This window comes from Phormidesmis priestleyi ULC007, assembly GCF_003003695.1.
GTDB lineage: Bacteria > Cyanobacteriota > Cyanobacteriia > Leptolyngbyales > Leptolyngbyaceae > Phormidesmis_A > Phormidesmis_A priestleyi_A.
Genome location: NZ_PVWG01000026.1, coordinates 1 through 57,671, shown reverse-complemented (window position 1 = coordinate 57,671; position 57,671 = coordinate 1). Strand labels below are relative to the sequence as shown.

Below are 57,671 nucleotides of genomic sequence, written 5' to 3'. Positions count from 1 at the left end.
ACTTTGCCGAATTTAATCCGTTCGATATCGAGAATATCACTGATTAATCTCACTAATCTGTTCGTATTAGAGAAAGCAATTTCTAGCATTCGCCGACTTTTTTCGGGATAGTGATCGAGCCATCCGCTTGACAGTAAGCCTAGAGTGCTACGAATCGAAGTCAACGGCGTTCTTAACTCGTGACTGACGATCGAGACAAATTCATCTTTCATCTGCTCGATGATTTGGCGATCGGTAATATCTCTAAAAACGATCACGGCTCCCACAATCTGCGCCTGCTCTCGAATTGGGCTGCTGACATATTCTACTGGAAAGGTCGAGCCATCGCATCGCTGAAATAAATCGCCTGTTTTATCTTGCACGGTGCCATCGCGCAGCGTGGCGTAAATAGGGCTTTCCGCCGCTAAATAAGGCGTGCCGTCGGGTTGGGAATAGTTTAAGCGAGTGTGCATCCACTGACCGATTAACTCGTTGACTTCAAACCCTAACATTTTCGCGGCGGCAGCATTCACAAAGCTAATGTTGCCCTGGGAATCTAGCCCATAAATGCCGTCGCCTGCGGCATTAAGAATCAGTTCGTTTTGGTGGCTGAGACGTGCAAGCGAGGCTTCTGCCCGTTGGCGTTCCTGCAAAACACATTCTCGTTGAGCGATTTCTCGCAGCAGGTCAGCATTTGCTTGCTGTAGCTCGCGGGTTCGTTCTGACACGCGCTGCTCTAGCTGGGCATTGAGAGCAGAAATTCTTCGTTCCGCTTGCTGCTGCTTTTGAATGTCGCGCTTGAGGTGAGCATTTAGGTCGCGGACTTGGTGATAGAGTCCGCGCTGATGAATCGCCATTGCAAAATGTCTGCCCAACGTCTGTGCGAGTTCAATATCGGCAGTGGCCCAGGGCTGTGCTTGCTCGTGTTTCAATTCTTGCCAGGTTTCAAACGATCGTCGCGGACGCAGTTGTCGAGGATCGCGATCGTCAAGCCGTCCTGCCCAGATTCGCTCAAGGTCGATCGCGGGGCGGAAAATGCTCAGATATCCCAATGCCTCCTGGCGATATTGCAACGGAATCACCAACAAACTCCGCACGTTTGCCGCGAAAAAGGCGATCGCTAACTCTGAAGGCATCATCGATCGCTGCAAGTCGGCGATTGCCCATCCGCCCGATTCGAGAGCCTCTTCCATTTCCAGCCAAGTTTGCCAATCGGGATCGGTTTCGATGCGTCCGGCTGTTGGATCAAGACTGCCGCCAATTTTAAGGAGTGGCTGCTCTCCGCAGACAAAAAGCTGTTGAGACGCAGTATACAACCGACCGCCAGAGCCTTGTAATGCAGTTACAACCTGTTCTAATGCCTGCTGTAGCTGCATTTCTGGAAACGAATGCAGCAGAGACACGACTTGATTGAGGGTGGTTTCATGGGCAGCCCGTTGACGGCTTTGCTGAAGCGTTTTTGCCTGCGCGATCGCGATCGACACTTGATCGGCAACGACTTGCACGACTTGCAGCGTCTGTTTGCTGAGGAGGCGCGGTTGGTGATGGTGAGACACTAGCAGCCCCCAGAGCGTGTCGCGATCGAGAATCGGCACGACTAAAGACGATTTCACGCCCATCTCAGTTAGATAGTCAATATGACAAGGATCGACGGGGCGAAACTGCAAATCGCTTGCCCAAACCTCACCATTGGCGCGATCTTCGAGAGTGCTAGTTCCGATCTGTCGAGCTTCGACATCTACAATCGATCGCAGTCTGACTTTTAGAAATAATTCTCGCGCTTCGGGTGGGATGTCTTCGGCTGGAAAGTTGTGACCTAACAGCGAGGGCAGTTGGCGATCGTGAATGGCTTCTGCAACAACTTCACCACTGCCATCTTCATAAAATCGGTAGATCTTGACGCGATCGGTCTGCAAAAAGGCTCTGACTTCGGTGACGGTGGCATCTAAAATTTCCGACAATTCTAACGATTGACGAATTCGGTTGATCATGCGATGCAGGATCAACGGAAACACATCTGATAGCGCAGAAGGGGAAGTCGAGGAGTGACCGGGAAACATAAATAACTAATGGAAGGTGATTCTCTCTGCTTCTGACGGCGGATCTGGAGTTCCAGCAGGGATTTTCTGGAACACACTGAAGCCTCGATCTAGTCCTGTAAGTATTATCAATAACTTTGTTGAGAAATTCACATAGCTTAAAATAAGTTTTGATTTATCTATTTTTCTTAACCTTTAGAAGCCCAAAGATTTGGGTAGGCACGGGGGCACTACCCCTACAGGTAACGGAAAATTTACCGAAATTTTGCGGAAAGCCCCGCTCCTTCAGACGGGGATGTAGAGCAACGGCGCGATAGCGCCACTCTCTCAAGGCAATAAACGCAAAAACTCGCGCACAATGTCCGTCTTAGTTCGTCTTGTTTTCTTGGCATAGCGCTCAAGCGTTTTCATCTCTTGTTCTGGGACTCTAACGTGCAATTGTTTTTCAACCATCTTGTGTACCAATGTGATACACTGAGTATAGTGGAAAGGTAATCAACCACTTAAAAAACCTTGTTGTCGAAAGACATTCTGAACCTTGACAATCAAATCTATGCGGTTCTACTGCATTGTTCTAGTTTCCTCCTGGCAGTAGGTAAAAGATTTGTAGGGACTAGACGAATCAGTTTTTTTGAGGCATACGCTTCAGAACTAAACAGGACTTGCGATGGCGCAAATAGGGTAGGGCATACCCGAATTAACGCTTGGGGAGAGTCCCACCTCTGGGCTAGACGACGCAAGGAATCTAGGTTAAGTGGTCTCGGTGAGCCAAGAATCCTCGTACCTTCAGGTCGAGGAGTGTCAAAGCAAGGATTTTCTAAACCGAAACCTTGCGTCGGGTGGCACGATCGCACCAGCTTCTGCCAAAATTACAGAGCCATTTAAGACCGAACCCATTGCTCGATCGCATCTACACTCGTCGGTAATGCTGCCGTCAAAACTTCTGAGCCGCTCTCTGTCACCAGCACATCATCTTCGATCCGAATGCCGCGCACATCGCTGAAGTCTGCCAACCGCTCCCAGTTGACGACATCGCGATATTTTTCACGGCGCTCTGAGTCTTGCAGAATGGCAGGAACCTGATAGAAACCTGGCTCGATCGTCACCACCATGCCAGATTGCAACGGACGATCGAGCCGCAAATAGCCCAAGCCAAAACGCTGACTGCGAGTTCTGCTGGGAGCATAGCCTGCTAGGTCGCCCAAGTCTTCCATATCGTGGACATCTAACCCTAAAATGTGTCCGACTCCATGAGGAAAGAAGAGCGCATGAGCATCTCGTTCGACCAGATCGGCAGGTTGACCGCGCAAAATTCCTAAATCGACCAGCCCAGCGGCGATCGTGTGACCTGCTAGCAAGTGAATCTCTCGATACTCCACACCGGAGCGAATGGCAGCAATACAAGCATCGTGAGCCGCAAGCACGACATTATACAAATCGCGCTGCGTCGGAGAGAATTTACCGGAGGTTGCCCAAGTTCGAGTCACATCAGATGCCCAACCTGTAGCAGTTTCAGCCCCGACATCGGCTAAAAGCAGATCAGTTGAGCGCAAGGGATGATGATAGCGATCGTTGTGCAACACTTCGCCATGAACAGTGACGATGCTGCCATAGGCGCAGGTCATTCCATTCGCCATAATCACGCCCTCCATTGCCGCTCTAACTTCGGCTTCAACGGTGGCGTTTGGCGTGGCTGACATCCCGGCTTGATGGGCTTTGACCGTGACCGCGATCGCTTTGCGAATTTCCGCGATCGCCGCGTCGTCATGAGTCAAGCGCAACGTCACGATCGCGTTAGCCAGCTTTAAATCAATGTCGCTCGGATAGTTAGAAATTGGACGATCGAGCAGTCGAGTCTGTTCCAACCGAGTTTGGCTGTCTTGAACTGCAACCGTTGCCGCGTCAAGCACCTGATCTTTAAGCGCCGACAGTGGATAAGCAGCATCAGCCCCGATCTTCGTCGCGATTTCGTCTCGTGTAGGTGAAGCCCCGTGCCAAAGCGCACTGGCTTGACTTGACTCATCTAAAAACAGCGTCAACTTGCCAGACTCTAATCGAATCGCCGCATTTTCTAACGGCAACCCCGCAAAATAAAGAAAATGACTACTCGCCCGAAATGGAAAAACATTTGCCGGGAAGTTACGCGAAGAACTGCCCCCCGACCAGAGAATCACGGGCACCTCGATCAAATCAGCAAGTTTTTGGCGACGAAGTTTGAGCGTTGCGGGCAACATAGGCGACGAGAATGAGAGATGTAGGGACATGGCACTGCCGTGCCCATTGCCACTGTAAGTAACCCATATTAATATTATCCATGATCCTTAATCTAACGCTCCTCCGCAAGAACTTCCTGCCCCGGCTGTGCAGCCAAAACAGTGACGATCGGTGACAATCTCCCGCTTCGCCAACCAAGTCGGATCAAAGTCTCGCAGGTGCATCGGTTGAGCATCAGACCCCTGACATTCCAACTCCAGCATTTGATTAAAATCGCAATCATACAATCGGCCATCCCACGAGATTGAGATCGTGTTGCGGCACATCAAACCCGCCACCGTCGCTGGATTGAATGAATTCACCAACAGTTCCATATACTGCTGCAAATTGCCTGACTGCTCTAGCCATTCAAGATAGCGAGAAATCGGCATATTGTTGAGGGTAATTAGGCGATCGAAGCTAATCCCATAATTTTTTTGCAGCCCCGCTTTCCACTCGTCTTCCAATTTCGCCTGACCACTCGCCAAAAATGCCCCAACTGGATTGCTCATCAAAGTTAATTGACGGTGAGGATTCCCTTGCCCATAACCCACCGCATTAAGCCGATGCAGTGCCTCGATCGACTTCTCAAACGTCCCGTCACCGCGTTGAGCGTCGGTGTTGCGCTGACGATAGTGAGGCAGAGAGCAGACGATTTCGACTCTTCGATCGGCTAACCACTGGGGCAAATCCTCCATGCGAGGCAGCAGCAAAACGGTGAGGTTGCAGCGATCGATGACGTGCTTTCCTCGTCCCACACACTGATCGACCAAATAGCGAAAATGAGGATTTAACTCTGGTGCGCCTCCCGTAATATCCACCGTGTGGGCTTCGGTCAGATCGAGTGCGTGAAGACACAGATCGATCGTCTCTCGATTCATGTTTTCTTGAGTGCGATCGGGCCCTGCGTCAACGTGGCAGTGACGACAACTCATGTTGCACAATTTGCCAATGTTAATTTGAAAAATTTCTAACTTAGCTGGCGTGAGTTTCTGCCAATGATTTGCCGCGAGTGTCTGGGCAAAATCTCCCTCGTGAGGTGTTTGTGCGAGATCGACAGCCGCTAAAACATCGTGTTGATACTGAGGAAACGATAAGGGCGAGTGCCGTTTGAAAAGAGACGTAGGTTTAGGTGCCATTTGTTGACGACTTGAATCGGAGGGCGCGATCGGATCAGAAAGTTTCATCATTCAAGTGATTGGTTAGTCATCCTATTCTCTGAATGTAAGAAAAACAGCGATTGCTATAAGCCGCCGAAAACTCAGAATCTTTCTGGATCACTTGATGAAAAGTCTCGATCGCATCTCGAAAACGTTCCGTTTGGGCTTGCTCAACTCCCACCTTAAACAAAGCATGGGCATCCACGGACAGCGTTGCATCGGTCGGGGTGACAGGAAGCCAGCAGGCGATCGCAAACACAGTGATCCAGAAAATTCTGAAGAGATTCATCGCTTTACTTTAAAAGAGTTTGACTTACCAACCTTTCTCAGACTGATCGAGCACATATAGCAGTTTTCACTAGAGTGAGGTACGGCATCGCATCTATAATGCCTGTGCAGTAAGGATCTGATGTACTTCATTCATGCGGGAACCGCTATAAGCCGCAACCGACTGAATTTGGTCATCAGTCAAGCGACCTTTAAACTTAGGCATGGCACCTTTGCCATTAGTCACCTGAGTGACGATCGCCTCGCTGCTGTTCATTGCGTACTTGGCCAGTGCTTCCTTTTTGAGCGTTTTGGGAGCGTTTATAACATTTTTGCCACCAATATGACAAGAAGCGCAGTTTGCAGAAAAAACTTTCGCACCTGTCACCAGATCTGCATCTGCCCAAGCAGGTTGAGCAACCATGAAAGTCAGTGATGCAATCATCATCAAAACCGTTGCGAGTAGGGTTCTCATCGACATTAATTTCTTCATAACCGTATCATTTGTAAATTGACTCTAGAAGATATTTCCACACAGAGATATCCCCCAAATTTCCTGCAAGAGAAATCGGGAGGATATGAAACTTGTTGCTGGTCACGCACCTCTCTGAAGATGTGCTGTGATTCAGTTATCAGTATTTTGTCTTGCTCATTTCCTATCGTCAAAAGACAGGCTGTCAAACTTACGAAATACTCAAAGATTAGGAGCGGTGTTGAGTGAACGATCGTCAACAAAAATCCCTTGTGATTCAACCTCCGCAGATCCCCAATCTCAGATATTCTAATAAAGCGTAGTTTGGTGCTGCTGAATAAATAGTAGGGGTAGCGCCCCCGTACCTACCCCAGACTGACGTTGCCTACCTCTGACGGAGGGCAACCACAGGGGGATTGCTCCTACCTCAATCATCTTTACTATTCGACAACGCCCGTAGTTTTACACTTGGGAGATATGGTTTCTCTACCTAATCACCGTCCAAAACAGCTTTCTCTCGGCCCTTTAGAATCAGAGATTTTGCACATTGTTTGGGAACTAAAAGGCGCAACGGTGAAAGAGATTCACGATCGGATTCTTGCCGATCCCGATCGTGAGTTGGCCTATACGTCTGTGACCACAGTCTTAAACCGTCTCACCAAAAAAGGCTGGCTCGTCTGCGATAAACAAGAGCGCAGCTTTTCATGGAAACCCCTAGTCTCCAAAGCCGAAGCCAACGCCCTGCAAGCTTACGAACAACTCAATCAGTTTTTAGCCGTTGGCAACCCCGATGTCGTCGCTGCTTTTGCCGATAGCCTCGATCAAGCCAGCGTCGAACAACTAGAAGCGATCGCTCAACGATTGCAAGCCATCCGCAAATCACGGGAGGAACAATGACGCACTTAATCATGCTCTTATTAGCATTGACATTTGCCTGGGGCATTCGTCAAACCGCAACCATTCCCACAGGCGGCTGGAGCGATCGTTGGCATCGCACCTTGGGCTGGTTCCTCTTCTCCCCATTGTTGTTGTGCAACACCGCTCTCGCCCTCGCCTACATGGGTCCGTGCCTGCACATGGCTCTCTGGTGGGAAGGCTGGGGCAGCTATGCGATCGCGATCTCGTTTCTAGCGGCTGCGATCGTTTTAGGGTTGAGCTTAACGATCGAGGCGCAGCGATCGCTCCATCAAGTTCGACGCTACCCCCAGCTAGAGATGCACGGCAAAACCACTCGACTGATTGAAATTTCGACTCCCTATGTAGCGCAAATTGGCTTCTGGCAACCAGAGCTAGTCGTCAGCCAGGGGTTGTTGCAATCGCTCGACTCTGCCCATCTCGAAGTCGTCTTGGTTCATGAACAAGGGCATCTTCATTACCGCGATACCTTCTGGTTTTTTTGGCTCGGTTGGTTGCGCCGTCTTACCGCCTGGCTCCCTCAAACGGAAGCGCTATGGCAAGAACTACTGATCTTGCGAGAACTGAGAGCCGATCGCTGGGCGGCTCAACACGTCGATAGTTTACTCCTCGCCGAAGCCCTGCTCTCGGTCGTCAGCGCTCCTCAAATTCAGCCTGAAAACTTTTGTGCTTCGTTTAGCAGTGCTGTTGTTAGAAACCGTCTCAATGAGCGAATCAATGCGCTTTTAGAACCAGAGTCATCCAGCTTGGGGGGGCAATCGTGGTGGCTGCTGTTAGTCTTGCTGCCTTTGATCGTGATTCCCTTCCACAGTTAACCGATCATTTAAATCGGCATTGCAGAATGGTGACATGAGTTGCTAGACTCGCCCTTACCCTCACCCTCTCCCAAAGGCGAGGGGACAAGAATTCTAGCCCTTGTATCTTAAGACTAGAGAGAAGGGATGAGGGTCTTCTATTCAGCTACTTAGTGAAATCGAGGATGCAAAAGTGCTGGCACTGGGTTGCCTTGTTTGAGATGTTGCTCGACGATCGCAGCCACGTGTTCAGGCTTGACTCGACAATACCAAACTTCGTCGGGCAACACTCGCACGGTTGCGCCCATATTGCACTGTCCTTGACATTCGCTGCCGATGACAGTCACGTTATCGACCGGGTTCGCCAAGAAATAAGCCAGCACCTCGGCTGATCCATTTGCGAGGCAGCTTTGATACTGGCAAACTAAAACTTCAACTTTATTTTCCAAATCCTTTTCCGCGACTGACAGAGGGGACAGTGAGACAGCTTTCTACCTGCGATCGCAAGGCTTCATGATCTAAACCCTGCCCGATCAGCACCAGTTGATTTTTAGGCGTGCTGACCCACTGATCATCATCGAGCGAGAACCGCTTGCCGCTCAAGTGAAAAATGTGACGCTTGGGGCTTTCATCAAACCAGAGAATGCCTTTAGCGCGAAACACATTCGTCGGCAACTGATTGTCTAAAAAGTGTTGAAACTTGCGAATGTTGAAGGGACGATCGCTCTCAAAAGAAACCGACGTAAAGCCGTCATTCTCTAAGTGATTTGAGTGGTGATGGTGGTCATGATCGTGATCGTGTTCACACTTGCCATGATCGTGATCGCAAGCAGAATGATCCTCATGTTCGGGGGCGTGGGCGTGGGCGTGATCGTGATGATCGGACTTCTCAGCTTCTTCAGCAAAGTATTTATCTGACTCAAACAATCCCACACTCAGAAGGGCTGCCAGAGGTGCTTGTCCCTTGACGGTTCGCAAAATTCTTGCGCCTTCTTTGATATCTCGAATTCGTACTTCTAGCGAGTCAAGATCGGCTTCATCAACGAGATCTGCTTTGTTGAGGAGAATGATATCTCCGTAGGCGATCTGACTATAAGCCGCTTCGCTGTTAAACAAATCTAAGCTGAAGTTTTCTGAGTCAACCACGGTGATGATCGAGTCGAGTCGAGTCATGTCGCGCAGTTCGGTGCCTAAGAACGTCATTGCGACAGGCAACGGATCTGCCAATCCGGTAGTCTCGACGACGAGGTAATCGATCGAGTCTTGCCGCTCTAAGACTTTATAGACGGCTTCTACCAGATCATTATTAATGGTGCAGCAGATACAGCCGTTGCTGAGTTCGACCATGTTGTCGTCATCGGTTTTGATGATCAGTTCATTATCGATGCCAATTTCGCCAAACTCATTCACCAACACGGCAGTTTTCACTCCCTGCTGATTGGTCAAAATGTGATTTAAAAGCGTGGTTTTGCCGCTACCCAAAAAGCCTGTAATGATGGTAACGGGAAGCCCATGTTTAGGGACATCCATTGCTGATGTAGAAGAGGTGGCTGCTGTTTGCATAACGCGCTTGCTAGAAACATCAAAAAATGAAGACGGTCGAGAGCCAGAATGATTTCTGTCAAATTCCCGATCGCTCTTTCCTATTATTGCTGATCTACGATTGTATGATGAGCACTCGCAGACAATCGACCCATTTCAACCCTGACCCCTATGCCCTTAACGCTTTATAACACCCTGACTCGTCGCAAAGAAGTCTTTGACCCGATCGATCCCCATCAGGTGCAGATGTATTATTGCGGCGTAACGGTCTATGACTATTGCCATTTGGGGCACGCCAGGGCTTGCATTGTGTGGGATACGGTGCGTCGCTATCTCAAGTGGCGCGGCTATAACGTGCGCTATGTGCAAAACTTTACCGACATTGATGACAAGATTCTGAATCGAGCGCGGCAAGAAGGCACCTCAATGGAAGCCGTCGCCGAATTTTATATTCAGGCATATTTTGAGGATATGGCGCGGCTAAACGTCATGGAGGCAGATGAATATCCCCGTGCGACGCATACGATCGACGGCATCAAACGCCTCATTCACGAATTAGAGCAAAACGGAAATGCCTACCCCACTGCGGGAGATGTTTACTACTCGGTTCGCAGTTTTCCGGGCTATGGCAAACTGTCTGGGCAAAAGCTAGACGAGATGCAGACCGGGGCGAGTGGACGAGTTGAAGCCACACACGAAGCAAACCAGCCGCAAAAAAGAGATCCGGCTGATTTTGCGCTGTGGAAGTCAGCCAAACCTGATGAACCTGCCTGGGAGTCGCCTTGGGGAGCGGGTCGTCCGGGGTGGCACATTGAATGCTCGGCAATGGTGCGCGAGTGCTTCGCAGATGCCAGTGGCAAACGGCTCGGTGACACGATCGATATTCATGCTGGGGGCAATGATCTGATCTTTCCGCACCACGAAAATGAGATTGCTCAATCAGAAGCGGTGACGGGCAAGCCTCTCTCTCGCTATTGGATGCATAACGGCATGGTGAATGTGGGCGGCGAAAAGATGTCAAAATCGCTTGGCAACTTCACCACGATTCGCGACTTGCTCGATCGTAAAGGCATTGACCCGATGGTGATTCGGCTGTTTGTGCTAGGAGCCAGCTATCGCAAGCCGATCGACTTCACTGACGAGGCGCTGACTGCGGCTCAAAACGGCTGGAACACCCTTAAAGAAGGACTTTTGTTTGGTTATGAATATGGCGATCGTTTGGAGTGGCACGATCGAGAAGACGCGCAAACGTCTATTTTAGAGCAGTTCCAGACCGCAATGGATGACGACTTCAACACCTCTAGTGGGTTGGCGGTCTTATTTGAAATTGCCAAAGCATTGCAGCGCGAAGGCAATCTGCTCGTTCATCAAGGCAAAACTGATGCACCACCCGACACTTTAAAGCAGCAGTGGCAAACGCTAATAGAACTCGCCCAAGTTCTGGGCTTAGAAGCCAAACCAGAAGATCCCACCTCAACAAATGGGTTGTCGGATGCTGCGATCGAAACCGAAATTCAGCGACGACGAGACGCGAAGATCGTCAAAAACTTTGCTGAAGCCGATCGCATTCGCAACGAGCTGCAAGCTCAGGGAATTACGCTAATTGACAAACCGGGGGGTGAAACCCTTTGGCATCGAAGTTAGACTAGAAACTGCGTCAATTGTTCCCCTGTGGTAGAACTCATCCGCAGAGGCAAAATGGGCGTTGCTGGATAGCGGGATGAATCATTGATCGCGCTATCCTCGGAACGCCCCCTAAATCCCCCATTCTGGGGGACTTTGAATGTCCGGTTCCCCTAGAATTGGGGGCTAGGGGGCGAATTCATCCCATCGTTCAGCAAAGCCGAAAAATGTTCATGACTTCTCCGAGCGTTAATCATGATTGTTGAATTGTCAAACTTGCTCTCAGCCCTCAACGTCTCAGCCGACTGGATTGGGCTAAGAGCCACTCAGGAAGCCTCTACCCATCGCACCGTTCGGGATGGCATCCCCGAATATAATCGCACCACGACCACCCAGGGCATTATGGTCGAAGTGTTGGTGAACGGTCAAATTGGCTATGCCGCGACCAATTTGCTGACTTTAGAAAGCGTTCAGGCGGCAGCATTAACGGCTCAACGTCAAGCGATCGCTGCCAGCGAATGGAACATTCACCCAACGCCGCTATCCGCTCGTCCCAAAGTGGTTGAAGACTACACTTCGCCGATTCTCAAGCCGTTTGACGCGCTGACTCCCGGTGAGATTAGCGAAATTCTGACCAAGATTTGTCAAACTCTGAAAGTTTCTGATCAGATCGTTCAAACGAGTGCAACGGCGATCGTCACCGAAACCGAAACCTGGTTTGTCAGCAGCAATGGGTCTGAGGCGCACCAAAAATTTTGGATGATTAGCACCGATTATTCTGCGACAGCTCAAGAAGGCGCGATCGTGCAGCGGCGATCGAACAACGGTGGGTTGGCTCACTGCTATCAAGGCGGTATTGAACATTTGGTTACGCCTGACCTGTGGCAGCGAGTTAAACAGATTGGCGACCAAGCGATCGAGTTGCTGACCGCAGAAGAATGTCCGACCGAAACGACCACATTGGTGTTAGCGCCTGATCAAATGCTGTTGCAAATTCACGAAAGTGTAGGGCATCCGCTAGAGCTAGACCGAATTTTAGGTGATGAGCGCAACTATGCAGGCGGCAGTTTCATCAAGCTAGAAGATTTTGGTAAGCGGGTTTACGGTTCACCGTTGATGAATATCACTTTTGACCCAACTGTGCCGGGAGAGTTTGCCAGCTACCGCTTTGACGACACAGGCACTCCGGCAACTCGTGAATATTTGATCAAAGAAGGCACCTTAATGCGCGGTGTGGGCAGTCTCGAAAGTCAAGCCAGAGCTGGAGTTTTGGGAGTCGCCAGCACCAGAGCCTCGTCGTGGAATCGACCGCCGATCGACCGCATGGGCAATCTGAATCTCGAACCCGGAAGCGGTAGTTTTGAGGAGACGATCACCAGCGTCGATCGCGGCATTTTTATGGAAGCGAATCGCTCTTGGTCGATCGATGATCAGCGTCATAAATTCCAGTTCAGTTGCGAATATGGCAGGTTGATTGAGCAGGGCAAACTGACTAAAACCGTGCGAAATCCCAATTATCGAGGAGTCACGCCAGAGTTTTGGGGCAGCCTGATCAAAGTGGGCGATCGCTCCACCTGGCAGATGTATGGCACGCCGTTTTGCGGCAAAGGCGAACCCAATCAGGCCATTCGAGTCGGGCACGGCTCACCTATAGCGGTGTTTGCCAATGTTGAAGTGTTTGGAGGTGGGGCATGACGAAAACCGTGAGTTTCTTAGAAAGCAGCTTTGATCAATTGGTGGAGACGATCGCCGATCAGCTTAAACCTGACGAACATTTCACCCTCAGCCTGAATAGTGAGCAAAGCCAATTTACGCGATTTAATCACGCCAAAGTTCGCCAAACCGGATCAGTTAACGATGGCAGTTTGTCTCTAACACTGATGCGAGATCAGCGCAGTAGCGATCATCAGTTTCCTTTTACTGGAGACTTGGAGATCGATCGACCCAGAGCCAAAACCGCTTTAGAGGCGCTGCGAAAAGACGTGTCTCAACTTCCGGTCAACCCTTATTTGGTGCTGCCGTCTGGCAATGCGACCAGCCAGGAAATTTATACGGGACAGCTTTTGACGATCGATGAAGTGGTGCCAACCTTGCTGCCTGTGGTTGCTGATTTGGATTTCACAGGCCTTTATGCAGCCGGATTAATGATTCGAGCCTATGCCGATTCGGTTGGGCAAAAACACTGGTTCGCAACGGAGTCTTTTTCGCTAGATTACTCGCTATTTACCCCAGATGGTCAAGCGGTTAAAGGCACGTTTGCGGGCGATCGCTGGGATCAGTCTGCCTACGCGACTAAAATTCAGACCTCAAGACAGCAACTCGATCGCCTCAGCCAACCGCCAAAATCGATCAGCCGGGGAAGCTATCGCACTTATTTGGCACCTGCCGCGATCGCTGAACTGGTTTATATGCTGTCTTGGGGTGGTGTGAGTGAGTCATCTTTTCAACAGGGCGGCAGTTGTTTGGGCGCGATGCGACGCGGAGAAAAGAAACTCTCGCCTAAATTCACCCTGCGCGAAAACTTTCGACATGGGTTAGTGCCTCGATTTAACGAGTTAGGCGAAGTTGCCCCGTTAGATCTGTCGATCGTCGAAGAAGGCGAACTAGTAAATATGCTCATCTCTTCTCAAACTGCAAAGGAATATAAGCTGGTTGCCAATGGCGCAGATCAAGGAGAGACATTGCGATCGCCCGAAATTGCGCCTGGTGAGTTGTCGAGTGAGCAGATTTTGGCAACATTAGGAACGGGCTTATATCTTTCAAATCTGCACTATTTGAACTGGAGCGATCGCCCCACTGGGCGGATTACGGGCATGACTCGCTATGCCTGTTTTTGGGTTGAAGAGGGCGAGATTGTGGCCCCGATCGAGAATCTGCGGTTTGATGACAGCTTCTATCAATTTTGGGGCGAAAACCTGGCAGCATTGACCAACTTCCAGGAATTTATTCCTGATGTGGGCACTTATGAAAATCGCAATCTCGGCGGCACTTGGGTTCCCGGAATGATTGTGAATGACTTCACGTATACGCTTTAAGACTTGCTTAGAAACGGCTGCTCATAAATGCGACTAATGCTAAAGGTGATGTGCGTTTCGCCATTTTGCCAAGTGAGTTTGGCGATCGTCACATCGGCATAAGCCACCCAATGTTGATCGACTAATGGAATGGGAACGTCGATCGGAATGATTCGATATTCTGATTTCTTAACCTGATGAGTTGTGTTTAACTCCAATTTAGATGGATATCCCTGCGACGAATTCAGCTTTAAAATGCTGTTGACTTGACACGGCATTCCCATAAAAGACTCCATAAAATAAAGTTGATGTTTTCCGGTTGCAATTGATGGTCGCTACCCCAAACTACCGCTTCACTTCGCTCGAACATCAGATTGACTGCATAGATTTTTGAACGGGTTGCCGAATCGGAATCTCAATCACAAACTCTGAGCCTTCTCCTAACTGCGATCGACACCACAATTTGCCACTATGTTTTTCAATAATTTGGTAGCTGATTGATAACCCTAACCCGGTGCCTTTACCCACAGGCTTTGTGGTGAAGAAGGGGTCAAAAAGTTTTGACTTTATATCATCGCTAACGCCAAATCCGGTGTCTTTGATCGAAATCTGTATCCAATCGTCATCAATCTGTTGAGTCGTGAGGGTAATTACTCCTTTTAGCTCTAAATCTGACTCGAGTTGGCGATCGCGCTGTTCTTGAATGGCATCGATCGCATTGGATAGGAGGTTCATCAACACCTGATTTAATTGGCCCGCAAAACACTCAACTAAAGGCAACTCACTATAGTGTTTCAAGATTGTGATCTCGCCATAGCCTAAGTTTGCTTTAGTGCGATGCTGCAAAATCATCAAGGTGCTATCAATGCCTTCATGAATGTTGACAGACTTGACTTCTGCTTGATCGAGACGAGAGAAATTTCGCAACGACAAGACGATTTCGCGAATCCGCTCGGCACCCACCTCCAGAGAAGAAAATAACCGGGGCAAATCTTCGATCACAAAGTCTAAATCAGTGGCTTCTGCTTGTTGAAGAATTGCTTCATGGGGTTCGGGGTAGTGTTTTTGGTAGAGTTGCAGCAGTTCCAACACCTGATTGACATAGTTTTTCATGTGTGTCAGATTGCCATAGATGAAATTTACAGGATTGTTAATTTCGTGGGCAACGCCTGCCACAAGTTGCCCTAAACTAGACATTTTTTCGCTCTGAATCAGACGGCTCTGAGTCTGCTTGAGATAGTCGATCGCTTCTGAAAGTTTTTGGGCTTGCTCACGAGTTTGATTGAGCAACGTCGCGTGCTGCAAGGCGACCCCTAACTGCTCACTAATTTGACCGATGAATTTAATTTCGGAGGGTTGCCAGTCTCGATAGCCTCGACACTGCTGAATGCACAATAAGCCCCAAAGATAATCTTGTCTAAACAAAGGCACTACCAGATTGGCTTTGATTTCAAACTGCGCCAGCATTTTAAGATAACACTCGTCGTGTCCCCCTTCATTGACATTAGAAATGGCATGAATCTTTCCCTGGCGATATTTTCGGATGAACCCTTCTGAATTGCAAAGATCGGCAATTTCGACATCAAGGGCTGCTGGAAACTCAGGCAAGACATCTTCGGCAACTGCGGCTCCGCCTTCACACGCAGTTTCTGAATGGAAGCGATAAACCAGAACCCGATCGACATCTAGCATTTGTCTAATTTCAGTGGCGACGGTTCTAAAAATCACGTCAAGCTCTAATGATTCTCTGATCTTGGTGATGATTTTCGATAGGGTTTTTTGTTGCTCAAATGCCTGTTGCAGTTCTTTGTTTGACTGTTGCAGTTCTTCAGTGCGGGTGTGTACTTGCTGCTCTAAATTGATGTTGAACAATTGCACTTGTTGGTGCAGGCGATATTGCTTAATCGCATTCGAGAATCGCTCACCCAACGCTTGTGCTAGCTGAGTTTCGCCCGCTGTCCAAGGGTGTGCCTGCCCAATTTTTAGCTGTCGCCAGGTCTCAAACGATTGACGTGCCATGAGTTGGCGAGTATCGGGGTCATGGCTGCCCGCCCAAGGAATCTCGGTGTCTACTTCGTCGCGACCGATCGTTAAGCAGCCCAAAACCTCTGACCCCGATCGTAGCGGCACAATCATTAGCCCGCGAGTCTGAGTGTCTTGAAAATAAGGCGCTATCGTCCGAAGTAGAGGTTCTTTATAAAGGTCATTGATCACCCACAAATCGCTGTCTGAGGAGTTTTGCGGCGGTTCTTTTAACTCATAAACTGACCGCATCCATTCAACAGACCAGGGCTTAACGCCATCCGGTTGAAGATTAACCCCTGATCGCAAATATCGGTTCCAGAGATAATTTTCTTCGATCGCGCGATCGCGTTCGAGTCGTTTCGGTTGATTTCCAAAGAGATAGAGTTCGCTGCTCTGATCGCTATCCGCGAGTAAATAGATCCGCCCGCTTGAACCTTGAAACGCAGAGACGGTTGCTTCTAGGGCTGCTTGCAGTTGAACGGTAGGACTAGCGTGAAGCACTGCGGTGACTTGGTTAATCACAGACTGTTGCTGCGCCTGTTCACGCACTTGGACGAGAAGAATCGATTGGGCGATCGCCACCGACATCTGATCAACGACTGCCTGAATAAAGTGCAGTTCTGCTTCGGTGACAACACGAGTGTCGGCATGATGCGACACCAACAAGCCCCACAACTGAGCCGACGGGGCCAGAGATGGAAGCTGGTTTTTGCCCGTTTCGTGGTCGTCTAGCACGATCGGCACCACGACCGAAGACTTCACGCCCATTGCCGTCAAATATTCCACATGGCACGGATCGACGGGACGATAGCGAATGTCTTGAGGGGGTTCTATAGGCTTTCCTGTTTCTGGGCAGGTGAGCGGACTGATTCCGATCTCGTGGGAGATTAGATCGACTACCGATCGCTGCCGTGCCCGCACAAACAACTCTCGTGCATAAGGGGGAATGTCATCGGCGGGAAAATTTAATCCGAGCAAAGAGGGCAGGCGATCGTCTTGAATCGATTCAGCGATCACGACTCCATGAGCATCAGGGCTAAACTGGTAAATCTTGACGCGATCAGTTCCCAGATAAGATCGGACTTCTGCTACGGTTACGCTCAAAATCTCTTGCAGTTCGAGCGATTGCCGAATTCGATTTGTGATGCGATGCAAAAGAATTTCCTGAGTCAAAGTCGCCTGTCCATCTTGCGGGTCGTGCATAAAGCTACTTTTAAAAAAGATTATAGGAATACTAGACCTCCTGCACGAATCCGGGAACGCCCCCTAAATCCCCCAATTCTGGGGGACTTTGAACTCCGGTTCCCCCAGAATTGGGGGTTAGGGGGCGAGATCGCAGGGTGGTTTACGTCGAGAATTTTATTCATGCAGGAGGTCTACTGAACTTAGCGTTCCCAAACTCTCAAAGTGTCGCAACAAGATCGCGCACGTGTTACAAAAATTCTCAAAATGGGGATAACACCCAAAGTGGTCAAAGAAGCGCTTGACGCGGATCTGTCGCATTCACAAATCAAATGGGTATCAGTTTGTTAACGTGAGTTCGATAGAAGTGGTTCACTCCGATGATGAATTCGAGAGAGCTACCTAAATTCCCCAAAATTGGGTGATTTTGAACCAGAAGCTTTGGCTTGAAGTCCCCCAAATTGGGGGATTTAGGGGCAGAAGCTGCTGAGAACGAAGCGAAAAAACTCGTCGAACTCACGTTTGGTTAGGACAAGGGGCTTAAGCCTCTTGTTGGTTATAACAGTGCAGTGATTCTAATGCTTACGTTCAGCAAGTTTTAAAGATGCCTGTCAAATTCTCTCAGACAAGATGCGTTAAGGTTTCAACTAATAGTTGATTTTGTTCGTCGGTGCCGATCGTAATTCGCAGTTTGTCTGACAAACCCGATCGGTTAAAGTAACGCACTAAGATTCCTTGCTCTTTTAATGCGAGATAAAGCTGCTCTGCATTTCCTATAGGCGGCTGAGTGAGCAAAAAGTTAGCTTGAGAATCCCACAGCCGAAAGCCCAGGTTTTTGAGGTCGAAAAACAGGTTTGAGCGGGATGATTTGACTCGTTCTGCACAACTATTTTTATAGAGTTGATCGCGCATGGCAGCCGCCCCGATCGTGCAAGCGATCGCGTCAATGTTATAACTATCTTTTACCTTAAACAATCCACTCAATAGAGCCGGATTTGCAATGCCAAATCCAAGACGTAATCCTGCTAGAGAATATCCTTTTGACAATGTGCGAGTGATAATCACGTTATCAAATTCTTTCACAAGTGGTAACGCAGTTTTTTCAGCAAAGTCAACATAGGCTTCATCAATCACTAAAACGCCCGATAAGCTTGTCGCTAACTGTCGGAGATCGTCGATCGACACACTATGACCTGAAGGACTGTTGGGCGTGGCAATCAGCGTCACGGCACCATTTGCGGCAATCAGTTCGGCGATCGGAAGCTGATAATTTTCTTCATAAGGCACTTCAACAAATTCGGCGCCTTGCACCTCGGCTAAGGTCTGATAGAGTACATAAGTAGGCATTGGGTAGACAACCTTACGTCCCAATTCTGCACAGGCGCGAATGATCACATTCAGCAAATCATCGCTGCCGTTGCCAACAATAATCCAATCAGCCGGAACGTCTAATGCTTGACTCGCCGCTTGCCGAAACTCATTCGCAAATGGGTCTGGATAGCGTCGCAGCCACTCAACATCTAGAGTTCGCAGCACCTCGATCGCAGCAGGAGATGGCGGATAAGGATTCTCATTCGTGTTGAGCTTGATGACAGGTATCCCAGGCTTGGGTTGCTCACCGGGAATGTAGCCAGCGATCGCATCAATGCCAGGGCGAAAATAAGAGGTCATAACACGCGATAGGTGATGAAGACCCTCTATTGTAGCCCGCCTCTGCTTTCCCAGCTTGTTGAGGAGATTCGTTCTCGATCGTATTACTTTATCAACAGCGTGGATAACCAGCAGATCAAGAATGTAAATATCCATAGGCATCTATGAAGAACATTCGTGTGATCTTGAAGGCGGTGCTAAAACTGCGATCGCATGAATACTTCCATTGCAGCCAAAAAAGTCAATGCAAATGCTAAGAATGACCGTTGAAGATGTACTGGTTAATCTAAAAGACTTGTTAAACGAATTGGCAGAGGGAAAACAAGTTGTTCTGATGGAGAATGATCAGGAAATTGCCCGCTTAGGAACGTGAATTTATTAAGGTGCAACTTCTCGGACTCAACTAGAGTGTAGATAAGTTTGTTGATGACTCCGTTTGAGTCGGCTTGTGCCCCCTAAATCCCCCATTTTGGGGGACTTTGAAACCGGGAATTTTGGCTCAAAGTCCCCCATGAATGGGGGATTTAGGGGGCGAAGATCTCAGCCATGACGAATCAAAAGATTTGATTACAAGTTTGACAGGTTATTTAATCCACGATCCTTAGTTCCCTCGATAAATCGAGTTTGGCTAATTGAAGATACTAGAGATTTTCGGCGATCGCTGCAAACAAGTGGGGAGAGTTTGAGTTTTACGGTCATCCGCGATCGTGAGGTGGAACGCGGGTTCTCGACGACAGGCTCAGAGTTTTATCAGTCAATAAAAATTTATTTCTAGGGTTTGCGAATGTATCCCCATTTGCCGCTCATCATTACACGGGCTAATCCTTCAGAAAAGGAGCCAGCTTCATCAAATTGAGGTGCGATCGTCACACGTCCAGTTTTGTCAATATAGCCCCACTGACTGCCGATTTTGACAGGCGCAAATCCGTCAGAGAAATCGGACGCAAAATCGAATTTGGGAGCGATCACTAGCTTGCCTGTCCGATCGACATATCCCCATTTATTTTCGACTTCAACTAATGCCAATCCGTTAGAAAAATCAGACGCAAAATCGAATTTGGGAGACACGATCGCGACCCCATTTTGATTGATATAGCCCCACTTATCCCCGACTCGGACTCGTGCGATCGCGTCAGAAAACTTAAACGCACCATCAAACTGAGGCTGCACCGCTAATTTGCCTGTTTTATCAATATAGCCCCAGCGATCGCCGATGCGGACAGGCGCAAGATTTTCAGAAAACTTCCAGGAGTCGTCAAATTTTGGCGCGATCGTGACTCGACCTGTGCGATCGACATAGCCATATTTCTGACCCATTTTAACGGCTGCCAATCCTTGAGAAAAGCTCGAAGCTAATCCAAATTCTGGGTTGATGATCACCTTTCCCTGTTTGTTGATAAAGCCGTAGCGATTCTTAACTTTGACGGCGGCTAACCCTTCTAGAAACTGCGAAGCGCCTTCAAATCTGGGATTGATTGATACGGCTCCTGTTTGGTCAATGTAACCATAATTGCTGCCGACTCTGGCGATCGCTAATCCTTCCGAAAAAGGAGAGTAACTCTCGAATTCTACTTGAGGCGTGACAACAACTTTGCCCGTCCGATCGATGTACTTGAATTGATCGCCAATTCTCACCAAAGCAGACCCTTCTGAGAAATCTGAGGCACTGTCAAACTGATCAGCGATCGCTAAGGTTGTAGACGTTTGTGAATTCGATTGAGCAACCAGTTTAGGTATTGCTCTTGATTGCTGGCTCGACGGAATTAAAACAGCAAGCAAAACAACTGCTGGAATGGGTCGTTTCCAAAGACGAATTGACATAGGGAATGCCTGATGTGAGGAGAAAATTTGCTTTCGCTAATATCTGCCTAGTGTATCGATCGTTCCTCAAAGTGTTGTCAGCCAATCAGCATATTATTTGATTCGGTTTGTAGCTCAATTCCTTGAATGGAGTAATCCAACAACTGCATAGGGTGCAGCACCGGAACGGTCTTACCCTGAAGTTGCAGATGCTTAGAAATTTGCACAAAACAGCCAATATTTGCCGATGCAATCAGTTGCGCCCCGGTGTTAGTCAAATTTTCGACCTTTTGCCGTCCCAATTCTTCAGCGACATCAGGGTGCAGAATGTTATAAACGCCTGCACTTCCACAGCACAGGGCTGCATCGATCGGTTCTCGCAACTGCACACCCGGAATCTGCTTTAACAGTTGGCGTGGCTGAATGCTAATCTTTTGCCCGTGTAGCATGTGACAGGCATCTTGATAGACCATCACCAACGGTTTGTCTTGCAAGGGTGAGAGTTTGACAGTCAGCCCCACTGCCGCCAAAAATTCCTGCACGTCTTTAACTTTGCTAACGAATTCCTGAGCTTTCTCGTAATAGTCCGGGTCATCTTGCAAAATGTGCGCGTATTCTTTGAGCGTATGACCACAGCCCGATGCGTTGATCAAAATGGCATCCACATTGCTGTCTGCAAAGGCATCAATCATCTGACGCGCAAAGGTTTTTGTTTGTTCTTCTTGCCCTTGATGATGAGACAGTGCCCCACAACAACCCTGAAGCTGAGGCACCACAATTTCGCAGCCGTTAGCAGTCAATACACGCACCGTTGCATCATTCACAGCCGGGTTAAATAGACGCTGCACACAGCCCAAAATCATACCGACTCGATAGCGTTTCTGCCCCTGTGCGGGAATGAGAGCGGGAATCGTATCTTGAAACGCACCTGCCGAAATATTTGGCAACACCGATTCCATTGCGGCTATTTGAGGTGAAATCTGTTTGAGGAAGCCTAGCGATCGCACCAGTTTCTGCAATCCCGATTTTTGATAAAGCCCTAAAGGACGCAGCAAAACGCGCATCCGATCGGGGTAGGGAAACACCGAGAAAATTAATTGTCTGAGCAGTTTCTCAGGCAGTGGACGCGAATGATTGCGCTCAATTTGCGGTCGAGTTGCTGCGATCAGCTTGTCATATTGCACTCCAGACGGGCAGGTTGTCACACAGGCAAGACAGCCCAAACACGAATCAAAGTGCTGCACGGTTGCCGGAGATAGCGGAATCTCGCCCTCATTTACCCCATCCATCAGATAAATTCGACCTCTGGGCGAGTCGGTTTCTTTGCCAATGACTCGATAGCTGGGGCACGTAGACAAACAAAACCCACAGTGAACGCACGAATCGATCAGGGTTGGGTCAGGGGGATTGTTTGGGTCAAATCCAAGAAATTGCTTTGCAGCCGACTCAGCAGAAGTGACAGGATTTTCTGACGTTTGCATAATTTAGATTCCACCGACAAAGCGACGAGGACTCAACAGAGAGTTTGGATCGAACTGAGTTTTAATCTTCTGCATTAGATCCAGGGCATTTCCAGCGTAGCCCCAAACATCAATTTGTTGCTTGAAGGGAATGGGAGCTTGCAGCACCGAGAGATAACCACCTGCATTTTGGCAAAGCGATCGCAGCTCTTGAATCATAAAAGTCTTGGTCATCGCTCCTTCTAGAACCAACTCGCCAACCCCGCTGCCTAGATGAATCACGGCTCCAGAATTTTTGGCTAATTGCTCAATCTGAGTAAGCACCGCGATCGCCTCTGACGGCTTAACTCCTATCTTGCAGACGATCGCGTCATTTGGGCTGACACCCATCATTCGTTCTCGCAGTTGCTTCCATAGAGTCGCTTCATCTGTTTCTGGATAAAGCTGCGACGACAACCCCAACGCTGAACCGACTTCGAGCGATCGGGCAGCCTGTTCTTTCACACTTTCAAAAATGGTTTGAAACTGAATCAATAAACCGATCTCTGTTCCCAAATTTAGATCAGCCATGACTTGAGTAGACAGCACCTCGATCGCGGTCGGCGTAAGCGCAGAATTTAAGAACGTTTGGGCGGCTTGAGCGATCGCGTCGGGTTGCCCACTCAGCACCACCGTCTGTGAAGCTTGAGGAAGAGGATAGACCCGTAAAGTTACTTGCGTGATAATACCGAGAGTTCCATATGCCCCAGTCAGCAATTTCATCAAGTCGTATCCCGCGACGTTTTTGACCACGCGTCCGCCCGCCTTGACGAGTTGCCCATCGCTGCGGACGAATGAAATGCCTAAAATCATGTCGCGCACACTGTGATAGCGGTGCCGCAATGCTCTAGTGTCTGCCGTTGAAATAATTCCGCCTAACGTTGCCTGGTCAGGATAGTGAGGATCGATCGCCAAAAACTGCCCCGACTGACCTAACAAATTTTGCACATCCGAGAACTTTTTTCCCGCTTCAGCCGTGATGGTTAAGTCACCGATCGCATGATCAATTAATCGATTAAGTCGCTCAGTGCTAATCACCAGATTTACCGCGTCAACCAGCCCGCCCCAGTGCAGCTTGCTTTTTCTGCCACAGGGCAACACTCGCCACCGATTTTGGTCGGCACACAGCATCACTGCCGCCAATTCTTCTGGCGTGTTGGGGTAAACCAGATAGGTGATTGACTGACTCGAAGGTGTGGCTTGCAAAATCGGCGATCGTTCAGTCTCGGTCAGAGTGTCCCAGGCACAAACCCCTGCAACTCCAACAATGTTTTCTAAAACTTGGGCAACGGCTTTCATCAAGGTGTGACGCAGTTCACTGCAAAGGGTGAGAGAACAGAGTGAATATACTTAAGTACTACTGAGAAAAAACTAACCAGGCTTGAAGAGGTTCACAGTTGCAGATGCGATCGGGTAGGGAATAATGCCCTTGCAGTCAGTTGGAGGTCTGTGAAAACACAATTCCTCAAAGCTTCTGCTCGATCGCTTCTAAGCTCTCGATTATAGAGTGCCATTGCTCCTCCCTGTTGCGGTTAATTAAAAGTTATCAGCGATGCAACTCACCGAATCACCCTCTTCATTGATTAAGCTTCAACACGCGATCGACCAGTGGACAATCCACGATCCTGAGTTAGCGGCACAGCTCCGATCGTGCCTGTCAGACGTGAAAATGACGATCGTTCAACTTCAAGAGCAGTCAATCTGGGAGCGAGAGCAGTGTCAACGAGCCGAAGCCAAAGTTCACTTTCTAGAACACCGAAAACAGGCAGAAGAAGCCCTCCGCGACGCTAAAGAAGAATTAGAGATTCGAGTTGAAGAACGCACCGCAGAACTCCGCGACACCAACCAGCAGCTTCAACTAGAAATTGCCCAGCGTAAGCAGATTGAGCAAAGTCTGCGAGAAAGTCAAGTCTGTCTACAGTTGCTCAATAATATTTCGAGAGGCATTACGTCGGGTCTATCAGCCGAGCAAGTGATCGAATCGACGGTTCGACAAATCGGACAACATTTTAAGACGCTCCGAATTCTCTATGGGGTGATCGTCGATGGAGCGATCACAGCCGTTCATTCCGCCCAGCCCGAAACGATGATCAAGCTAGAAGGAGCCGTTTTGGAGGTGAAACAATCACCTGAATATTTGGAACTCATCGATCGCCGCCAACCGATCGTCGTCGCCAATGTCACTCAAGCCAGCTTTCTAGCACCTCTTGCAGACGGCATGCTTTCCAGAGGAACCCGCGCTTTGCTTGCGGTTCGCGTTCAGCATTCAGCCCAAGAGATTGGGTTACTCAGCTTTAACTCGCCTGAGCCGCGCCAGTGGAGTGATTACGAGATTTCAACGCTCACCGAAATTGCTGATTATCTGTCGATCGTGCTTCAAGAAGCGCAAGCCCAGCAAGAGCGCCAGCACGCCGAAGACCGCCTCCGTCTATTTGAGTCAGTCGTCATTAATGGACAGGATGCAGTCATCATCACCACTGGCAACCCTGACGATCTCAAAATCACCTACACCAATTCTGCATTCACAGAGTCAACAGGTTATGCGCTAGAAGAAGTTCTCGGTAGGACTCCTCGCATTCTGCAAGGAGCCAAAAGCGATCGTGCTCAACTCAATAAAGTTCGTCAAGCGCTGCTTCACAACAAGCCCATCCAGATAGAACTTGTCAACTACCGCAAAGACGGCTCTGAGTTTTGGATCGATCTCAACCTCGTGCCCATCTTCGATAATCAGGGAAGTCTCACTCATTACGTGGCTTTGCAGCGAGATATCACCGATCGCAAGTGGTCAGAAAAGGCTCTGATTGCCATCCAAGAGCGTCTAAAGTATCTGCTCTCTTCTAATCCCTCAGTCATCTACACCTGTCACCCCAATCGCAACCGCTCTTGCACATTTGTCAGCGAAAATATTACTCAGCAATTAGGCTATGAAGTCTGGCAATACTTAAAAGAATCTCGTTTTTGGCTCGATCGCATTCATCCTGATGATTTGCGAAACGTACTAGATCATATCGCTCAACTTTTCGAGATAGAACAACTCACTTGTGAATATCGATTTCTGCATCAAGATGGCTCCTATCGCTGGCTGCGAGACGGCATGAAACTTCTGCGCGATCGCCAGGGACAACCCGTTGAAATCATTGGCTCAGTCATTGATATCACCGATCGTAAGTGGGCAGAAGATCGGGTTCTCGCTTCTCTCGAAGAAAAAGAAGTGTTGCTTAAAGAAATTCATCATCGCGTTAAAAACAATCTTCAGGTGATCTCTAGTTTGCTAAAGCTGCAAGCTGGGTACATTAAAGACGATCGCATCTTAGAAGTGTTTAAAGAAAGTCAAAATCGCGTCCGGGCAATGGCATTAATTCACGAAAAACTCTACCAATCAGAAGATTTAGCCAAAACTGATTTTGCAGAATATATTCGCAGTTTAGTCACCGATTTATTCCGCTCCTACTCAGTCAGTTCACGGTTAATTAAGCTGAATGTCTATGTGAAAGATGTGCGTCTCAGCATTGATACAGCCATTCCCTGTGGGCTAATTATCAACGAACTCATTTCAAACTCGTTGAAATATGCTTTCTCAGCAGGTCAGGCAGGCGAAATTAGCATTCGCCTCTTCTCTGAAGCTGAAAATTATTACACCTTAATTGTTCAAGATAACGGTTCAGGGTTTCCCACCGATCTAAACTTCCGCAACACAAAATCTTTGGGTTTACAGCTAGTGTGCAGTCTCACTAAACAGCTCCACGGCACCATTGATTTAGAGTGCCAGCGCGGCGCAGTTTTTAAGATTAGTTTTGCTGAGCAAAAACAAAAGGTTTAATCGATGTTAGCTGCTAAAATTCTGGTCGTTGAAGATGAAAGCATTATTGCTTTAGATATTCAAAATAGTTTAGTCAATGCTGGATATAATGTCGTTGCGATCGCCACCTGCGCTGACGAAGCTCTCGATCTAACTGCCCAGTTCCATCCTGATCTGGTGCTGATGGATATTCGACTACGCGGCGAAATGGATGGCGTAGAAATTGCAGAAAAAATTCGTAGAGAGTTCAATCTTCCAGTAGTCTACTTGACGGCTCACGCGGATGAAAATACTTTGCGACGAGCCAAGATTACTGAGCCTTTTGGTTACATTCTGAAGCCGTTTGAAGATCGAGAGTTAATTACTACGATCGAGATTGCGCTCTCTCGCTATCACGCTGAAGTTGCGATTCAATTAGCGCTGGTAAAAGAGAAAGAACTCAATCAAATCAAATCGCGATTTGTTTCGGTGGTCTCTCACGAGTTTCGCAATCCTCTCAACGCGATTCTTTTCTCGACTGAGCTTCTAGAACGCTACGACTCAGAGCTTTCATCAGAGAAAAAGCAAGAATATTTACAGCGCATTCAGCTATCGGTGAGACGAATGGATCAATTACTAAGGGATGTTTTGACCATCGGAGAAACCGAGTCAGGCGATTTGCCCTTTAATCCTCAGCCGCTCGATCTGCTGCAATTTTGTCAAGACCTGATTGAAGAATTGCAAGTGAGTCGATCGTTGAATTGTCCGATTCATCTCACTCACAAAAATGCAGATTTTGTAACTTCAGAGGATCTATCTTTCCCCTGTTTAGATGAGAATCTGTTACGACATATTTTGGATAACTTGTTGTCGAATGCAATTAAGTATTCTCCACAAGGCAAAAATATAGAATTTAACTTAACCTATAACAAGGAAGCCGTTGTCTTCCAGATTCAAGATTATGGGATTGGAATTCCGATCGCCGATCAACCCCGATTGTTTGATTCCTTTTATCGCGCCAGCAATGTCAAAACGATTTCTGGAACGGGGTTAGGATTATCAATTGTCAAACAATGCGTAGATTTACACGGTGGCACGATCGCAGTGATCAGCGAAGTCGAAAAGGGAACCATTTTTACAGTTACGCTACCGTTACAGCACTGCTAATGAAGAAAATTTTAGTCATTGAAGACGAACAAACGGTTCGAGAATCGATTTTAGACTTGCTAGAAGCAGAAGGCTTTAGCGGTTTGGGTGGTGAAAATGGCAATGTTGGGCTTCAACTTGCCCGCGACAACCACCCTGATTTGATTCTCTGTGACGTGCAGATGCCTGATTTAGATGGCTACTCTGTTCTGACTCATCTCCGCCAAGTCGCTGACACGGCAGACATTCCCTTTATCTTTCTCACCGCCAGGGGCACAAAAGCAGATGTTCGGTATGGCATGGAGCTAGGAGCCGATGACTATCTCACCAAACCCTGCACTGCTACAGAACTGTTGGGTGCTATCTCAGGTCGCCTTGAAAAACAAGCTGCACTTCTAGAACGTTACAACAAACAGACCGCAAGAACTCAAACCGAAGACATCGCCAGATCCGCTCCACGAAATGTTCACGCTTCTCGCCCCGAATCTTCTCAGCAGCCAGATCTTGAAGCGACTCATGCCTCTAACACCCGCGATGGGTTATTAAATCACTTCTATCAAGAGCTACGCAATCCTTTGTCTAACATCAACATGACGCTGCACCTGTTGAAAACTGCGTCGATCGCGACAAGTTTTGAAACCAGTGTCGCCACGATTCAACAAGAGTATGGGCGAGAACTGGCAATTCTTCAGCAAGTCTATAAACTGCAAAATTTTCTGATGCCAGAAAGTGCCGCCCTGCTTCAAAACTGTCATTTAATCGAGTTGCTTGAAAGCGACTTAGATGAGCCAGATTCAAATAATTGAAACAATCTTCGCTCAAATCAATGGGCGATAAAAAAGCCACTCAAACCGAATCCTTGCTTCTGAATGCTAAAGAAATGAGTGGTATAGACGCTAAAGAAAACGCAATTCTGACGGTGAGTGTAATGCTTGATTGTAGAAGTCAAAACCTCCTGAGGCACTGAAGTGGCTGCAAAGCAAGCAGACGATTTCGGTTTCTGACACGCCGCAGATTGCAGATTTTGGGCAACCCAGGCTGCGTAGGCATCTTCTCCAGGATTAGTCGCAGCTAGTAAAACTGCTGCACAAACAACAGGAATCGCAAATTTCAGCATTTTATCCTCTCCAAAATCGTGTTTGCGGTCTGGTCATTCCTTTTCGGCTCTCGATCGGGTTTGCTCTGCCTCAGTTTTAATCCGCTGCCACTTCCTGATTTGTTGGCAAATTCGCGCTCGAATTAGGTCATAATCTTCTTCTGCTTCAGCTTTGAGTTTGACGACCTCTTGAGCAATCTGTTCTGTGTTATTTTGCCAAGCGTTGTGTTGATCGCTAGGAATTTCAAAGCCGCGATATCCAGCTACATCAAACTTTTGGGGCATGGGAAATTGATTCGGTAGCTGCTGAAGAACTTGCCGCAGTTTCTCATTCCGCTCCTCGATATCTTGGATGCATTCTGCTTCTAGCTGCTCGATTCGCACCTGAGAAAATTCGCTTCTAGCGTTGGCGCGGGCACCCTTCACCGTTTTGATTTCAGAAGGAATCGCTGCCGTAAAATGCTTGAACACCGCATCCAATTCGTATAGGCGTAGAGTTTGCTCTTGTGAAATTGTGCCATCTGGTAAAAAGTCCCGATAGTCGGAGATCAGTTCTGCACAGGAATCAGCAAAGTCTGCGCGATCGCTTTGCAGCAATGCCGCCAGCCAAATCAACGCCACGGGCAGAACACTGCTCAAAATTGCCCACTCGGTTGACTGGGGGTTCTGCTGCACCTGATAAAAAATCGCGGCTCCTTCTAGCAGGCTGACGACGATCGTCACCCCCAAATCGAGCCAAAATTGCCCTTGCAGATTTCCTCCCTCAACCCGACTCAGACAAGACTGCTGACCCCTATAGAAATCTCGAAAAAACTCGTTTTGAGCCGACGCTTTTTGCAGAGTTTGGATCATTTGCAGTGCCTGACGAGAATCGTGGCGACGACGCAGTTTACCCAGTCCGCGCACAGCCCGATTGTGAATTAACCACGCAAAAGCCGCCCCTACCAACAGCCCAATTCCTTCAGACCATTCTTGACGACCTAAAAGCTTGGCCAACTGAGTGGGCAAGGCATTAAAGGCCAGCATTCCTAAAAATAGAACAAACAGCTCGACCATTAAGATGACTGCTTTTGGCCAACGATGCAGAACAATTGCGGCAAAGTGTTCGATGCGTGTCTGAGCCAGAGTCGTTTCTCCGTCCTGTATCTGAAACTGGGCCATCTCATGACGGCTGTCGTAGTCAATGCGCTGAATCTGAGGTGAGAGTCGCCAACTTGCGATCGTCTGTTGCGACCAAGCAAACGAATCTTCAGGAACATATTGCGGACGTGATAGTGCAGTCATTGGTAGACTCCTTTATGAAAGCAGGGGAAGGTATCTAAGGCAGGTGGCGTGCTGTGTTGAAGGCTTGCTTGATGTAGGGTTCAAAGCTCTCGATCGGACAAAGCTCAACTTGCGGAATGCCTTGAATCGCTTGCTCTAAATCACTTTGCAGCTCTCCGGTTGGCCCGAAGATGATTACCGTGCTGCGGTCATTTGTGATTTGCTGCAACTGCGATCGCACCCGCTTAAAGTCCAATCGGGTTCCACGGAGACGAGGTTCGGCGTTTTGCAGCCAAACCGTGATCACGCCGGGGTTTTGATTGCCACGAGTCCGCTGTGATTTGAGTTGATTCTGAACTTTGTCGAGTAGGGCGATCGGATCGGTGCCACGTTGTTTGCCTACGCTTGGCGGAATGCGATCGCGACGAATGGCATCACATTTTTTGAGTAGAGCAGCGACATCATTGACAACCGCTGCTTGCGTTACTTCTGGACGATCGGCAAACCCGATTGAGACAGCATAATCTCCTTCCTTCAGCGATCGTGTCGCCGCAATGCAGTGCTTTACGGCAGTTTTGATATCATCCAGGGCAGACCCAGAAAAATCGTTGGCGTGAATGCTGATGACACGAGATTGGCGATGACTAAGCAGAGTCGGAATGACGACAACCCCCACGGCAAACACGCCAGCACCGACCATCACAAGTTTCTGGAACAGTGAAGCTTTTGGAGAAGACGGATCAGATGAGTAGTGGGCAGATGGATGAGAGCGATCATGGGTGTCAAGCTCTGGTTTGGGCAGTGTACGCATGGTCATTCTCCAATTGGGAACGGGTAAATCACGGAGAGGGCAATTCAGTAGGAGCCTGGTCAGGTTGAGGCGTGGGCGATCGCTGGCTCATGATCAGCATGACTACTAAAGATGCGATCAACAGAGGTAGAAGAAAGGGATCAAGATGGATACCATCATTGATATCGCGCTCTAGACCGCATCTAAGGCAGACATAGCGCGTTACTCGCTGGGGATCGTTGACAAATGGACAGTTTCCCTGATTACAGTCGGAAGGGCAGTTCATTCTGAGTGATTCCTCCTGGATAAACTAAGTTGTTATTTCTAAAATCGGCGTATTTTGATCTGTCCTGCCCAAGCAGTTTTGCGGTTGCTTAGACAAATTTATGAATTAACGATAGCACAAAAATCTTAAATTGATATCAAAAAACGATATCGTGCTGCAAAAAGTAGAGTTAAAGATATCCTCATAAAGGTTGACAATGATATCTGGTTACGATATCAAGAGAGCAGTGTATTGAAGCTCAGATTGACCTCTGACTGCTGCATCAGCTAACCTTCTTGTTCAAACAGATAACTGGCATTGCGTCAGGGATTTACTAATGCCCCCGATACGGTTCTAGTGTTCTTACAGAGCTTCAGGTATGCTGATGTAAACTCTCCGCTAAAAGTTTTCTACCCAGATTCTTCTAGCCGAGTCAGCCAAGCTGAAGTCCACCACCTCCAGAAACGTTCTAAGGTGAGGATTTTCATTTTTGCTGCAAAAAAGTTTGGTCAGTCTGAGCTTCGATCGCGAAAAACTCGAATGTGCATCCACCATCCTGACAACCACAATGATCAGCAGCAGCAAACTCTTGAGTGCATTTTCAAAGACCCGCCACTCACCGACATTCTTTGGACGAACGCGATCGCGCTTCTAGCAGGATTGCAAGGGGCAACGATTCGTGAGATGAGCAACAAAATTTGTGTTAGAGTACCTCATCCTGATTGCGACCACCGAATTACCATCCTCTCTCCCTTGGGACATGATGAGTGTGTGGACGAATATCAGGTGATGAAAATTCGAGAGTTTTTGACCATGTTGGACATTAGAACTAGCAGAGGGAACTGATTCTATGCTGAATTACTTGGGTTACACAGCATCCCTCTCGATTGATGAGAAAGCAGAATTAGTCTGTGGCAAGGTCAACAACGTGAGTAGAGAGCTTCTGCACTTTCAGGGAAAGACGGTTGAAAAAGCGAAAGAAGAATTTGAGAAGACGATCGACACTTACCTGAAGTTTTGCAAGCTTGAGAAAGTTGAGCCTGAAAAGCCTGAAAATTTTTCTGGGAAACTTCCCTTTCGCACGTCGCCAGAAGTTCATCGAAATATTGCTCATACGGCTAAAGATGCAGGCAGAAGCATCAATTCTTGGCTAGAAGAAGCAGCCATTAAAGCCCTACAAGAGAGCAAAACAGACGAAAAAAAAACTGAGGAAGTAGAAATCCCCGCTACGATGCTTCTACAACTCAAAAAACATCCTGAACTAATGGAGCAATTTCTCGATCAAGTCACCCCTTCGCTGAAGAAAAGCAACGCAGTCGGGGCGATCGACTTCTTAAGTGCCGTGGAAAAAGTTTTACCAGGTTTAGAAGCAATCCGCTCTCACTTAAGGACATCCGACCCTCAGACAATGACTAAAGTTGTCAGCGCGATCGAAGATTGGATTGAGCGTACAAAGATGACCAAACACAATCAAACTCGTCAACAAGCCTAGTTAAGAATAGAGCCTGTGGGAGCCTCGTTCTTAGCAGCTAAGTTTGTTGCGTTCTTTTGACTGCTGCGATCGCACCCTTTTTTCGCCTTAAAACTTAAATCTAGTATTAATACCTACCCAACGCTTAGAATTGTGTTAACCTATGTAAAAAGTAATAGCCAAGAAATAAAATCGGGATTGCACTCCCAAACAGATTGCGGCTTACTATCGCAAGCACAAATTCGCCATTCCTGGATGTGCGCCTAGAATCTTTGCTGACTTTGTTGTCAAACAGTCTCCTGACTAGCTAGGAGATCCCAGTCACTACTCTTTTGAGGGCGGGGTGCAGCAACTGATGAGTCTCATTACCCTTGCAAGCGATACGTTAGCTCGTCTATATGGAGAACCCTCTGGCTTCATCACAGAGCAGAGATATTTGTGCTGGGATCTTTTACAGCAAATTCATCAATGCTGTCCAGCTATCGGAGTCAAGGTTATGGTCGCTCCAGCGACACTCGACTCAATCTTAAGTGACTTGAGTGCTGCTAAACGAGCATCTATCCTTTGGCAGCTTCAGCAATCCGGTGTAGAAATTCCGCCTCGCTATCAGTATAAGAAAGGCAGAGCGCTCGCATCCGAAAAATTGGCGGCAGCAGAGTTAGAGTTTGCGATCGTTCATCGAGTCTCTGCACTGATCACCTACAAACCATACAGATATGTGGGCGGCGATCGCGCAGTGTCGATCTGGACAGTGGAGCAGTTATTAGAACACATTGCCCAAGAGTTTAGTACCTCTGCTAAAACCGCTGAAAATGCGTCGGAAAGCAATCAAGAGGCTGCGACTAGCCCGGCAATTCTCGCAGCAGTTGGGGCGATCGTTCGTCACTTGACTCGACGCATCTCGGCGAAATTTCAGAGAATTGATTATAGTAAAACTTCTGACAAGCTGATACTGCTTACACTAAGCAAAAGTGCATTTCAGAGAAGGACGATCGAGTTTCACGCACCTACGACCAGTCGCTTAAATAGCAACGCAGCATTGAATGCTCACGAAAATACAATTAAGCAAGCTGCTGCAAATACATTTAACAATGCTAATGATGGAAAACTAAACCAGTTAGCGAATCAAGGCGGACAATTTTCTGGATTGTGGTTGTTGTCCCAAATCTCAAAAAATGACAATCGCTCTGATTCTCCATTTGAAACGGTGCAGCGATCGCCTGCTCCAACACCTTCATCCTTGGTGCGAAACTACGATTTGAGCACGTCGATGAATTCACAAAACACCAAATCTCAGCACAGTGGCTCCCCCGATCGTGCCTCGCCTGAATGGGTTGAATCGGACGACGATCGAGCAATTTTTATCCCTAATCCTTTCATTTTTGCAGGCAGCGATTTTGATAACCTAGATGTGACAGGCTTCAATACCACACTGCTTCTGAGGTTTAGCCTCCCTAAAGAAACGCCACGATCTCCATCCATCTCATTCAACCAGACAAATCCTGCTGTCTCATTCGCCGATCCCAGTAGCGAATCAACAAATCAGCCTAGCGATCGCCCTGATCTGAGCGCAGATATTGGCAAGCCCAGAACTCAAGAGCTAGAGAAAACGCATTCGATCGTGACTCCTGAAATAGTGGTCATCGCTCCTCCTCAAGTCTTGGATGGCTCTGGGGGAATCCACTCTTTTACGCTGACAACAGGCAGTTACGAAGTCAGAAATTTTGGGGGCGTTGGCACAAACAGAAATCCTTCAGACGACATTATTCGAGAAGTGGATACTCTCTACTTTCAGGGACCGCAACTGATCGCCAAAAATCTGCTCCTCGATCAGCAAGGCAATGATTTGACCCTCACATTTGCGGATGTACAAAATATAAGCATTATCCTCAAGGATTTTAACCTAGAAAATCTTGACAACTTCTTGACCATCAGTGAAACTCCGCTCATGCTAGGCAACATCGTGTTTAACGGAGAAACAACTTCCATTCAAGACTCGTTTGATGTGATAGATGCTAACCTGATCATTGCTCAAGTCTTCAACCGAAACTCAGTCACCTTTCTGAATGACTCGGATAACGATGTGATGGGCTTCGACGATTCTAACGACGTGATCAATAGTCAGGGTGGAAATGATTTCCTTAAAGGACTCGGTGGCGATGATATTCTTCGGGGTGGCGCAAGCGATGACATTCTCTGGGGCGGAACAGGTGCCGATATTCTCGATGGCGGAACAGGGAACAACTGGCTGACTGGAGGAGCGGGTGCCGATGTCTTCAGGCTATGCCGGAATGGATTGAGCCAAGTCATCGACTTTCAGGTTGGCGAAGATCGCATTGGCTTGCCTGCGGACATCCAGATTGACCAAGTTGCGATCGAGCCAGGAACCGAACTCAACAGCAGCACTTTGATTCGATTTAAGCCTGATGGCTCCCTGCTGATGTCTCTATCGGGTGTCACAGCAAGCTCCTTAACGACGGACATCTTTTTGCCAAACGCTTCAAGTTTGATCAGAGATTAAATGCTAGAGAGTTTTGAATTTCAAGAACTCAAAACTCATGATTCTTCAGAAATTACTCGACCTCACCCGGTTCAAGAATTCGCTGGAAGAGATAGCCCGTTCCTCTAGCGGTTAAAATCAGTTCTGGATTGCTGGGATCGTCTTCTAGCTTGGCGCGCAGGCGAGAGATATGGACATCGACCACACGAGTGTCAACGTGACGTTCAGGCGTGTAGCCCCACACTTCTTGCAAAATCTCCGATCGAGAAAACGGCTCTCCAGAGCGGCTGACCAACAATTCTAAAAGACTAAATTCCATTCCAGTCAGCCGAATGCGCTCATCGCCTTTATAGACTTGGCGCTTGTTGGTGTCAATCCGAATCGTGTTGATGTGAATCACACCAGAACTGGGAATTCCGGGTGCGCCTGTTTTCTCAACTCGCCGCAAGACTGAGCGAATTCGGGCTTCTAGCTCTTTAGGCGAGAAGGGTTTGACGACATAATCATCTGCTCCTAGCTCTAAGCCTGTGATGCGATCGGCAACGTCTCCAAGCGCCGTTAGCATAATAATGGGCACATCTGACTCTTTCCGCAGTTCTTGACAGACTCCATAGCCGTCAAGTTTTGGCATCATCACGTCGAGAACGACCAGATCGGGTTCAGAGTTACGAAATGTGTCGAGGGCTTCTTCTCCATCAGCAGCCGTAACGACATCATAGCCAATCATTGAAAGACGAGTTTCAAGGATGCGGCGAATGCTTGCCTCGTCATCGACGACTAATATTTTTTCTTTGTGATTTTCCAACTTCTTCAACGCTCCCTAGGTCAAATCTCTGATCGTTAATTTTTTGTACTTTATCATTAAGATAGTAACTCACTTCACAATTTTCAGTTCGTCAAAGCCTCACTATCACTGACCTTCCGACTTTCTTAACGATTGTCTACTTTATGAAGGAATATCACGATAATTTTTGTAATGCCAAAACTACGATCGCACTTTGTTTGTAACCAATGTGGGGCAGAATCTCCCCAATATCTGGGTCGTTGCTCGTCGTGTGCTGCCTGGAATTCTCTAGAAGAACAGGTGGTACGATCGACAAACTCTTCGGCTGGAATTGGTCAGGTCGCTCAAATCAGAACCAGCGGCAAAAGCCGCACCTCAGCCCGTAATGCCACGGCTCAGGCGGTTTCGTCGCTGACCTTAACTCAAATTACCGATCATCCTCAGTCTCGCTTGTCGTCTGGATACACCGAACTCGATCGAGTTCTCGGTGGAGGAATTGTACCGGGTTCGCTGGTTTTGATTGGTGGCGACCCCGGCATCGGCAAATCGACGCTGCTGCTGCAAACGGCAAATCGACTGGCCACCCGCTATCGAACGCTCTATGTTTGCGCTGAGGAATCGGGGCAACAGGTGAAGCTGAGGGCGCAACGGTTGGGAATTGGTCAACAGGTAGAAACTGATGAGACCTCTGAGAGTTCGCTAGATTCTGCGACTCCTAAAAACGCGATCGCCACCGATGCCGACCTTTACCTGCTTCCCGAAACCGATTTAGATACGATTCTCGTCGAACTGGAGGCGCTCAAACCTGCTGTAGCGGTGATTGACAGTATTCAAGCGCTTTACTACAGTTCGTTGAGTTCGGCTCCGGGTTCGGTGTCTCAGGTGCGGGAGTGTACATCAGTGCTGATGCAGGTCGCCAAACGGCAGAACATCACGCTGTTTATTGTCGGACACGTCACCAAAGAAGGCGCGATCGCTGGGCCCAAAGTTCTAGAACACCTCGTAGATACTGTGCTTTATTTTGAGGGCGATCGCTTCGCGAGTCACCGCCTGTTGCGCTCTGTTAAGAATCGTTTCGGCGCGACTCATGAAATCGGCGTGTTTGAAATGGTCGATCAGGGATTGCAAGAAGTTCTTAACCCGTCAGAGCTATTTTTGGGGAACCGAGAAGAAGCCACGCCGGGGACGGCGACGATCGTCGCCTGTGAAGGAACTCGCCCGATCGTCGTTGAACTGCAAGCGTTGGTCAGTGCGACGAGCTATAGTTCTCCGCGCCGATCGACCACCGGGATTGAATACAATCGGCTGCTGCAAATCCTGGCAGTGCTAGAGAAACGAGTTGGCATTCCGCTCTCTAAACTCGATGCTTATGTTGCGTCTTCGGGCGGTCTGAGCGTGGGGGAACCTGCGGCAGATTTGGGCATTGCGGTGGCAGTGGCGGCAAGTTTCCGCGATCGCTCGATCGATCCGCAAACCGTCGTCATCGGTGAAGTTGGTTTAGGCGGACAGGTACGATCGGTGTCTCAAATGGAATTGCGGCTAAAAGAAGCGGCAAAACTGGGATTTAAGCGGGCGATCGTGCCCAAAGGTTCCTATTCTAATGTGCCGGGAATGGAGGTGATTCCAGTGTCGCGGGTGGTGGATGCGATGGCGATCGCTCTTGCAGGAAGCAAGTCGCGTCAACAAACTGAGAGCGCTGAGGCGGAGGAGTAATTGAAGTGGGCGATCGTTTTTTGGAGCGATCTTTTGGAACTTCGGAAACGATCGCCCACTCCTAAAATCAAATCACCAAGGATCGAAAATTAGCAGAAATTCTCCTTCGGGGATAAGTCGCCGCAAAATTTGTAGATGTCCTTCTGCATCGGAATAGTGGTTAAACCGTCCGATGGTGACTCGCTGCATTCTTGGCAGTAACCGAATCACTGTCCAGGTTTGTAGTCGTCTGCGATAGCTCATAATAATCATGTCTCCGAACGAATAGGAGCCAAAGCCAGTGCTGAAGGTTGACCGCCGGAATGCACTGGCTTTTGACTTTTGGCATATTTGACAAATATCACAGTTTTGCTAGTAATGCTAGTCATGTCAATAGTGCCATTGTATTGAAGAGTGGCAGTAATGCTTAATAGTTGAGTAAGCAAGTGGTGATTTCAGAATGGCTGGGAAGCTTGAAAAAAAAAGAGATTGGCTGAGAGTAGAAATTGATGAAGAGATTAAAACCCGCCTGAAAATTGAAAGTGCCAAGACTGGTAAATCAATGGGAGCAATCTTAGAAGAACTTCTTGATAGGGTCTTGCCCAAGCTTTCAAAAGAGGATTAGCAATATGTCTAGGACTTACGCATTGACCCGAAAATGCAGGTGTGCATTAACGCAATTACTGGGTTACAGCATTTCTAAGAAACGACTTTGAACCTGAGTTCTTGTTCAAAATCACTTGAAAGCCTGTTAAAAAGTGTAGTTTTGGATACCAAATATCAAAAGTGCATACTACTGTTTTCTGTCAATGCGTAAGTCCTAATGTCTATGAAAAGTCACTCTTTTTCGTCAGCTTTTTGAGTTAAACCAGCAGCAATGGAACGAACAATAAGAGAAAGACATTGCGATGGAAAATCTGACAAAAGAAGCGATCGCAGACGTTGAATCTGGCTTCAGTCGGCAGATTTTGAATCATTCATAGAAAACCTAGTCGATCGCTCTATTAATTAAGCGGTTTCACTAGCCGAATCTTGCTCTGAAAGTTCTCTCGCTTCTTCGTCTTCCATCTCAGCAAGTTTAGCCGTCAACTCTGCAAGTCTCCGCGCTGCATTTGCCCGACACAGCGAATTTTTTTCCTTCCACAGCCACTCACTCTCGAAGTAGACTGCATAACGATAAGCCTTGATCGAATCTGGCGACAGAACGTAATTTTCCGAGTCGGTGCTGCTATTCATGAGAAAACCCTCAGTTTCAACTTCTAGCCAAGTACTCAGATGAAGCAACATAAGTGCTTTGAGTAAGGTTTCTCTCACTATAGAGGAACAGACTTGAGCCTAGAAGACCTTTCATAGAGCGAATTCGGGTACGGTAAACAGCTATCATTTGAATCAGTTGAACCTTTGCTGCTGAAGCCAAACATTGGATACGTGGATCTAAAACAAGTCTTTAAAACCCCTAATCCGATTATTGGTGTCGTGCATTTATTGCCCCTGCCGACCTCCCCGCGTTGGGGTGGCAGCCTCAAGGCAGTCATCGATCGCGCCGAACAAGAAGCAACCGCTCTAGCAGCAGGTGGCGTAGATGGCATCATCGTCGAAAATTTCTTTGATGCCCCATTTCCTAAAGATCATGTCGATCCGGCAGTGGTCAGCGCCATGACAGTCGTGATCCAGCGATTGATGAATATGGTGACGCTGCCGATCGGGATCAATGTGCTGCGAAATGATGCTCAAAGTGCATTCGCGATCGCGGCTTGCGTCCAAGCTCAATTCATTCGGGTCAATGTCTGGACGGGCATCATGGCAACCGATCAAGGCATGATCGAGGGTCGCGCCCATGAGCTGCTGCGCTATCGTCGCGAGTTAGGATGCGATGTCAAAGTCTTTGCTGATGTATTGGTGAAACACGCTCGTCCGTTAGGTTCGCCCAATTTGACAACGGCTGTGCAGGACACGATCGAGCGAGGTTTAGCCGATGCAGTGATTCTCTCTGGTTGGGCAACGGGCAGCCCTCCGAGTCTAGAAGATTTAGAACTCGCTAGCGCCGCCGCTCAAGGAACGCCTGTTTTTATTGGCAGTGGTGCCGATTGGGAGAATATTCCTAAATTGATGACGGCGGCGGATGGCGTAATCGTGTCGAGTTCGCTCAAGCGTCAGGGAAAACGATCGCAAGCGATCGACCCGATTCGAGTCAGCCGTTTTGTAGAAGCCACTCGTCGCAGTGTGTCTCCAGAAAATCAGACAAAACCCGCTTCTTCAATGAGTTTGCATTCCTAAAGATTAGCAAGACGGTAAACCTGGATGCTGCACTTTGAACTCCTAGAGACGTGAGTGTCAAGTGGTTAAGTGCTGATGGAAGGGTCATGTACAGATAGTATTAATGATGAGAAGGAGTCGCCAATTGACCCCTCACCCTTTAGACGAATTGTTGAGGACTTTTGATCATGAGCGTAGAAACTGACCCCGCAAAAATTATGAAGCAGCAGGTGGGGGTTGCCGCCGCCGCTAGAGTGCAGTCTGGTTCTATTGTGGGGCTGGGCACTGGGTCAACCACTGCTTACGCAATCCAGGCGTTGGGCGATCGACTCAAATCGGGCGACCTGAAAGACATCAAAGGCGTTCCGACCTCGTTTCAAGCGATCGTGTTGGCGAGACGATATGGCATTCCGCTCGTGACCTTAGATGAAATTGATCACATTGATGTCGCGATCGATGGAGCCGATGAAGTCGATCCGCACAAGAATTTGATCAAAGGGGGCGGGGCAGCCCATACGCAAGAAAAAATCGTCGATTCTCTCGCTAATCAGTTTATTGTCGTCGTCGATAGCGGCAAACTCGTCGAGCATTTGGGGTCAACGTTTTTGCTTCCGGTCGAAGTGATTCCGATGGCGGTAACTCCGGTGATGCGAGCGATCGTCAAGTTAGGCGGCAAACCCGAACTGCGGATGGGCATCAAAAAAGCAGGCCCGGTCGTCACAGATCAGGGCAATCTGGTGATCGATGTCAAGTTCGATCGCATTGACAATCCTGCTGATCTTGAGAAGACCCTCAACAACATTCCTGGTGTGTTAGAGAACGGTTTATTTGTCGGCGTGACTGACCTAGTTCTCGTTGGAGAAATCAAAGACGGACAGCCTTCAATCCGAGAGTTTTAAATCGGGTTTGAATCTCTTCTGATTGGCTGATGAGAGAAGTCAGTCAATCAAATCCCTCAATCCATTGATTTGACAATAGATTGGCGGTCTTTTAATCTGAACAAGTCAGTTAAAAACTTTAGTCAAAACTATTATCTGAGGTGTGAGATGAAGCTGAAGTTTGTAACCCGTTTCTCAGCGTTGGCGATCGGATCGACCGGGGCATTTCTTGGCATTGCCAGTTTAGTACCTGCGATTGCAACTGCCCCTGCCCCTCCACAGCTTGTTCCAGCCGTATTAGGCGGTAAACCCATCTACATTTTGTACATGACTCGGAGTGGCGATCGAGCGTTAGTCCGATGCTATCCCGGACAGCAACCCAAGCTCCAAGTGCAGACGAGAACTGACGGAGTGAAAGAAGGAATCTTGACCTGCGGAAGCTAAGAAGACGTGAATTCGATGAAGCCTTTCGCTGCGGTTGCAAATCCGGGTTGCCCCCTAAATCCCCCAAAATTGGGGGACTTTGAACCTAAAGTCTGGGCTTGAAGTCCCCCAGAATTTGGGGATTTAGGGGGCTGAAGCGCTGAAGAACGAAGCGAAAAAACTCATCGAACTGACGTTAAGAGGGGTTCTGAAAAAGAGTCGTTATCGCATTCACTCACCTCGAAATTTATTTCGGGGTGGGAAAATCTGAACGAAGAAGACACCAAGGGCTTCTCAGACATCCTTTCAAGGGGTTGTGAGTAGTTTGTAAGTGCCGCTATCAACCAGAATGAAAATTCCTAACCCGATGAGCACAAACGGAACGATCGCCGAGCCATAACGAGTCAACACACGAGCGACGATCGGGTGACGAGCGAGTTGATACGCCACATAACACCACACTCCCACCATCACAAAGAAAATACTGAGAATGACTCCGAGACTGGCGGCATTGCTGGTAGCAAACAACGGCACATAAATTCCGATGTTGTCGCCACCATTGGCGATCGTCACTGCCGCCACCTGGTAAGTTTGAGGAGCCAACAACCCTAACGCCGACAAAATTGGCAGCTTAATCTTTGACTCCTTGAAGTCATTTGAGATCGTCTGAACCTGATCGTCTGCTTCTCGGTGAATCAGGTGATAAAGCCCGATCGCGATGGGTAACAATCCGAGCAACCCAATCCAAGTTTTGGGCACCATCAAGCCTCCAAAAAAACCGGGCAAACTTGCGAGAATCAAAGCGCCAAAGCCTAAATATTGGCCCGCCACAATATGCTTGGGATGAAAGGCTGCATTGGTCTGGGCAAAAAACAGCATCAAGATCACAATGTCATCTAAGTTGGTAGCAATAAAGGCAGTGACTCCAGCAAGGAGGGCACTGATAAACCCACTCATCACATCGCACATTAAAAGGATAGATTCATTAACTCATAAAATTTCCTGCGTGCAGTTCACGAGTTAGGTCTGCACGCTGCCATCGGGTAACGTTGCGCCTTGCAAAATTGCTCCATTCAACAGAGCGCTGCTGAGTTCTGCCCCCGCTAAATTCGCTCCTGCTAAATTTGCCTCGCGCAAATCTGCCCGACCCAAGTAAGCTTTGATCAAAAGAGCGTCTACCAATGTTGCATGACGAAGATTTGCGTGATTAAATTCGGCACGATTGAGGCGCGATCGCGTCAAATTTGCCCGTTGAAAATTAGTTTTGTGCAGTTTCGCATCACTCAGCGTGGCATCTCTCAAATCAGCGTCTGCTAAATTTGCCTCGTTTAACTGGGCGCGGTTGAGCTTGCAGTTGCGTAATATGGCTCGGCTAAGATTTGCCTCCGTTAAATTTGCGTCGGTTAAAAATGTCCCGTTGAGAATTGCATCGGTTAAGTTGGCTTCAGTGAGGTCTGCGTTTCGGAGGGTGGCTTCACTGAGATTTGCGCCGATTAGGTTCGATCGACTCAGGTCAGCCCCCGATAAATTCGCCCCGCGCAAGTCAGCACCTCGCAGATCGGCACCGCGTAGGTTTGCGCCTTTATAAGCACGTTTTTCTTCTCGCAGGTTTGCCCCGCGCAAGCAAGCACCCCGGAGATCTGCGCCACTAAAATTTACGTTTCGCAGATCGGCATCTCTAAAATTGGCATCTACCAAGGTTGCTAAACTCAGGTCGGCACCTCGCAAATCAGCTCCATAGAGAATCGCTCCGTGCAGATCGGCATCGCACAAATTTGCGTTGAGTAAGTCGGCTTGACTGAGATTTGCACCGCACAGTTTAGTGCCTTTGAGGTTGGCGTGGGTGAGGTTCGATCGATTCAAATAAGCCAAAATTAGAATCGAGTGATGCAGATCAGCATGGGCTAAATTTGCGCCAATTAAATCTGCTCCCATTAAATTAATTCCACTCAGGTTTGCCCTCGTGAAATTCATCTCTCCCGATTCATAGCGCTCTAATACGTCTTGACCATTCATAACTTTCTATTTTCGATCCCTGAGATCAATTTCGCTACAGGAGCGATCAAAACTTGCGTCGAGTCTGCCCGTGTGACATCGGCAGCACTGATTTCTAAGTCTTGCTGTTGCTGTTGAAGTTCGGCATACCCCGGTTTCACGCTTTTGAGAATCACGCTGGCGACTGCGAGATATTCTTCTGGCTGGTTTAACTGGTGTGCCATTTCTTCTAGCTTTAACTGCAACGCTTCTAGAGAGCTACACACGGTTGTGACACTGCGAAGCAACCCCTCTAGGCTATAGAGTTTTAGATTTGACCAATCCTGTTCTTTGCCCGTGAATGGATAGTAAACCAGAGAAAACAGCAGAATTTTTGCCCGAAGTGGATTGGCAAACTTGATGATCTCTAGCCGTATGTCAAAGAGACTGAGCGCAGGATCTGCGGTTTGGCAAATCGGCTGATTTAGCGCCTGAGAAGTTAGAACGCCTGCCGCCTCTTGAAGGGGAACCCCATCTTCTTGAACATATAACTTGCCCATTTCTCGCAAAATCATATTGGCGATCGCGGCATATTCGATCGGCTTGTTGAGACTTTTGACGATCGCCGCCAATCCGATTTGTAGGCTTTCGATCGTCGGATATTGATGGGCTAATTCGCTGATTAGTTTTTTGATTTCTGCCTGCTCAACTTTAATCGGGTCGGTCTCCCAATATTTGAGAGCCGCGCAAATCATCAGTTTTTTGATGCGGCTAGAAGAATTTGCTGCTTGCTCTAAAGCTTGTGTAATTTGTGTTTGTAACTCGCCGCCAATGCCATCGAGCGGATTGGTGCTGATCGGGGTTTTCTCGATCGCAGGTGCAGTTCTATATAACGCTGCCAGATTTTCTATAATCGTGTTCGCGACTTGAAGATATTCTTCTTGTTTGCTAAGAGTGCCAACCAGAAGTTTTAGTTTATATTGCAGACGCTCCAACGTGGGATTGAGATAGCGCAACTCCTGCACTAGGCTTTGCAAGCTGATAACACTAAGGCGATTGAGATCATTCTCCCACCAGTTTTTGCAGGCGTATAAAATCAGCTTTTTAATTCGGACAGCATTTGCATCCTGTTCTAGCTGACACACGATCGGAGTGTATTGATCCGCCATTAGTCAGAGTTGGTGTTAGGTGTGTGCTTAGGATGCCCTGCTATAAAGCACTTTGCACAGGAGACTGCTTTTTCCTAATTATTCTTCTGGAGGCTGATTGAGCGTTTTCGGTTCAGGCGGTTGAGTAGTTTCTAGCGGCTCTTCTTGAGGGGTTTGCATCGAGAGTTCTAGCAACTCTTCTGCCTTGGGTTGGCGAGATTCTGGCAATTGCAGTCCGCTCTGAGTTGGGGCTAGAGACTGAAGCTCTTGCTGAAGTTCTGGCAATGCGACCAATTCTTTTTCGGTTTCTTTGAGTTCGATCGGGAGGCGCAATGGCTGCAACTCTTCGATCCAGCAGCTTGCGAGCGGCAGGGTTTGATCTAAATCTTCGAGGGCACGAGGGATCACCATTACAGAGTGAAGTTCGCCAATGCGCTCGGCTTCTTGCATTCCCACATCGATCGCCATCGCGACGTTTGCGATCGTGCCGCGAATAATTGCGGTGCAAAGCCCTGACCCGATCGTTTCATAGGCCGTTAACGTCACATCTGCCGATTTGAGCATTGCATCCGCCGCGCCGACCATTGCCGGAAATCCGCGAGTTTCGAGCAAGCCGACCGCCTGATTGCGAAAAGGATTGCCGTGTCTGCCTTTGGCGAGTTCTGCGAGTTTGGTGCCGATCGGCAAGACCGCTTCTAAGTTTGCCATCGGGCGAGGCACGACCAGGGTAGAAACCTTCTGCCCAAACTGAGCAGCGAGATCGATTCCTTCCTGGACTGCCAATCGCACATCTGAAATTCCGCCCCGCACGACAGCGGTGCAAAAGCCCCCACCCGTTTTTTCGTAACCCACCAGCGTCACGTCTGATGACTTGAGCATCATGTCAGCAATGCCCACGATCGCCGGAAAGCTTTCGGTAGAGACAAGACCTAAGGCAGTATCAGTAAATCTGTCTAGACGATTCATCAGCGAAGGGGTGACAGGGCAGTTCTTATAACTTCAATCTTAACGGGTCTGTAAAGTTCTTCAGTCCTGGTTTTTTCTGCTGATAAATACAGATGGGCGATCGCCCGATCGTCCTTAAGAATTTCCGTTCGGAGAATGCCCATTGTCAGGCGCGTTGTAATTTTGTTGATTTTGAGGAAACAGCTTGACGAGAAGATTATTAACGTAAGACTGCCCATAAACACTAGCAATCACCACAGGGTTTGGTTCGGGTAATGAATGTTCGGGTGACGGATCTTCGGGTAGAACTTCCGCTTCAGAAGGTGTTTGAGGATCAGCCCACGGGTCTGGAGGCGCTTCGGACACAGGAGTAGATTGAATTGGGGCAGATTCGAGTGCTTCTAAAGGACGGCTGCGATCGCCCACCAGAGAACCCGGTGCCACCAGTGCCCCCCCTTCAACAGCACTCTCTAAAATCGTTGCTGCTGACCCAATGCAAGCCCGATCGCCGATGGTGACCTGACCCACCAGCAAAACCCCCGCGCCAATGCTGGCACCTGCTCCGACTTTCAGCGTACCTTCATGGACGTGCAGCACTGAGCCAACGCCAATGCAGGCTCCAGCACCAATAATGATCTTGCTGCCCGGATCTGCTTGCAGCAGAACCCCCGGCGCGATCGCGACCCCTTCGTGAATGGTGACATCGCCACTCACCAGATAATGGGTGGTGTCGATCGGACATAGTTGCAGAGGCAAAGGATACATCGTTCAAGAGTTTTGAATTCTGAGTTCTGAATTGATTACCAACTCAAAACTCAAAACTAGTTACTTTCCAGCTTTTTGAATGACCATCTCAATGATGCGACGTTTTGCCTTCAGATCGGTGCCGATCAAGCGTACATATTGGCCCGCATAGTCAGACAAAGCAGATTCAAGAGCCGTGATCGCCTGAGATTCAGAGTTTGCTTGAATCGAAGCCCCAGTCTGCCAAGCGCCACCTTTGTAGCGACGGACATCTGCATACTCTAAGCCAATTCGAGCGCCTTGACGCACTAGCTGACGCACCTGATCAAGCGCTTCACTACTGAGCTTTTGACTCCCTGAAGCTGAACGTGCCGAGGAGGAACTCGTTGAAGCGGGTGGAGCATAAACCGGAGGATCTAAAACTAGAGAGGTTTCAGGTGTTTTACCAGGACGGTGAATGACGGTTTCTAAAACTCGCTTCTTCGCAGTTGTATCGACACCAACCAGGCGCACATAGTGACTGCTGTGGTCTGCGATAAAAGATTCTAGAGCCGCGATCGCTTCCCCTTCTGATCTCGTATGGATCAAAGGCGCACTGCTCCAAGAATTGATCTTGAATCGTCGCTCATCGGCAAACTCTAGACCGATCGCCGCGCCTTGCGACAACAGTTGACGCACCTGCTCGGCAACACTGCCATCAGTGCGGACTGCACTGTGACTCGGAGCCGCTCCACCGTTGGAAGTAGGTCTCACAGTCGGATTAGAGATATGTTGCTTGCTGGAGGGACGTTGGACGATCGATTCTAAAACTCGCTGCTTTGCTTTGGGGTCGATGCCGATGATCCGCACATATTCACCTGCATGATCTGTCATGCACGCTTGCACTTCAGCCAAAATTCCAGACTCGTTGTTCGCCTGAACCGAAGCGCTTTTCCAAGAGCTTGTTTGGAACCGACGCTCGTCAGCAAACTCGATCCCAATCCGTCCGCCTTTGCTTAAAACTTGACGAATTTGAGCAACGACAGAACCTTCGATCGAGCCACTAGCCGCCGCATGACCGTTTCCGTTGCCACTACTAGAAGCATAAGACGGTGCCGAATAGCTGCTAGACGAACCGTTTGAAAGCTTTGTCGGTGCCGCACCTGGACGCTGAATTATTGTTTCCAGCACCCGCTTTTTAGCTTTTGTGTCAATGCCAATTAGCCGCACATAGTCGCCGCTATGCTCTTGCATACACGAGTCGAGCGCAGCCAGCACTTCAGATTCTCGATTTGACTGAATGGTCGCACAACTTTTCCAAGAACTGATCTTGAAGCGTCGCTCATCGGCGTGTTCGGTGCCAATTCGATAACCTTGAGCCAGCAGTTGACGCACATGCTCAATCACGCCGCCATTGCCCGAACCATTGGCAGAGCGGCTAGAAACATTTGAAGTGGGTTGATTCATTTTAGGGTTAGCCATCTCATTTCTGATTGGGGCAATACAAGCGATATTGTCAGCGCAGCGATAGCCCGATCGCAGCGCATCGTTGATATGAATAATGTGCGACGCAAACTTCACGTCGGCTTCTAGCACGTTGGGTAAACGATCGGCCTGCTGCTGATTGGTGATGATCGCTCCAGAAGGCACATACTTTCCAGGAGGAATTTCTACATCTTGAACCAGCGCGTGCATCATGATAATGCTGCCGTTGCCAACCCGTGCGTTAAACACCGTCGATCGAAATCCAATAAAACAATCGTCGCCCACATAAGCGGGCCCGTGAATCAGCGCCATGTGAGTGAGCGAAGAACGGCTTCCCACCCAAATTGAATAGGAATCACCATCATCACCCGCAACTCTGCCCTGTTCTAGCCCGTGCATGACGACTCCATCCTGAATATTGGTGTCATCACCAATGTAGAACGGATGCCCTTCATCGGCGCGAATCGAGGTGCCCGGCGCAATCATCACATTTTCGCCCACTCTCACGTCTCCAATGATGTTAGAGAACGAGTGAACGTAGGCGGTATGGTGAATGTCGGGTTCGGCGAGACTCTTTGACCAAGGCGTGGGTGGAGCCGCAAAACTACGGACTACCATAAAAAATTCTCCTAGCTGACCGCGCATTGTAAAGCTCGACTGCACACATCGCAAGGATGATGACTCGATCGTAACTTTTTGCGCCTATTCAATCACTTTGCTGAACTGACTAGCCGTAGCGCAGTACACCGTTATCAATTGCGTAATGGGTTAAGCTCTGCCCAACCCATTACGCAATTAGGTGCCCGATCGCTAATATTGCGTCCCTTTGCTGTAGAGCGATCGATTGTCAACACTTACCGTGTCAATAATTCCAATCACTGCCGCATCGACAGGGCGCTGTTCACTTCCGGGAACTTGACGGGCAGCACTGCCACGGCTAACCAGAACCCATTCATCGATCCCTGCCCCAACATTGTCAGCCGCCACCTCGTAATGAGGGAGTGGCTGCCCTGCGTCATCTAAAAATTGTAGAAGCAGAAACTTCACACCTCTTAGACTCGGCTCTTTTTGGGTGCTGACAACGGTGCCGCGAACTCTAGCAATTTGCATCAGGCGTTATGGACGGTTAAGAGGGCGGATGCCGCTCACGCTTTCACGGAATGGCTCAACTGCCTCGGTGTATCGAATGGGCAGCACATACTCCAGGTTTTCGTGAGGACGAGCGATGATGTGGGTAGACAGTACTTGCCCGCCGTTGACGCGCTTGACGTTTTCGATGCCAGCCGCAACTGATGCCTGAACTTCAGACACATCGCCCCGCACGATCACCGTAACGCGACCACTCCCAATTTTCTCATAACCCACCAACGTCACACGAGCGGCTTTCACCATCGCGTCTGCGGCTTCTACCACGGCGGGGAAACCCAGAGTTTCAATCATGCCAACTGCAATAGCCATCGTTAAATTCTCCCTTCCAATCAAATTCTAGACACAACAAAATCAGTTAACTAGCAAATTGCCATTAACTTCGGAACTGCTCAACCGCTTCGGTGTAGCGAATGGGCAGCACATACTCTAAGTTTCCGTCAGGACGAGCGATGACGTGAGTAGACACTACTTGTCCGCCGTTCACCCGCTTAACAGATTCAAGCCCAGCCGCGATCGAGGCTTGCACCTCGGACACGTCTCCGCGAATGATCACGGTCACGCGACCGCTACCAATCTTTTCGTAGCCAACCAGGGTGACACGAGCAGCTTTCACCATTGCGTCTGCGGCTTCCACCACAGCCGGAAAACCCAGTGTCTCAATCATTCCCACAGCGATCGGCATTCTTGATCTCCTGATAAGTGAAACTAATTGCAACAACCCTAAGCAAAAATGTTGACGAGATAACCCATCTTGTCAAGCTTCATCAAGGCTTTTCAACCGTACTCTCTATTCAGAATAAGCGGGTTGTTGACGCTTGACAATATAATACTTGATGATAGTTACAAATTTTAGACATAAGCTCGACTAATCTTTCGTGCTGCGATCCCCAGTTATCAGCTCCTGCCCACAGGGAGATGGTGAAGATTGCCTTAAGATTTCGCCTTCAGAATCATAGACTCTTTTCAACACTATTTATAGAAAACTTTCTTGTACATAAGTCATGTTTATCTATAAAAGTTAGCTTTTCTATACCATTGGCTCTCTCTGTATAGATCGCATTGTACTTTTAAGGACGTTAAGCGTTAAGCTGAATTTCACGAGGAAAGTTGTTCTAATTTTTTAACAATCATCAAAATTGGTGAAGTTTCCCAACCGAGCAAATTTGCTTTGGGGGGTGTTTTTGGTAAGTTTTTGAGTAAAGGCAGGTTCGATGCAGCAGTTTCTCATTGATACAAGTTGGTGGGTGCCTTGTTATGGGTTGCTGGGCGCGATCCTGTCTTTACCTTGGGCAACGGGGCTGATTCGGCGCACGGGCCCTCGACCTGCCGCTTATCTCAATATTTTCACAACGTTTTTGGCCTGCATCCACGGCTGGGCGCTGTTTAATGCCACTTGGGGGCAGGAGTCACACGAGCTAGTCATTCACTGGTTACAAGCAGCAGATCTCGATCTGTCGATCGCTCTAGACATTTCCTCAACGAGCGTCGGCGCGATGGAGGTGATCACAGGCTTGAGTTTGCTGGCGCAGGTTTTTGCGCTGGGCTATATGGAGAAAGACTGGGCATTAGCTCGATTTTTTGCCTTGATGGGTTTTTTTGAAGCGGCGATGAGCGGTTTAGCGTTGAGCAATTCTCTGTTTCTCACTTATGCTCTACTGGAGATCTTGACCCTCTCAACCTATTTGCTAGTCGGTTTCTGGTATGCCCAACCGCTCGTTGTGACCGCCGCACGAGATGCATTCTTGACCAAGCGCGTCGGCGATGTGCTTCTGCTGATGGGCGTTGTGGCGCTCTCGACCCTATCGGGCAGTTTAAATTTTCCTGACCTATATGAGTGGGCAGAGACGGCTGAACTGTCTCCCACGGTGTCTGCTCTGCTGGGTTTGGCGTTGATTGCGGGCCCGATCGGCAAGTGCGCCCAGTTTCCGCTGCACTTATGGCTTGATGAAGCGATGGAGGGCCCGAATCCCGCTTCGATTTTAAGAAATTCGGTAGTGGTGGGCTGTGGTGCCTACGTTTTGATTAAACTTCAGCCAATTTTGATCTTATCTCCGGTGGCTTCAACGGCTTTGGTTGCTTTGGGTGCGGCTACCGCGATCGGGGCTTCTCTGGTGGCGATCGCCCAAATCGACATCAAGCGCGCCTTAGCTCACTCCACGAGCGCTTATTTAGGGTTGGTGTTTGCTGCGGTCGGAGTGAACTGGACAGGCTTTGCATTAGCGTTGCTGTTTGCTCACGCGGTCTCGAAAGCATTGCTGTTCATGAGTACGGGATCGATTATTGCCACGACTAGTTGCCAAGATATTACTGAAATGGGTGGCTTGTGGTCACGAATGCCAGCGACCACCAGCGCTTTTCTAGTCGGTTCTGCGGGTCTGGTCGGAATTCTGCCTCTAGGCGGTTTTTGGGCTTTTCAAAGAGGAGTGGATGATTTTTGGTACGGTCAGCCGTGGCTGGTAGCAGTCATTCTGATCGTGAATGCGCTGACGGTTTTTAACCTGACTCGTGTCTACCGTTTGGTCTTTCTCGGTCAGCCAATGCCCAAGACGCGCCGCGCTCCAGAAGTGCCTTGGACGATGGCGGTGCCGATGGTGACGCTGACAATTTTTACGCTCACCGTTCCCCTGATTATGCAAACGCTGTCAGTGCTTCCTAGTTGGCGATATCTCAACTGGCAAGGCTCTCTGATGATTATTGGGTCGGGGTTGACGGGGCTAATTGCTGGATCGCTCGTGGCGTTTAACCACAATTGGTCTAGACCGATTCAAGCGCCTCTACGATTTATGCAAGATTTTTTAGCTTACGACTTATATGTCGATCGCCTCTATCGATTTACGGTGGTCTTTGTCGTCAGCACGGTTTCTCGATTTAGTGCCTGGTTCGATCGATACATTGTGGATGGGTTCGTGAATTTTGTAGGATTGGCTTCTATTTTTAGCGGAGAAAGCCTGAAATATAGTGTTTCGGGTCAGTCTCAAGCTTACATGCTGACCATTTTGCTGGGTGTGGGTCTATTAGGAATCGTGCTTACCTGGTCGATGTGGGAATCCGTTTTAGGGGTGTTCTTTTGACCGAAGCTCCCACAGCTTAAACCTCAAAATTCAAACTTTTATATCTTCGATTGACCTATGCTTAGTGCTTTAATTTGGATACCTGTAGTGGGAGCCTTGCTCATTGCGGTGTTGCCTGCCACGGTCGCGGCAAGTCGAGTCCGTCAGGTGGCGATCGCCTGGAGTGCGATCGTGCTGGCGGTGACGATCGCGATCGCCACTCAATTTGATGCGCTTAATATTGGAATGCAGTTTCAGGAAAGCATTCCCTGGCTCGACTCATTGGGGTTGAGCTATCGTCTAGGCGTGGACGGATTATCATTTCCACTGTTGGCGCTGAGTAATTTATTGACCCTAATCGCAATCTACTGTAGCGATACTTCTGTTCAGCGTCCCAGGTTCTATTATGCGTTGATTCTCCTGTTAAACATGGGAGTTGCAGGCGCGTTTTTAGCCCAAAACTTACTGTTATTCTTCCTGTTCTATGAGCTTGAACTGATTCCTCTCTATCTGCTGATCGGAATTTGGGGTGGCGCAAAACGGGGATATGCTGCGACTAAGTTTTTAATTTACACCGCTCTTTCAGGCGTTCTAATTCTGGCAGCTTTCTTAGGATTAACCTGGTTAGGTGGAGCAACTTCTTTTGAGTTTGATCCGCTGTTGTCTCAAACGTTGCCGCTCACGACTCAAATCGTGTTGCTCGGCGCAATCTTAATCGGGTTTGGAATTAAGATTCCGCTATTTCCGTTGCACACTTGGTTGCCCGATGCTCACGTTGAAGCCTCTACGCCGATTTCTGTTTTGTTGGCGGGTGTGTTGCTAAAGCTGGGAACTTATGGGTTAATCAGATTTGGATTGCAGCTATTTCCTGAAGCGTGGGCGGTACTGGCTCCCTGGCTGGCAACTTGGGCAGTCGTGAGCGTTTTGTTTGGGGCGTTTACCGCGATCGCCCAGACCGACATGAAAAAAATGGTGGCATATAGCTCGATCGCGCACATGGGCTACATTCTTTTAGCGGCGGCGGCAGCAACTCCGCTCAGTCTGCTAGGAACGGTCTTTCAGATGGTGAGTCACGGTCTGATTTCAGCGATGTTATTTGCATTGGTGGGCGTGGTTTATAAAAAGACCGGAACTCGTGACATCACCATTTTGCAAGGATTGCTTAACCCAGAACGAGGATTGCCGATTATTGGCAGTTTAATGGTCGTCGGCGTGATGGCAAGTGCCGGAATTCCCGGTATGGTGGGCTTTATTTCAGAGTTTCTAATTTTTAGAGGTAGTTTTCCGGTGTTCCCCGTCCAGACATTGCTGTCGATGATCGGAACGGGACTCACGGCAGTTTATTTTCTGCTGTTGGTCAACCGGACTTTTTTTGGTCGCCTCCCTGAGCAGTTTGAAAACCTTCCAAAAGTGCCCTGGTCAGAGCGGGCACCTGGTTTTGTGCTTGCAGTTTTGATCGTTATTTTGGGCTTACAACCTAGTTGGGTGGTGCGCTGGACTGAAACGACCACAACGGCAATGCTGATTGATTTTCCAACCATTGCCGCTAAGACGTTAAAGTCTCCAAGTCCGGCTGGAATACTCGCGAATGAGCAATTTATCATTCACAATTAGTCTCTTTTACTCTCCATCAGACGCTTATGGTTACTACTCCGCTCAAGCCTTCAAATCATCCGTTAGCCGACATTATTGATCGCCTGGAAGCGGGCGGTGCTCTGCTACCCGACTCTGAAGATAACCTGCTCGAAGTGGTTGGCGTTCTCAAGAGTTATGGGGTTGTGTTAGATGCTTACTGGCGCAATCTCATTTACATTTCAGAACACCAGTTTTTAGAGTTATTTCCGTTTTTCAAATACTTTGACGGAGATGTTTCATTTAACAAGTTGCTCAAACATTGGTGGCACGATCGCTTTAACTACGAGTTTGCTGAGTATTGCATGAAAGCAATGTTTTGGCACGGTGGCGGCGGCTTAGACACCTATCTCGATTCGCCAGAGTTTTTAGAACTCGTGCAAAAAGCGACTAATGAAAAGTTAAAAAACAACTTACCAATTAAGGGACTCGCAAAGGTATTTCCTGACTTTTTGCCAGAGCAAGTGCGTCAGTTGTGCTACTACAGTGCGCTGGGGCAGTTTTGGAAGGTCATGAGCAAAATGTTTTTAGACCTGTCCGACTCCTACGACCAGGGAACCATTCGATCGATTCCTGATGTGGTTGAGTTTATCCGAGCCGCATTGGTGGCTGCCGCAAACGAACCGATTACCTATGCGGTGGAGATCGGCGATCGCACCTATGATCTGATTCCTAAATCCGCAGGGTTGACATTTTTGATGGATACGGGAGTTCCTTATATCAACGCGGTGTTTTTTCGATCGTTTCCGTTCATGGGCACCGTTTCTTATAATGCCCAAGCCCGCCAGATTTCGTCTGATCAAGAGCGTTTTAACTATGGCGCACTTTACGCAGACCCGTTGCCAGTTGGCGGTGCAGGCATTCCACCCACTCTATTGATGCAAGATCTAAGGCACAATCTGCCGCCCTATCTGCATGAGTTATATCAGCGATCGCTCCGCGGTGAAGAAGATCTGCGAGTCAGAATTTGCGTCAGCTTTCAAAAGTCGATGTTTTGCGTAACTACGGCTGCGATGTTGGGGTTGATGCCTCATGCGATCGATACGATCGATGCCAAAGAGCAGCAAATTAATCGCAAGTATCTTGAAGGCTGGATGGATCGATTGATTGGCTCCCGCTTGCCAAATGTTCAAGTTTGTGATGTTTAGGAACGTGAATTTATTAAAGTGCAACTGCTCGGATTCAACTAGATCGGATACAAGTTCGTTAATTGCTCCGTTTGAGTCGGCTTGTGCCCCCTAAATCCCCCATTCTGGGGGACTTTGAAACCGGGAATCTTGGCTCAAAGTCCTTCACTTGTGGAAGATTTAGGGGGCGAAGATCTCAGCCATGACGAATCAAGAGATTTGATTACAAGTTTTACAGGTTATTTAATCCACGATCCTTAGCATAGACTTTGGCGGGAATGGAGCTAAAGCCTACTAATCAGAAAGTCAGAAAAGAAAATTCCAATGTTTGAATTTCAACATTGAGTGGTTAAATTCTTGTAACTCAAAATTCATCACTCAATCCTTCTCCGGTGTTCATGGGCGAAGTCACCCTTTTAAGCTTTTTGATTGGCAGTCTGGGTTTACAAGCAGTGGTCGCAGGTGGGTGGCTGCGCTGGCAACAGTGGCGCATTGGGCAAGCGTGTGAAGAGGAGGAAGAAACTTTGACCCCTTATGATTCAAAAGACACCGTGCAGTCAACTTCTGCTCAAGCCAAAAATGGCACGAGCAAGCCGCCTAAAGATCCGCGACTGGTGGGCTGGGAGTTTAAGATTGTGCGATCGAGCCGTGATCTGTTTCGTGACCCTCAGATTTTTGAGCGCGTCTGTGCAGAAGAGTCGCAAGCTGGCTGGATTTTGTTAGAAAAACTCGACGATCGCCGGATTCGATTTAAACGCCCGATCGCGCTGCGTGAAATTCTCAATTCTGAAATGTTGACGATCGACCCTTATCGGAGTCACTACGGCTCGTCGGCAAATCCAGGTCTTTGGGTGGCCGCGATCGTCAGTCTTGTGCTGCTGATTCTGCCTGCATATTTAGGATTCATGCTCGTGTCAATCACTTTCAATAAACCTGACCCTTCTGCGGTGCCTCAAGGCTCACCCCTCCTTAAACCTGAGTAATGGTTTCAATCTTTTTGATGGGCCAAGTCTCGAATTAGCGACAGTTTGGACTGAATGTAGCTGCTGAGAATCGTGATTTCTTCAGGGTTTAGAGGTTGCTGAATTCTAAACTGGCGCAATAGCCACTGCACTAGACTAGCGTCGTCTAGATTGAGCAGTAGCGCCACCTGAGTCGCGTCTACCAAAGACCATAGCTGACGAAGCATTAAAGGAGTCATGTAACCGCGCGCCCGATCGAGAGAGTGTCTTTAGCCTCAACCATACTGAATCGCGCCGTACTTAAACTCAGAACACACAAGACGATATAAGAGTTACAAAAAGCTAATTAAGCGATCCATAACTTTATCAGGGCTAATCATGCGATAGGTGTAAGCTGACTGAGACGATCGCTCCTCCACGGCGTATAGTGAATAGTCTAGAGCCTGTCGATCGGTATGTATCTCAAGACGCTGCACCTCCGCAACTTTCGTAACTATCCCGATCAGCAGGTAGAGTTTTCGGCAGCCAAAACGATTTTGGTGGGCAACAACGCCCAGGGCAAATCAAACTTGCTCGAAGCTGTGGAGTTGATGTCTTCGCTGCGATCGCACCGTACCTCCCGCGATCGAGATTTGATTTTAGATGGAGAAGCGATCGCCCAAATTTCTGGACACTTGCAAAAAGACATGGGCGAAGTCGATTTGTCGATGACCCTTCGCCAAAATGGTCGCCGCAGTGTGGGCTTAAATGGGCTAAATCTTCGTCGTCAGCTAGACTTTCTGGGCACCCTCAACATGGTGCAATTTTCTAGTTTAGATCTCGATTTAGTGAGAGGCGGGCCCGAACAGCGTCGTCATTGGCTCGATGCTCTGCTTGTGCAGCTTGAGCCGATTTATGCCTCCGTGCTTCAGCAATATAATCAGATTCTTCGTCAGCGCAACGCACTTTTAAAAAGCATTCAAAAATCAGATCTTAACCGTCAAAATTTATTCAATAGTCAAGCGTTAGAGATTGAATCTCAGTCTTTAAACCCATCAGAGTTGTCTTTGTGGGATGCTCAATTGGCGATCGCGGGTTCTCGTGTAATTCGTCGTCGTGCCAGAGTTTTGCAGCGTCTCATCCCATTTGCTCAATCGTGGCATCAAACGATTAGCGGCAGCACCGAAGCGTTAGAGATTCGCTATGCGCCCAATGTAGAACTCATTGACGATAATCCCGAAGCGTTGCAGAAAGCATTTTTAGAGAAGATTCAGCAACGCGCGATCGTCGAGCGACATCAAGGAACGACGATCGTTGGGCCGCATCGCGATGAAGTTGAATTCACGATTAACAATACTCCCGCTCGTCAATATGGTTCTCAAGGACAGCAGCGTACTTTAGTACTCGCCCTCAAACTTGCCGAACTCAAATTGATCGAAGATGTTATTGGTGAACCGCCTCTACTGCTTTTAGATGATGTGTTAGCAGAACTCGATCTAAGTCGGCAAAATCAACTTTTAGATGCCATTCAAGATCGCTTTCAAACGTTGATTACGACCACTCATTTAGGCTCTTTTGATGCTCAATGGATTAACGCCTCACAAATTCTAGAAGTCAAAGCAGGACAATTAGTAGAGCAGGAAATATTTTGACGAGGAGCAGGTGGAGTAGCGGCTGAAGGACTACATTGCCACGTCAGTAGACCTCCTGCATGAATCCGGGAAAGCCCCCTAAAACCCCCAATTCTGGGGGACTTTGAACTCCGGTTTCCCTAGAATTGGGGGTTATGGGGCGAGTCAGGGTGGTTTACGTCGAGAGTTTTATTCGTGCAAGGAGGTCTATTAGGTAATCGACGGCTCCCCAACGCCCAACTTCCTAGAGTTGAATGGTGATTTTGTTGTGCAACTCCTCCACTTGAATCAGTGAACCATTGCCGATCTCAATGTTGAACTTCACTAAAGAACGTTCAACTTGATATCCCGGCAACACTCGAACAATTTGATATTCAGTCATCAAATCACTGGTGCCATCCCATTTGAACAATGCCAGTTGATTGGATGCAATCTCACTCAGTTGTGAAACAAACTCTTCAATGCTGTCGCTAACATTCACGAGAATGCCAGACGAAAGGAAGATATAACGCTCTTGCAAATCCAAAGTCACACTAACCCGATACCGTTTTTCGGTTGAGCATCGCAACTCAACGGTGAACGAAATCGAGCCAGGAACGATCGTCCTAACTCCCATATTATTTTGTCCTCTCGGTTAATTCAAAGAGGACAAGAATGCTGATTTCTCAGACATCCTGGGGTAAAAAACGTATGCAGGATCTTGATTCCAGCCTTTCAAGATCCCATAGCAAAGCTGACGGTGTACAATCATGAACGCCTCCTGAGTTAATGGTACTAACTAGGGATGGAAGTCCTCGGAGTCTGATTTCCCAGATCAGGCTGCGGGGCACAACTTCATCACTGCGGTGTATTGTACAAGAGTTTTTTGCTTTTTGGAATGCTGAATTTTTGAGAGGGTGCGATCTTCTCCGATGTCGAATTCTAAAGACCTGATGGGCGTGTTGACTCGTTCTCGATCACAGTCAACCTAAGCATCAATTGGGCTTCTCACCCCACGTCCGCCTTATTCAAAACGTGAGTATAAATCATTGTAGTCTTGACATCCCGATGCCCTAGGAGTTCTTGAACCGTGCGAATGTCATAGCCATCTTCCAACAGATGCGTCGTTCAGTATAACTGCCGAAATAGGGGAATTATCCTGTGAAGATTCCGTATAGAACCTAGAAAAGCAGGAGTTATCCGGCTTCCACACGGCATAATTTTTTGTGAGGGGCATTTATCCTGTTTGTGAGAAGTTCAAACGGCAGAAATAATAGTTAGACGTGCGACTCGAAGTCGTTCGGGGGAGTTGGAAGGACTTCAAAAGCCCT

The 57,671-nt window shown here is 48.4% G+C and carries 55 protein-coding genes (1 of these 55 running past the window's edge); 21 read left to right on the top strand and 34 right to left on the bottom strand.

Features of this window, described 5'->3' with window-relative positions:
* The 6 genes from C7B65_RS18265 to petJ form a co-directional block, all read right to left on the bottom strand.
* On the bottom strand, positions 1-2,039 hold the 5' portion of the coding sequence (locus C7B65_RS18265; RefSeq protein ID WP_073074060.1) for a GAF domain-containing protein. The gene continues 271 nt to the left of window position 1, outside the view; 2,039 of the gene's 2,310 nt are visible here — the first part of the coding sequence; its start codon is at positions 2,037-2,039; its stop codon lies off the left edge, out of view.
* Between the two features lie 306 nt (positions 2,040-2,345).
* Positions 2,346-2,471: a ribbon-helix-helix protein, CopG family gene (locus C7B65_RS18260; RefSeq protein ID WP_083583089.1), complete on the bottom strand. Its 126-nt coding sequence runs from the start codon at positions 2,469-2,471 to the stop codon at positions 2,346-2,348.
* A gap of 428 nt (positions 2,472-2,899) precedes the next feature.
* The gene (locus C7B65_RS18255) at positions 2,900-4,252 is read right to left on the bottom strand and encodes an aminopeptidase P family protein (RefSeq protein WP_244913232.1); all 1,353 of its coding nucleotides are present in this window, start codon (positions 4,250-4,252) and stop codon (positions 2,900-2,902) included.
* 87 nt (positions 4,253-4,339) lie between these two features.
* Complete coding sequence (gene arsS / locus C7B65_RS18250; RefSeq protein WP_244913231.1) at positions 4,340-5,458, bottom strand: arsenosugar biosynthesis radical SAM (seleno)protein ArsS; 1,119 nt, start codon at positions 5,456-5,458, stop codon at positions 4,340-4,342.
* Positions 5,459-5,477: 19 nt separating this feature from the next.
* Positions 5,478-5,720 carry a hypothetical protein gene (locus C7B65_RS18245; protein WP_073074057.1) on the bottom strand — a complete coding sequence of 81 codons (243 nt, stop codon included), beginning with the start codon at positions 5,718-5,720 and terminating at the stop codon, positions 5,478-5,480.
* Between the two features lie 93 nt (positions 5,721-5,813).
* Positions 5,814-6,173, bottom strand: a complete 360-nt coding sequence (petJ, locus tag C7B65_RS18240) for a cytochrome c6 PetJ (RefSeq protein ID WP_073074071.1) — start codon at positions 6,171-6,173, stop codon at positions 5,814-5,816.
* 474 nt (positions 6,174-6,647) lie between these two features.
* Between petJ and C7B65_RS18235 the strand changes: the two genes are divergently transcribed.
* A complete protein-coding gene (locus C7B65_RS18235) occupies positions 6,648-7,067 on the top strand; it encodes a BlaI/MecI/CopY family transcriptional regulator (protein WP_073074056.1) in 420 nt (139 codons plus the stop codon).
* Positions 7,064-7,900 carry a M56 family metallopeptidase gene (locus C7B65_RS18230; RefSeq protein ID WP_073074054.1) on the top strand — a complete coding sequence of 279 codons (837 nt, stop codon included), beginning with the start codon at positions 7,064-7,066 and terminating at the stop codon, positions 7,898-7,900. The genes C7B65_RS18235 and C7B65_RS18230 overlap by 4 nt, the downstream gene beginning before the upstream one ends.
* A gap of 149 nt (positions 7,901-8,049) precedes the next feature.
* On the opposite strand, the gene C7B65_RS18225 is transcribed toward C7B65_RS18230, so the two are convergent.
* The gene (locus C7B65_RS18225; protein WP_219898637.1) at positions 8,050-8,328 is read right to left on the bottom strand and encodes a (2Fe-2S) ferredoxin domain-containing protein; all 279 of its coding nucleotides are present in this window, start codon (positions 8,326-8,328) and stop codon (positions 8,050-8,052) included.
* On the bottom strand, positions 8,318-9,442 hold the full coding sequence (locus C7B65_RS18220; RefSeq protein ID WP_073074050.1) for a CobW family GTP-binding protein: 1,125 nt from the start codon (positions 9,440-9,442) through the stop codon (positions 8,318-8,320). The genes C7B65_RS18225 and C7B65_RS18220 overlap by 11 nt, the downstream gene beginning before the upstream one ends.
* A 150-nt stretch (positions 9,443-9,592) precedes the next feature.
* Between C7B65_RS18220 and cysS the strand changes: the two genes are divergently transcribed.
* The 3 genes from cysS to C7B65_RS18205 all read left to right on the top strand — a co-directional run bounded on the left by cysS (position 9,593) and on the right by C7B65_RS18205 (position 14,079).
* Positions 9,593-11,065 (top strand): cysteine--tRNA ligase, encoded by a 1,473-nt coding sequence (gene cysS / locus C7B65_RS18215; RefSeq protein ID WP_073074049.1) that lies wholly within the window; start codon positions 9,593-9,595, stop codon positions 11,063-11,065.
* Between the two features lie 234 nt (positions 11,066-11,299).
* Complete coding sequence (locus C7B65_RS18210; protein WP_073074047.1) at positions 11,300-12,739, top strand: TldD/PmbA family protein; 1,440 nt, start codon at positions 11,300-11,302, stop codon at positions 12,737-12,739.
* Positions 12,736-14,079: a TldD/PmbA family protein gene (locus C7B65_RS18205; protein ID WP_073074046.1), complete on the top strand. Its 1,344-nt coding sequence runs from the start codon at positions 12,736-12,738 to the stop codon at positions 14,077-14,079. The genes C7B65_RS18210 and C7B65_RS18205 overlap by 4 nt, the downstream gene beginning before the upstream one ends.
* Here C7B65_RS18205 and C7B65_RS18200 read toward each other — a convergent pair.
* The 6 genes from C7B65_RS18200 to C7B65_RS18175 all read right to left on the bottom strand — a co-directional run bounded on the left by C7B65_RS18200 (position 14,076) and on the right by C7B65_RS18175 (position 23,513).
* Positions 14,076-14,354 (bottom strand): DUF2584 family protein, encoded by a 279-nt coding sequence (locus C7B65_RS18200; protein ID WP_219898636.1) that lies wholly within the window; start codon positions 14,352-14,354, stop codon positions 14,076-14,078. The two genes, C7B65_RS18205 and C7B65_RS18200, sit on opposite strands and share 4 nt — an antisense overlap.
* Positions 14,355-14,427: 73 nt before the next feature.
* Entirely contained in the window at positions 14,428-17,286 is a 2,859-nt protein-coding gene (locus C7B65_RS18195; RefSeq protein ID WP_073074044.1) for a GAF domain-containing sensor histidine kinase, read from the bottom strand.
* A gap of 600 nt (positions 17,287-17,886) precedes the next feature.
* Positions 17,887-18,936, bottom strand: coding sequence for a histidinol-phosphate transaminase (hisC, locus tag C7B65_RS18190; RefSeq protein WP_073074043.1), 1,050 nt, complete (start codon positions 18,934-18,936; stop codon positions 17,887-17,889).
* A 750-nt stretch (positions 18,937-19,686) separates the two neighbouring features.
* Entirely contained in the window at positions 19,687-20,736 is a 1,050-nt protein-coding gene (locus tag C7B65_RS18185; RefSeq protein ID WP_083583087.1) for a WG repeat-containing protein, read from the bottom strand.
* Positions 20,737-20,813: 77 nt separating this feature from the next.
* A complete protein-coding gene (locus C7B65_RS18180; protein ID WP_073074041.1) occupies positions 20,814-22,196 on the bottom strand; it encodes a (Fe-S)-binding protein in 1,383 nt (460 codons plus the stop codon).
* 3 nt (positions 22,197-22,199) lie between these two features.
* A complete protein-coding gene (locus tag C7B65_RS18175; protein ID WP_073074039.1) occupies positions 22,200-23,513 on the bottom strand; it encodes an FAD-binding oxidoreductase in 1,314 nt (437 codons plus the stop codon).
* Positions 23,514-23,766: 253 nt separating this feature from the next.
* Between C7B65_RS18175 and C7B65_RS18170 the strand changes: the two genes are divergently transcribed.
* From C7B65_RS18170 to C7B65_RS18160, 3 genes are read left to right on the top strand one after another with little or no spacing between them, the layout of a single operon-like run.
* On the top strand, positions 23,767-26,034 hold the full coding sequence (locus tag C7B65_RS18170; RefSeq protein ID WP_073074037.1) for a histidine kinase dimerization/phosphoacceptor domain -containing protein: 2,268 nt from the start codon (positions 23,767-23,769) through the stop codon (positions 26,032-26,034).
* A gap of 3 nt (positions 26,035-26,037) precedes the next feature.
* The gene (locus tag C7B65_RS18165; RefSeq protein ID WP_073074036.1) at positions 26,038-27,159 is read left to right on the top strand and encodes a hybrid sensor histidine kinase/response regulator; all 1,122 of its coding nucleotides are present in this window, start codon (positions 26,038-26,040) and stop codon (positions 27,157-27,159) included.
* On the top strand, positions 27,159-27,944 hold the full coding sequence (locus tag C7B65_RS18160; RefSeq protein WP_073074034.1) for a response regulator transcription factor: 786 nt from the start codon (positions 27,159-27,161) through the stop codon (positions 27,942-27,944). Before C7B65_RS18165 ends, C7B65_RS18160 begins: the two co-directional genes overlap by 1 nt.
* A 17-nt stretch (positions 27,945-27,961) precedes the next feature.
* On the opposite strand, the gene C7B65_RS18155 is transcribed toward C7B65_RS18160, so the two are convergent.
* Genes C7B65_RS18155 through C7B65_RS27445 form a run of 4 tightly spaced genes read right to left on the bottom strand, consistent with a single transcriptional unit; the run spans position 27,962 to position 30,573 of the window.
* Complete coding sequence (locus tag C7B65_RS18155; RefSeq protein WP_073074032.1) at positions 27,962-28,255, bottom strand: DUF4359 domain-containing protein; 294 nt, start codon at positions 28,253-28,255, stop codon at positions 27,962-27,964.
* Positions 28,256-28,288: 33 nt separating this feature from the next.
* Entirely contained in the window at positions 28,289-29,518 is a 1,230-nt protein-coding gene (locus tag C7B65_RS18150; protein ID WP_073074031.1) for a hypothetical protein, read from the bottom strand.
* A 34-nt stretch (positions 29,519-29,552) separates the two neighbouring features.
* On the bottom strand, positions 29,553-30,308 hold the full coding sequence (locus tag C7B65_RS18145) for a PDZ domain-containing protein (RefSeq protein WP_073074029.1): 756 nt from the start codon (positions 30,306-30,308) through the stop codon (positions 29,553-29,555).
* 28 nt (positions 30,309-30,336) lie between these two features.
* Positions 30,337-30,573 carry a hypothetical protein gene (locus tag C7B65_RS27445; RefSeq protein ID WP_143162079.1) on the bottom strand — a complete coding sequence of 79 codons (237 nt, stop codon included), beginning with the start codon at positions 30,571-30,573 and terminating at the stop codon, positions 30,337-30,339.
* 453 nt (positions 30,574-31,026) lie between these two features.
* Between C7B65_RS27445 and C7B65_RS18140 the strand changes: the two genes are divergently transcribed.
* The 3 genes from C7B65_RS18140 to C7B65_RS18130 all read left to right on the top strand — a co-directional run bounded on the left by C7B65_RS18140 (position 31,027) and on the right by C7B65_RS18130 (position 34,544).
* Entirely contained in the window at positions 31,027-31,398 is a 372-nt protein-coding gene (locus tag C7B65_RS18140) for a hypothetical protein (protein WP_073074028.1), read from the top strand.
* Between the two features lie 4 nt (positions 31,399-31,402).
* Complete coding sequence (locus C7B65_RS18135) at positions 31,403-32,044, top strand: type II toxin-antitoxin system HicB family antitoxin (protein WP_073074026.1); 642 nt, start codon at positions 31,403-31,405, stop codon at positions 32,042-32,044.
* Between the two features lie 334 nt (positions 32,045-32,378).
* A complete protein-coding gene (locus C7B65_RS18130; RefSeq protein ID WP_143162078.1) occupies positions 32,379-34,544 on the top strand; it encodes a calcium-binding protein in 2,166 nt (721 codons plus the stop codon).
* A 52-nt stretch (positions 34,545-34,596) separates the two neighbouring features.
* On the opposite strand, the gene rpaB is transcribed toward C7B65_RS18130, so the two are convergent.
* Positions 34,597-35,328 carry a response regulator transcription factor RpaB gene (rpaB, locus tag C7B65_RS18125; RefSeq protein WP_073074022.1) on the bottom strand — a complete coding sequence of 244 codons (732 nt, stop codon included), beginning with the start codon at positions 35,326-35,328 and terminating at the stop codon, positions 34,597-34,599.
* Positions 35,329-35,499: 171 nt separating this feature from the next.
* Here rpaB and radA point away from each other — a divergent pair, with 171 nt between their 5' ends.
* Positions 35,500-37,020 (top strand): DNA repair protein RadA, encoded by a 1,521-nt coding sequence (radA, locus tag C7B65_RS18120; protein WP_073074020.1) that lies wholly within the window; start codon positions 35,500-35,502, stop codon positions 37,018-37,020.
* Between the two features lie 72 nt (positions 37,021-37,092).
* Here the strand turns inward: radA and C7B65_RS27915 are convergent, their stop codons facing one another.
* Positions 37,093-37,263 carry a hypothetical protein gene (locus tag C7B65_RS27915; RefSeq protein WP_181314432.1) on the bottom strand — a complete coding sequence of 57 codons (171 nt, stop codon included), beginning with the start codon at positions 37,261-37,263 and terminating at the stop codon, positions 37,093-37,095.
* A gap of 196 nt (positions 37,264-37,459) precedes the next feature.
* On the opposite strand from C7B65_RS27915, the gene C7B65_RS27910 reads away from it, so the two are divergent.
* The gene (locus tag C7B65_RS27910; RefSeq protein WP_181314431.1) at positions 37,460-37,624 is read left to right on the top strand and encodes a plasmid partition protein ParG; all 165 of its coding nucleotides are present in this window, start codon (positions 37,460-37,462) and stop codon (positions 37,622-37,624) included.
* Positions 37,625-38,007: 383 nt separating this feature from the next.
* Here the strand turns inward: C7B65_RS27910 and C7B65_RS18110 are convergent, their stop codons facing one another.
* Positions 38,008-38,286, bottom strand: coding sequence for a hypothetical protein (locus C7B65_RS18110; RefSeq protein ID WP_219898635.1), 279 nt, complete (start codon positions 38,284-38,286; stop codon positions 38,008-38,010).
* Between the two features lie 114 nt (positions 38,287-38,400).
* Here C7B65_RS18110 and btpA point away from each other — a divergent pair, with 114 nt between their 5' ends.
* The 3 genes from btpA to C7B65_RS18095 all read left to right on the top strand — a co-directional run bounded on the left by btpA (position 38,401) and on the right by C7B65_RS18095 (position 40,577).
* A complete protein-coding gene (gene btpA / locus C7B65_RS18105; RefSeq protein WP_342353010.1) occupies positions 38,401-39,276 on the top strand; it encodes a photosystem I biogenesis protein BtpA in 876 nt (291 codons plus the stop codon).
* Positions 39,277-39,443: 167 nt separating this feature from the next.
* Positions 39,444-40,154, top strand: coding sequence for a ribose-5-phosphate isomerase RpiA (gene rpiA / locus C7B65_RS18100; RefSeq protein WP_073074017.1), 711 nt, complete (start codon positions 39,444-39,446; stop codon positions 40,152-40,154).
* A gap of 147 nt (positions 40,155-40,301) precedes the next feature.
* Positions 40,302-40,577, top strand: coding sequence for a hypothetical protein (locus C7B65_RS18095; RefSeq protein WP_073074015.1), 276 nt, complete (start codon positions 40,302-40,304; stop codon positions 40,575-40,577).
* A gap of 285 nt (positions 40,578-40,862) precedes the next feature.
* Here the strand turns inward: C7B65_RS18095 and C7B65_RS18090 are convergent, their stop codons facing one another.
* The 9 genes from C7B65_RS18090 to C7B65_RS18050 form a co-directional block, all read right to left on the bottom strand.
* Positions 40,863-41,513, bottom strand: a complete 651-nt coding sequence (locus C7B65_RS18090; protein ID WP_073074063.1) for a cadmium resistance transporter — start codon at positions 41,511-41,513, stop codon at positions 40,863-40,865.
* A 63-nt stretch (positions 41,514-41,576) separates the two neighbouring features.
* Entirely contained in the window at positions 41,577-42,572 is a 996-nt protein-coding gene (locus C7B65_RS18085) for a pentapeptide repeat-containing protein (protein ID WP_073074013.1), read from the bottom strand.
* Positions 42,569-43,699 (bottom strand): hypothetical protein, encoded by a 1,131-nt coding sequence (locus C7B65_RS18080; RefSeq protein ID WP_073074012.1) that lies wholly within the window; start codon positions 43,697-43,699, stop codon positions 42,569-42,571. The genes C7B65_RS18085 and C7B65_RS18080 overlap by 4 nt, the downstream gene beginning before the upstream one ends.
* 78 nt (positions 43,700-43,777) lie before the next feature.
* Positions 43,778-44,644, bottom strand: coding sequence for a beta-carboxysome assembly protein CcmO (ccmO, locus tag C7B65_RS18075; protein ID WP_073074010.1), 867 nt, complete (start codon positions 44,642-44,644; stop codon positions 43,778-43,780).
* Positions 44,645-44,758: 114 nt separating this feature from the next.
* Positions 44,759-45,388 carry a beta-carboxysome scaffolding protein CcmN gene (gene ccmN / locus C7B65_RS18070; protein ID WP_073074008.1) on the bottom strand — a complete coding sequence of 210 codons (630 nt, stop codon included), beginning with the start codon at positions 45,386-45,388 and terminating at the stop codon, positions 44,759-44,761.
* A gap of 60 nt (positions 45,389-45,448) precedes the next feature.
* Positions 45,449-47,449: a beta-carboxysome scaffolding protein CcmM gene (gene ccmM, locus C7B65_RS18065; RefSeq protein WP_073074062.1), complete on the bottom strand. Its 2,001-nt coding sequence runs from the start codon at positions 47,447-47,449 to the stop codon at positions 45,449-45,451.
* Positions 47,450-47,641: 192 nt separating this feature from the next.
* Positions 47,642-47,941, bottom strand: a complete 300-nt coding sequence (gene ccmL, locus C7B65_RS18060; protein WP_073074007.1) for a beta-carboxysome shell vertex protein CcmL — start codon at positions 47,939-47,941, stop codon at positions 47,642-47,644.
* 6 nt (positions 47,942-47,947) lie between these two features.
* Positions 47,948-48,289 (bottom strand): carbon dioxide-concentrating mechanism protein CcmK, encoded by a 342-nt coding sequence (locus C7B65_RS18055; RefSeq protein ID WP_017290237.1) that lies wholly within the window; start codon positions 48,287-48,289, stop codon positions 47,948-47,950.
* A 64-nt stretch (positions 48,290-48,353) separates the two neighbouring features.
* On the bottom strand, positions 48,354-48,662 hold the full coding sequence (locus tag C7B65_RS18050) for a carbon dioxide-concentrating mechanism protein CcmK (RefSeq protein ID WP_073074005.1): 309 nt from the start codon (positions 48,660-48,662) through the stop codon (positions 48,354-48,356).
* Between the two features lie 529 nt (positions 48,663-49,191).
* Here C7B65_RS18050 and C7B65_RS18045 point away from each other — a divergent pair.
* The 4 genes from C7B65_RS18045 to C7B65_RS18030 all read left to right on the top strand — a co-directional run bounded on the left by C7B65_RS18045 (position 49,192) and on the right by C7B65_RS18030 (position 54,772).
* Complete coding sequence (locus tag C7B65_RS18045; RefSeq protein ID WP_073074003.1) at positions 49,192-51,051, top strand: NAD(P)H-quinone oxidoreductase subunit F; 1,860 nt, start codon at positions 49,192-49,194, stop codon at positions 51,049-51,051.
* Between the two features lie 57 nt (positions 51,052-51,108).
* Positions 51,109-52,644 (top strand): NADH-quinone oxidoreductase subunit M, encoded by a 1,536-nt coding sequence (locus tag C7B65_RS18040; protein ID WP_073074001.1) that lies wholly within the window; start codon positions 51,109-51,111, stop codon positions 52,642-52,644.
* A 26-nt stretch (positions 52,645-52,670) separates the two neighbouring features.
* Positions 52,671-53,810 (top strand): CO2 hydration protein, encoded by a 1,140-nt coding sequence (locus C7B65_RS18035; protein WP_073074000.1) that lies wholly within the window; start codon positions 52,671-52,673, stop codon positions 53,808-53,810.
* A 377-nt stretch (positions 53,811-54,187) separates the two neighbouring features.
* A complete protein-coding gene (locus tag C7B65_RS18030; RefSeq protein ID WP_073073998.1) occupies positions 54,188-54,772 on the top strand; it encodes a hypothetical protein in 585 nt (194 codons plus the stop codon).
* Positions 54,773-54,777: 5 nt separating this feature from the next.
* On the opposite strand, the gene C7B65_RS18025 is transcribed toward C7B65_RS18030, so the two are convergent.
* A complete protein-coding gene (locus C7B65_RS18025) occupies positions 54,778-54,990 on the bottom strand; it encodes a hypothetical protein (RefSeq protein ID WP_073073997.1) in 213 nt (70 codons plus the stop codon).
* Between the two features lie 93 nt (positions 54,991-55,083).
* Entirely contained in the window at positions 55,084-55,227 is a 144-nt protein-coding gene (locus C7B65_RS27905) for a hypothetical protein (RefSeq protein ID WP_181314430.1), read from the bottom strand.
* Between C7B65_RS27905 and recF the strand changes: the two genes are divergently transcribed.
* Positions 55,207-56,382: a DNA replication/repair protein RecF gene (gene recF, locus C7B65_RS18020; RefSeq protein WP_073073995.1), complete on the top strand. Its 1,176-nt coding sequence runs from the start codon at positions 55,207-55,209 to the stop codon at positions 56,380-56,382. The two genes, C7B65_RS27905 and recF, sit on opposite strands and share 21 nt — an antisense overlap.
* A 223-nt stretch (positions 56,383-56,605) precedes the next feature.
* Here recF and C7B65_RS18015 read toward each other — a convergent pair whose 3' ends face one another.
* Positions 56,606-56,977, bottom strand: coding sequence for a hypothetical protein (locus C7B65_RS18015; protein WP_106254088.1), 372 nt, complete (start codon positions 56,975-56,977; stop codon positions 56,606-56,608).
* A 371-nt stretch (positions 56,978-57,348) separates the two neighbouring features.
* Positions 57,349-57,456, bottom strand: coding sequence for a tyrosine-type recombinase/integrase (locus C7B65_RS18010; protein ID WP_425320469.1), 108 nt, complete (start codon positions 57,454-57,456; stop codon positions 57,349-57,351).
* Positions 57,457-57,671: the final 215 nt, after the last annotated feature.

Bases quoted from the DNA above. Each gene is read 5' to 3' on its own strand.
- C7B65_RS18260 (WP_083583089.1), bottom strand. From the start codon at position 2,471: ATGGTTGAAAAACAATTGCACGTTAGAGTCCCAGAACAAGAGATGAAA.
- C7B65_RS18255 (WP_244913232.1), bottom strand. From the start codon at position 4,252: ATGTTGCCCGCAACGCTCAAACTTCGTCGCCAAAAACTTGCTGATTTG.
- arsS (WP_244913231.1), bottom strand. From the start codon at position 5,458: ATGAAACTTTCTGATCCGATCGCGCCCTCCGATTCAAGTCGTCAACAA.
- C7B65_RS18245 (WP_073074057.1), bottom strand. From the start codon at position 5,720: ATGAATCTCTTCAGAATTTTCTGGATCACTGTGTTTGCGATCGCCTGC.
- petJ (WP_073074071.1), bottom strand. From the start codon at position 6,173: ATGAGAACCCTACTCGCAACGGTTTTGATGATGATTGCATCACTGACT.
- C7B65_RS18235 (WP_073074056.1), top strand. From the start codon at position 6,648: ATGGTTTCTCTACCTAATCACCGTCCAAAACAGCTTTCTCTCGGCCCT.
- C7B65_RS18230 (WP_073074054.1), top strand. From the start codon at position 7,064: ATGACGCACTTAATCATGCTCTTATTAGCATTGACATTTGCCTGGGGC.
- C7B65_RS18220 (WP_073074050.1), bottom strand. From the start codon at position 9,442: ATGCAAACAGCAGCCACCTCTTCTACATCAGCAATGGATGTCCCTAAA.
- cysS (WP_073074049.1), top strand. From the start codon at position 9,593: ATGCCCTTAACGCTTTATAACACCCTGACTCGTCGCAAAGAAGTCTTT.
- C7B65_RS18210 (WP_073074047.1), top strand. From the start codon at position 11,300: ATGATTGTTGAATTGTCAAACTTGCTCTCAGCCCTCAACGTCTCAGCC.
- C7B65_RS18205 (WP_073074046.1), top strand. From the start codon at position 12,736: ATGACGAAAACCGTGAGTTTCTTAGAAAGCAGCTTTGATCAATTGGTG.
- C7B65_RS18200 (WP_219898636.1), bottom strand. From the start codon at position 14,354: ATGGAGTCTTTTATGGGAATGCCGTGTCAAGTCAACAGCATTTTAAAG.
- C7B65_RS18195 (WP_073074044.1), bottom strand. From the start codon at position 17,286: ATGCACGACCCGCAAGATGGACAGGCGACTTTGACTCAGGAAATTCTT.
- hisC (WP_073074043.1), bottom strand. From the start codon at position 18,936: ATGACCTCTTATTTTCGCCCTGGCATTGATGCGATCGCTGGCTACATT.
- C7B65_RS18185 (WP_083583087.1), bottom strand. From the start codon at position 20,736: ATGTCAATTCGTCTTTGGAAACGACCCATTCCAGCAGTTGTTTTGCTT.
- C7B65_RS18180 (WP_073074041.1), bottom strand. From the start codon at position 22,196: ATGCAAACGTCAGAAAATCCTGTCACTTCTGCTGAGTCGGCTGCAAAG.
- C7B65_RS18175 (WP_073074039.1), bottom strand. From the start codon at position 23,513: ATGAAAGCCGTTGCCCAAGTTTTAGAAAACATTGTTGGAGTTGCAGGG.
- C7B65_RS18170 (WP_073074037.1), top strand. From the start codon at position 23,767: ATGCAACTCACCGAATCACCCTCTTCATTGATTAAGCTTCAACACGCG.
- C7B65_RS18165 (WP_073074036.1), top strand. From the start codon at position 26,038: ATGTTAGCTGCTAAAATTCTGGTCGTTGAAGATGAAAGCATTATTGCT.
- C7B65_RS18160 (WP_073074034.1), top strand. From the start codon at position 27,159: ATGAAGAAAATTTTAGTCATTGAAGACGAACAAACGGTTCGAGAATCG.
- C7B65_RS18155 (WP_073074032.1), bottom strand. From the start codon at position 28,255: ATGCTGAAATTTGCGATTCCTGTTGTTTGTGCAGCAGTTTTACTAGCT.
- C7B65_RS18150 (WP_073074031.1), bottom strand. From the start codon at position 29,518: ATGACTGCACTATCACGTCCGCAATATGTTCCTGAAGATTCGTTTGCT.
- C7B65_RS18145 (WP_073074029.1), bottom strand. From the start codon at position 30,308: ATGCGTACACTGCCCAAACCAGAGCTTGACACCCATGATCGCTCTCAT.
- C7B65_RS27445 (WP_143162079.1), bottom strand. From the start codon at position 30,573: ATGAACTGCCCTTCCGACTGTAATCAGGGAAACTGTCCATTTGTCAAC.
- C7B65_RS18135 (WP_073074026.1), top strand. From the start codon at position 31,403: ATGCTGAATTACTTGGGTTACACAGCATCCCTCTCGATTGATGAGAAA.
- C7B65_RS18130 (WP_143162078.1), top strand. From the start codon at position 32,379: ATGAGTCTCATTACCCTTGCAAGCGATACGTTAGCTCGTCTATATGGA.
- radA (WP_073074020.1), top strand. From the start codon at position 35,500: ATGCCAAAACTACGATCGCACTTTGTTTGTAACCAATGTGGGGCAGAA.
- C7B65_RS27915 (WP_181314432.1), bottom strand. From the start codon at position 37,263: ATGAGCTATCGCAGACGACTACAAACCTGGACAGTGATTCGGTTACTG.
- C7B65_RS27910 (WP_181314431.1), top strand. From the start codon at position 37,460: ATGGCTGGGAAGCTTGAAAAAAAAAGAGATTGGCTGAGAGTAGAAATT.
- C7B65_RS18110 (WP_219898635.1), bottom strand. From the start codon at position 38,286: ATGTTGCTTCATCTGAGTACTTGGCTAGAAGTTGAAACTGAGGGTTTT.
- rpiA (WP_073074017.1), top strand. From the start codon at position 39,444: ATGAGCGTAGAAACTGACCCCGCAAAAATTATGAAGCAGCAGGTGGGG.
- C7B65_RS18095 (WP_073074015.1), top strand. From the start codon at position 40,302: ATGAAGCTGAAGTTTGTAACCCGTTTCTCAGCGTTGGCGATCGGATCG.
- C7B65_RS18090 (WP_073074063.1), bottom strand. From the start codon at position 41,513: ATGAGTGGGTTTATCAGTGCCCTCCTTGCTGGAGTCACTGCCTTTATT.
- C7B65_RS18085 (WP_073074013.1), bottom strand. From the start codon at position 42,572: ATGAATGGTCAAGACGTATTAGAGCGCTATGAATCGGGAGAGATGAAT.
- C7B65_RS18080 (WP_073074012.1), bottom strand. From the start codon at position 43,699: ATGGCGGATCAATACACTCCGATCGTGTGTCAGCTAGAACAGGATGCA.
- ccmO (WP_073074010.1), bottom strand. From the start codon at position 44,644: ATGAATCGTCTAGACAGATTTACTGATACTGCCTTAGGTCTTGTCTCT.
- ccmN (WP_073074008.1), bottom strand. From the start codon at position 45,388: ATGTATCCTTTGCCTCTGCAACTATGTCCGATCGACACCACCCATTAT.
- ccmM (WP_073074062.1), bottom strand. From the start codon at position 47,449: ATGGTAGTCCGTAGTTTTGCGGCTCCACCCACGCCTTGGTCAAAGAGT.
- ccmL (WP_073074007.1), bottom strand. From the start codon at position 47,941: ATGCAAATTGCTAGAGTTCGCGGCACCGTTGTCAGCACCCAAAAAGAG.
- C7B65_RS18055 (WP_017290237.1), bottom strand. From the start codon at position 48,289: ATGGCTATTGCAGTTGGCATGATTGAAACTCTGGGTTTCCCCGCCGTG.
- C7B65_RS18050 (WP_073074005.1), bottom strand. From the start codon at position 48,662: ATGCCGATCGCTGTGGGAATGATTGAGACACTGGGTTTTCCGGCTGTG.
- C7B65_RS18045 (WP_073074003.1), top strand. From the start codon at position 49,192: ATGCAGCAGTTTCTCATTGATACAAGTTGGTGGGTGCCTTGTTATGGG.
- C7B65_RS18040 (WP_073074001.1), top strand. From the start codon at position 51,109: ATGCTTAGTGCTTTAATTTGGATACCTGTAGTGGGAGCCTTGCTCATT.
- C7B65_RS18035 (WP_073074000.1), top strand. From the start codon at position 52,671: ATGGTTACTACTCCGCTCAAGCCTTCAAATCATCCGTTAGCCGACATT.
- C7B65_RS18030 (WP_073073998.1), top strand. From the start codon at position 54,188: ATGGGCGAAGTCACCCTTTTAAGCTTTTTGATTGGCAGTCTGGGTTTA.
- C7B65_RS18025 (WP_073073997.1), bottom strand. From the start codon at position 54,990: ATGACTCCTTTAATGCTTCGTCAGCTATGGTCTTTGGTAGACGCGACT.
- recF (WP_073073995.1), top strand. From the start codon at position 55,207: ATGTATCTCAAGACGCTGCACCTCCGCAACTTTCGTAACTATCCCGAT.
- C7B65_RS18015 (WP_106254088.1), bottom strand. From the start codon at position 56,977: ATGGGAGTTAGGACGATCGTTCCTGGCTCGATTTCGTTCACCGTTGAG.